Genomic DNA, 57,149 nt, shown 5'->3' on the forward strand with positions numbered 1-57,149 from the left:
CCGCCCGGCCTGCTCGCTCACCGCCTTGGTGACCTCGGGGAGCGCGTGCGCCGTCATCGTGGTGAGGATGCCGCCGAAGAAGTCGAGGTACTTCGTGCCGGCGGCGTCCCAGACGTGGCGGCCCTCGCCGTGGGTGATCTCCAGCGGGTCCGCGTAGTAGAGCGCGAGCCAGTCGGGCAGTACGGCCTTGTGGCGTCCGAGCAGTTCGTCGGTCACGGCTGCACCACTCCTTTCACTGCGGTACGGGTTCTGCGAGTGTCACGGCTGTACGTGCCCATGTCAGGGCGGTACGAGTCCTCCCCGGGCGATCACGGCTGCACGAGCCCTTCGTACGCGTCGGGCCGGCGGTCCCGGTAGAACGCCCACTGCTGACGTACCGCCTCGACCAGGTCGAAGTCCAGGTCCCGTACGACGAGTTCCTCGTCCTGGTCGCTCGCGACCTCGCCGACGAACTGGCCGCGGGGGTCGACGAAGTAGGACGTGCCGTAGAAGTCGTTGTCCCCGTACTCCTCGACGCCCACCCGGTTGATCGCGGCGACGAAGTACTCGTTGGCCACGGCTGCCGCCGGCTGCTCCAGCTGCCACAGGTGGGAGGACAGACCCCGGTGCGTGGCGGACGGGTTGTAGACGAGCTGGGCGCCGTTCAGGCCGAGCTGGCGCCAGCCCTCCGGGAAGTGGCGGTCGTAGCAGATGTAGACGCCGACCTTGCCGACGGCCGTCTCGAAGACCGGCCAGCCGAGGTTCCCGGGCTTGAAGTAGTACTTCTCCCAGAACCCCTTGACCTGGGGGATGTGGTGCTTGCGGTACTTGCCGAGGTAGGTGCCGTCGGCGTCGATGACCGCCGCGGTGTTGTAGTAGAACCCGGACTGCTCGACCTCGAAGACCGGGACGACGATCACCATGCCGGTCTCGCGGGCCAGCTCCCGCATCCGGGTCACCGTCGGGCCGTCGGGGACCGGTTCCGCCCAGGCGTAGTGCTCGGGTTCCTGGACCTGGCAGAAGTAGGGCGCGTTGAAGACTTCCTGGAAGCCGATCACCTTCGCGCCCTGCCGGGCCGCCTCGCGGGCGTGCTCGATGTGCTTGTCGACCATGGACGCGGTGTCGCCGGTCCAGGTCGCCTGGACCAGGGCGGCGCGTACGACGTTGGCCATGTCAGGTGCTCCTTCGACAGCGACCTCAGCGAGCCTCTACGCCCGTAGAAGCAGGCCGTAGAGGCTTGAAAGTAAGCCCCGTCGACGGGCTGGGCAAGACCATCGTCGTCAACCGGCCGAGTCGATCACGTTTCGCACTCCAGTGGGCGATTACACCCGCGTTTCGCACCTGGAACCGGTCGTACCACCGCCGACGGGGCCGGGCTACCGACGGGTGGGGCGGGGGTGGCGGGCGGGGCCGGGTGGGGTCAGGTGAGGCCCTGGACTCGTAGGGCGTGCGCGACATCCCGGTGCCGGTCCTCCGAGACACCGCGCGCCGCCGCCAGGACGAGGGGCGCGAGTCGTCGGGGGTCGGCCTCCGCGCTGCTGGCCGCCTCCTCCGGCGTACGCACGCGCACGTACACGTCGAGCAGCGCACGCGCCTCCCGTTCACGCCCCTCCGCGACGAACCCGAGCACCGCGTCGCCGATCTCCTCGGCGGGCCGCGTGACGCCCTGCCGCAGCATCTGCTCCCCGTCCGCCGCGCGACCGACCGCGTTGAGGGCGTCGGCGACCGCGACCAGCCGGTCGGCGGGCAACGAGCCTGCCTCCCACAGCAGGGTCGCCCAGTCGGCGCCCAGCCCCGCGCGGTGCAACTCGGCCGCGAGCAGCGGGAAACGGGCGGCGGGCCCGTGCGCGACCTCCACGAGGAGGGCGTGCGCCTCCCCACTGCGGCTCTCGCGGCGAAGCCGCACCAGCCGCTCCACGGTTCCGGCGACCTCCCGCCGCGCCTCGTCGTCCAGGGCCTCCCGCGCCTGCGGCTGCTTGGGCACCACCGCCTGGGCCGGCTCCGCGACTCCGGCGTACCGGGCGCCCCGGGGAGCACGCCCCTTGCGACCCCCGCTCGGCGCGGCCTTGGGCACGGCCACGGGCGCGGCCTCCTCGGCCTCCGCCGCCCCGGCGAACCGGGCACCCCCTCGGGGACGGCGCTTGGAACGCTGTTTGGTCGGAACGGGCGCGGCGGCGGGGGCGGCGGATTCCGGGGGGTCTTGGCGTTCGGGTTGGGGTTGGGGTTCGGGTTCGGGTTCGGTGTCGAGGGTGGGGGTGGCGGTCGAGGCGGGCGCTACGTGGGCTCGCCGGGGTTCGTCGGGGCCCGGAAAGGCGGCGTCGCTCTCCGGGTGACGGCCGTCCGAGGCGCGTCCGGCGGGGCGGGTCGCCGGACCGCCCTCGCGCTCCCCGGACCCTGGCACCCGGCGCACCTCCCCGAAGGCATCCCCCGCGACGCCCCCCGCGCCCCGCACGGGGTGGTGCGGGGCGCGGCGGTCGGCGTCCTCGATGCGGGTGCGCAGTTCCGTGCAGCGGGCGGTGGCGCGCTCGTGGTCGTCGTGGGCCCAGGCCAGGTCGAGACGGAGGGAGTCGGCCTCCTCCCGGCTGGTCGCGGCCTGGAGCCTGTGGGTCAGTTCGGCGGTGCGATCGGCGGCGTAGCGCTGTTCGCGGAGCATGACGTCGAGCCGGTCGCCGAGGGCGTCACGGCCACCGGGCCGGGAGTCGTACGCGGCGAGCGAGGCACGGTGCAGCGCGCGGGCCCGCTCGGTCTCCTGGGCCGCCGCGGCGGGTCCGTACGCGGTGTGGAGGTCGTGCATGAGCGCTTCCACGACATCCCAGGGCGGCACCTCCAGGCCGTCGAGGCAGGCGCGCATGCCGTCGGGATCACGCTGCCAGAAGACGGCGCACCAGCCGCCGCCCTGGTCGAGCTTGCTCATCAGCCTGTTCAGGTATCCCGCGAACTCCCGCACCTGACCCGGGAGTTGATCCACAGCCATCGCATGCTCCCCGGCAGACTGGAGTGCTCCGGTCCGAAAGAAAACACCAGTTGTGTTACAGCAGCGCTACGTGAAGTTTTCAGAGTGGACGCAGTGTCGCCGGAGGGCGGGCCCGTCTCAGGCCACCACAGTCGTCGGCGCGACGGCAGCCGGGCCGCACCGCGTCACGAGGTCGTCCATCGACAGGCCCAGCGTGCGGGCGAGGGCGGCGATCGTGAAGAAGGCCGGGGTGGGGGCACGGCCGGTCTCGATCTTCCGGAGGGTCTCCGCGGAGATGCCCGCGCCGGCGGCGATCTCCGCCATGCTGCGACCGCCACGGGCATCACGCAGCAACCGGCCGAGCCGCTCGCCGCGTTCGCGCTCTTCGGGGGTCAGAGGGGTGCGCACCATGACCCCATTCTAATACCGACCCTCCCCGGTGGACCGGTATTAGAATTGGATGCCGAGCGGTATAGTAATTGGCATGGTGGAACTGAAGACGGATGAGTCGATCGAGGCGATGTACGAGACCGGGCAGGTCGTGGGCCAGGCGCTCACGGCCGTGCGGGACGCCGCCGACGTGGGCGTCTCCCTGCTCGAACTGGACGAGCTGGCTCACGAGGTGCTGCGGAAGGCGGGTGCCACCTCACCCTTCCTGGGCTACCACCCCTCGTTCGCGCCCACGCCCTTCCCCGCCGTGCTCTGCGCCTCCGTGAACGACGCGATCGTGCACGGCATCCCCACGTCGTACCGGCTGCGCGACGGAGACCTCGTCTCCCTCGACTTCGGCGCGCAACTGGGCGGCTGGGCCGGGGACTCGGCGATCAGCTTCGTGGTGGGCACCCCGCGCACGGCCGACCTCCGGCTCGTCGAGACGGCCGAACGCGCCCTCGCGGCGGGCATCGGGGCGGCCGTCGTCGGCAACCGCATCGGCGACATCGCGCACGCGATCGGCACGGTGTGCCGGTCCGCCGGGTACGGCATCCCCGACGGGTTCGGCGGGCACGGCATCGGGCGCAGGATGCACGAGGACCCGGGGGTGCCGAACGAGGGGCGCCCCGGGCGAGGCATGAAGCTGCGGCACGGGATGGTCCTGGCGATCGAGCCGATGCTGATCGGCGGGGGGACGGACGGGTACCACGCGGCCCCGGACGGCTGGACCCTGTGCACGAACGACGGCTCCCGGGCGGCGCACGCGGAGCACACGGTGGCCATCACGGAGGCGGGGCCGCGGGTGCTGACCTCTCGGGCGGCGTTCGAGCGGGGCTGAGCTGTGGCCGGTTGTCCGGGTGCGGGTGGGTGGGGGGTTGCTCGCGCAGTTCCCCGCGCCCCTGAAAAGCAGGGGCTGCGCCCCGTGCTTTTCAGGCCCGCAGGGCCGTGGTCTTTCAGGCCCGCAGGGGCCTGATGCTTTTAGGGGCGCGGGGAACTGCACGAGAAGCCCCACCCACCCGCAGCCGCCAACGAACCCCGCACCCACCCCCACCCCCCGGCGACAAACCTCACCGCCCCCTCGGTGTATCCCCCCGCCACACGGGAACCCGGCGACGAATGAACAGCGGATTCCCGGGGCCGCAGGGCTACGGTCCGGACCCCTTCACTGAGTTCTTCGCCCGTTTCTTCGGCGGCCCACGCCCGCAGCGGATCGAGATCGGCCGGCTCATGAGCGGCCAGGCCCGCCAACTGGTGGCCGACGCCGCGGCGTACGCCGCGCGACACGGCAGCAGCGACCTGGACACCCAGCACCTGCTGCGCGCCGCGCTGACCGCCGAGCCGACCCGAAGTCTGGTGGCCCGCGCGGGCGCCGACCCCGACGCGCTGGCCGGCGCGATCGACGAGCGGTCGGGCCCGGAGCGGCACAAGCCGGGCCAGGGCCCGGCGCCCGCGTCGCTCGCGCTGACCCCGGCGGTCAAGCGTGCGCTGCTGGACGCGCACGAGTTGGCCCGGGTCACCGGCTCCGGCCACATCGGCCCCGAACACGTCCTCAGCGCCCTCGCCGCCAACCCGGACTCGGCCGCCGGACATATCCTCGGCGCCGCGCAGCTGTCGGCCGGCGCGCTGCCGCCGGACGCGGCGGACCCGTCGGCGCCGACCCCGCCCGTGGGGATCCCCCTGTCCGGGTACCCGCGCTCCGACCTGCCGCGCCGTACCGGCACCGCCACCCCGACCCTCGACAAGTACGGCCGCGACCTGACGGACCTCGCCCTCCAGGGCCGTATCGACCCGGTCATCGGCCGGGAGGCGGAGATCGAGCAGACCGTCGAGGTGCTCTCCCGGCGCGGCAAGAACAACCCGGTGCTGATCGGTGAGGCGGGCGTCGGCAAGACCGCGATCGTGGAAGGGCTGGCCCAGCGCATCGCCGACGGCGAGGTGCCCGATGTGCTGGCCGGGCGCCGGGTGGTCGCCCTGGACCTGTCCGGCGTGGTCGCCGGGACCCGTTATCGGGGCGACTTCGAGGAGCGGCTCACCGGCATCATCGACGAGATCCGCGCGCACTCCGCCGAACTGGTCGTCTTCATCGACGAGTTGCACACCGTCGTGGGCGCCGGCTCGGGCGAGGGCAGCGCGATGGACGCCGGCGACATCCTCAAGCCGGCCCTGGCGCGCGGCGAGCTGAACATCGTCGGGGCGACGACGCTGGAGGAGTACCGGCGGATCGAGCGGGACGCGGCGCTGGCCCGCCGGTTCCAGCCGGTGCTGGTCCCCGAACCGGACAGCGGTGACGCCCTGGAGATCCTGCGCGGGCTGCGCGACCGGTACGAGGCCCACCACCAGGTCCGCTACACCGACGAGGCACTGGTGGCCGCCGTGGAGCTGTCCGACCGGTATCTCACCGACCGCCGGTTGCCCGACAAGGCCATCGACCTGATGGACCAGGCCGGGGCCCGGGTCCGGCTGCGGGCCCGGACGAAGGGCACGGACGTACGGGCCCTGGAGCGGGAGATCGAGCAGCTGACCCGGGACAAGGACCAGGCCGTCACGGGTGAGCGGTACGAGCAGGCGACGCGGTTGCGGGACCGGATCGGAGAGCTGCGGCAGCGGATCGACGCGGGGCGCGACGAGACGCGGGCCGACGACGGGCAGAGCCTGGAGATCGGTCCCGAGGACATCGCCGAGGTCGTCTCCCGGCAGACCGGCATCCCCGTCAGCAGCCTCACCCAGGAGGAACGGGAACGGCTGCTGGGGCTCGCGGAGCGACTGCGTCGGCGGGTCGTCGGACAGGACGAGGCGGTGAGCGTGGTGGCGGACGCCGTGCTGCGTTCCCGCGCCGGGCTCGCCAGTCCGGAACGGCCGATCGGCAGTTTCCTGTTCCTGGGTCCGACCGGCGTCGGCAAGACCGAGCTGGCCCGCGCGCTGGCGGAGGCCCTCTTCGGCAGCGAGGACCGGATGGTGCGGCTCGACATGAGCGAGTACCAGGAACGGCACACGGTCAGCCGGCTGGTGGGCGCCCCGCCCGGCTATGTCGGGCACGAGGAGGCGGGTCAGCTGACCGAGACCGTACGACGCCACCCGTACTCGCTGCTGTTGCTGGACGAGGTGGAGAAGGCCCACCCGGACGTCTTCAACCTGCTGCTCCAGGTCCTCGACGACGGCCGGCTCACCGACGCGCAGGGCCGCACGGTCGACTTCACCAACGCCGTGATCGTGATGACGAGCAACCTGGGCTCGGACGCCATCGGCCGGGGCGGGGCCGGACTGGGTTTCTCGGCGGGCGGCGCCGAGGCGGACGAGGAGGACCGGCGGGAGCGGATCCTGCGGCCGCTGCGGGAGCACTTCCGGCCCGAGTTCCTCAACCGCATCGACGAGATCGTCGTCTTCCGCCGGCTCGGCGACGACCAACTGCGGCGGATCACCGATCTGTTGCTGGAGGGGACGCGGCTGCGGCTGCGCGCGCGGGGCGTCACGATCGAGTTCGACGAGCAGGCCGTCGACCATCTCGCCCGCCACGGCCACCAGCCCGAGTACGGCGCCCGGCCGCTGCGCCGCACGATCCAGCGGGAGGTCGACAACCCGCTGTCCCGGCTGCTGCTCGACGGGCGACTGCCGTCCGGCAGCCGGGTGGTGGCGGAGGTGGAGGACGGGCGGCTGGCGTTCCGTACGATGCCGCCGCCCGCCTCCGTAAGCGCTACCGGGGGCGCTACCTGACGGGGTGCACGACCATCGCCGCGCCGCCCCCGCGCCGTACGGTCTCGGCGGCGGCCAGCCACTTGCCGTTCGGCAGACGCTGGACGGCGGTGGCTGCGCCGATCTCCGGGTTCTGCCGGAAGCCGTGTCCGATGGCTTCGAGCCGCGCCTTCAACGGGCTGTTCCACAGGCCCGGTTCGAGTTCGGTGGTGGCCTGGTTGCGCTGACTGGCGCGCGGCGCGGCGATCGCGTCGACCAGCGGCAGGCCCCGGTCGAGGAAACCGGTCAGGGTCTGCAGCACGGTCGTGATGATGGTCGCGCCGCCGGGTGAGCCGAGCGCCACCACGGGCTTGCCGTGCTGGTCGAGCACGATCGTCGGGGACATCGACGAGCGCGGCCGCTTGCCCGGTCCCGGCAGGTTGGGGTCGTGCACGGCGGGGTTCGCCGGGGTGAAGGAGAAGTCCGTCAGCTCGTTGTTGAGCAGGAAGCCCCGGCCCGGCACGGTGATGCCGCTGCCGCCGGTCTGCTCGATGGTGAGGGTGTAGGAGACGACGTTGCCCCACTTGTCGGCGACCGTGAGATGGGTCGTGCTGTCGCCCTCGTACGTCGTCGGCGCCGCCGTGCCGCCGGTCGCGCAGGGCGCCGGGTTACGCGGGTCGCCCGGTGCGACGGGGCTGGTGAGGACCGCGTCGTCCTTGATCAGGCACTCACGGGAGTCGGCGAACCGCTGCGAGAGCAGTTCCTTCGTCGGTACGTCCTCGAAGGCGGGGTCGCCGACCCAGCGGCCCCGGTCGGCGAACGCGATGCGGCTCGCCTCGATGTAGCGGTGCAGGTACTGGACGTCGCTCGCCTTCGTGAGGTCGGTCCGCTCCAGGATGTTGAGCGCCTCGGCGACCGTGGTGCCGCCGGAGGAGGAGGGCGCCATCCCGTAGACGTCGAGTCCACGGTACGACGCCTTGGTCGGGGCCTGGCGCTTGGTGCGGTACCGGGCGAGGTCGGCCGCCGTCAGGTCGCCGGGCCGGGCGTTGTATCCCGAGGCCGGGTCCACCGGCGGCTTGTTGACCGTGTCGACGATGTCCCGGGCGATCCCGCCCCGGTAGAGCGCGCCCACTCCCTTGCGGCCCAACTCGGCGTAGGTGCGCGCCAGATCGGGGTTCTTCAGGGTCGAGCCGACCACCGGCAGCCGGCCGCCGGGGAGGTAGAGGTCGACCGTGGCCGGGAAGTTGCGGAACCGGGCCTCGTTGGAGGCGGTCTGGGCGCGGAAGGTCTCGTCGACCACGAACCCGTCGCGGGCGAGCTTCTCGGCGGGCTTCAGCAGCCTGCCGAGGGGCTTGCTTCCCCAGCTCTTCAGCGCGGTCTGCCAGGTGGCGGGGGTGCCGGGGGTGCCGACGCTCAGCCCGCTGGTGACGGCCTCCGCGAACGGGATCGGCTGCCCGTTCTCCAGGAAGAGGTCCTCGCCGGCGCTCAGGGGGGCGGTCTCGCGGCCGTCGACGGTGTGCACCGTACGGGACTTGGCGTCGTAGTAGACGAAGTAGCCGCCTCCGCCGATGCCGGCCGAGTAGGGCTCGGTGACGCCGAGCGCGGCGGCCGTGGCGACCGCGGCGTCCACCGCGTTGCCGCCCTTGCGGAGCACCTCGATGCCGGCGGCCGAGGCGTCCGGGTCGACGCTGGAGACGGCGCCGCCGTAGCCGACGGCGACCGGGCTCTTCGTGGGGGTGTCCGTCGCGGCGGAGGTCGGCGGGGCCGCCCCCACCGACACCACGGCGGACGTCGCCGCCAGGACAGCCAGTTTCCGCGCGACAGGACGACGCAGACGCATCCGTACCTCCAGTCAAGGACCGTCCGCGCAGACTAACGCGGTTGCCATGGTCCCGTCAGGAGGCGCTCCGGGGCTCCGAACCGGACATGGATTCGAGCACTGTTCGACGGTGCCCGCTACCATGCGCGGCCATGAATGACGACGTGCGCAATATCATCCTCGGTGTGATCGCGGCCGGGCTCAGTGCCTCGCTGGGCTGGTTCTTCCGGACGTACCTGTGGAAGCGGAAGCTCCGGCGGAAGCAGGCGTTCTTCGGGTTGCCCGACAATTCCGAGTCCTTGCTGGTGGTCAGCCGCGATCCGTCGACCGCGAATCTGGCGGTGCACCGCTTCGACGTGTTCGCCCTGCTGGAGCTCTCCGCGCTGATCAAGGACTGTGGCGCGTACGCCCAGATCATCACCCAGGACGCCGCCCAGCAGGGATTCGGCGAGCGCACCGAGTTCTGCGTGGGCGGGCCCGGCTCCAACCGCCGCATGGCCGCCCATATCGCGGCCATGCTGCCGGGCATTCATTTCAACCTCGACCCGGAACCCGGTCCCGACCGGGCCGCCCTGCACATCGGCAGCGAGCGCTATCGACTGGACCCCGGCATCACCGAGCACGTGATCCTGGCCCGGCTCACCACAGGCCAACCGGACCAGGCTCGTCCGGTCTTCCTCTTCTGCGGCCAGCGCGCCATCACCAATCAGGCCGCCACCCGCTACCTCGCCCGAAACCACGAGCGCTTGCACCGCAAGTACGGCACGGGCTCGTTCGTCCTTCTGCTGAAGGTCGTCAACTCGCAGGCCTACGGCCCCGATGTGGTCGAACTCGTATCGGACGTCACCCGCGCGGCCCAGGCCCCGGCACCGTCGGCGCCGGCCCAGATCTCGCACCGCGCCTCGTAGCCCCCGGCCGAACAGTCCACGATTGAACAGTCCCCCACCGAACAGTTCACGGCCGAACGTTACCGTCACGTAACTTACCGAGGAGTTACTTCCGGTAAGGACGTCCGGTTACCGTCGGGTCACTTTGCACTTACACGAGTGAGGAGCGACCCGTGAGACACCCGCACGGCACCACATCGCGTACGACCAGGACGCTGCGGACGAGCGCCGTGGGCGCCGTCTCGGCCACCCTGATCGCCGGTACGGCCCTCGGTCTCGCCCCCGCCGCCCAGGCGGCGTCCGGTTCCACCGCCGCCCCCACCACCCGCTTCGTCGACATCAAGGGCGAGGGCGGGACCGTCCTCAAGGCCAATGTGGTCGCCCCGGCCGACGCCTCCCGCGCGTACCCGCTCCTGGTCCTGCCCACGAGCTGGGGCCTCCCCCAGGTCGAGTACCTGGCCCAGGCGCGGAAACTGGCCGAGGCCGGTTATGTCGTGGTCAGCTACAACGTGCGCGGCTTCTGGGAGTCCGGCGGATACATAGAGGTCGCGGGGCCACCCGACACGGCCGACGCCTCCAAGGTCATCGACTGGGCGCTCGCCAACACCCCGGCCGACGCGGCGCACATCGGCATGGCGGGGCTGTCGTACGGGGCGGGCATCAGTCTGCTCACCGCCGCGCACGACAAGCGCGTCAAGGCGGTCGCCGCACTGAGCGGCTGGTCGGACCTGATCGACTCGATCTACGGCGGACGCACCCAGCACCTCCAGGCGGCCGCCCTGCTGGACGGCGCGGGACGGGTCACCGGCCGTCAGGGCCCCGAACTCCAGCAGATCTTCGAGGACTTCTACGCCTCGAACCTGGCCAAGGAGGGAGACATGATCGCCTGGGGGGAGAAACGTTCCCCCGAGACCTACCTCGACCAGCTCAACACCCACGGCACGGCCGTCATGCTCGCCAACGCCTGGGGCGACTCGATCTTCCCGCCCAACCAGTACGCCGACTTCTACGAGAAGCTCACCGGCCCGAAGCGGCTCCAGCTGCGCCCCGGGGACCACGCCACGACGGAGGTCACCGGCCTGTTCGGGCTGCCCAACGACGTGTGGACGGACACCCGGCGCTGGTTCGACCGCTATCTGAAGGGCACCACCAACGGCATCGACCGTGAGCAGCCTGTCCAGCTCAAGTCCCGTACGGGCGGCGCCTTCGAGGGCTATCCGGACTGGAAGTCGGTCACCGCCACCCGGAAGAAGATCGCCCTGGCGAGCGGCACCACGATCCGCGCGAACGTCGACTCGGGCGCCAACGGCGGGGTCGTCTTCCTCTCCAGCATCCTGGACCAGGTGGCCCAACTCCCGCCCGTGGCCTCGATACCGCTGCTGCCGCGCCGCTGGGCGGCCGTGTGGCAGTCGGAGAAGTACCCGACGGCGCAGGCCGTGCGCGGGACCACGAAGCTGCACACCACGGTGACGGCCACCAAGGAGAGCGGCACCCTCGTCGCCTACCTGTACGACGTGGGCCCGCTCGGCCTCGGCAAGCTGGTCAGCCACGCGCCGTACACCTTCCACGGCCAGACGCCCGGCAAGCCGTTCGGCGTGGACCTGGAGTTGCTCTCCACGGCCTACGACGTTCCGGCGGGCCACCGTCTCGCCCTGGTCGTCGACACGGTCGACCCGCTCTACATCGAGCACAACCCGACCGGCGCGCAGCTGACCTTCTCCTCGCCGCCGAACGACCCGTCGTACGTGTCGATCCCGCTGCGCGAGCAGTGATCTCCGGCTGCTGCCGGGCGGGCCTGGCCCCTGGCCACTGCGCGCCTGGCAGCAGCGTCCGATTTCGGCCGGGGGTGGCGTCCACGGCCTCGCTCACCCCAAGTGGATGAACCGCTCATCGTAGTCGAGGCCCGCGCCGGGTCCAGCGGCGGTGGTCAGTGCTTGAGGATCTTGGAGAGAAAGTCCTTGGCACGGTCGCTCTCCGGATTCGTGAAGAACGCGTCCGGAGCGCGGTCCTCGACGATGCGGCCGTCCGCCATGAAGACGACACGGTTGGCGGCGGAGCGGGCGAATCCCATCTCATGGGTGACGACGACCATGGTCATGCCCTCGCGCGCCAACTGCTGCATCACTTCGAGGACTTCGTTGATCATCTCCGGGTCGAGGGCCGAGGTGGGCTCGTCGAACAGGATGACCTTGGGGTCCATGGCGAGGGCGCGGGCGATGGCCACCCGCTGCTGCTGGCCTCCGGAGAGCTGGGCCGGGTACTTCGGCGCCTGGTCGGCGAGGCCGACCCGGTCCAGGAGTTCACGGGAGCGCCGGTCGGCGTCGTCCTTCTTCCGTTTGCGGACCTTGATCTGACCGAGCGACACGTTCTGCAGGACGGTCTTGTGCGCGAAGAGGTTGAAGGACTGGAAGACCATGCCGACGTCCGCGCGGAGCGCCGCGAGGGCCTTGCCCTCGCTCGGCAGCGGCTGCCCGTCGATCCGGATCGTGCCGGAGCGGATGGGCTCCAGCCGGTTGATCGCCCGGCACAGCGTCGATTTCCCCGACCCCGACGGACCGATGACGACGACCACCTCCCCCTTGCCGACGGTGAGATCGATGTCCTGGAGGACATGCAACTCGCCGAAGTACTTGTTCACGTCGTGCATCTCGATCAGCGGATCGACCGCCATGCCCAGCCCGCCCTACTCGCCCTCGACCGTGTGGTGTCGCCGGTGCCGCAAACTATCCGGACGGAGGGGACCTCAGGACGCGACACGCACTCGCGCTGATTAGCCGTATTGTCGGGAAGCGACCGCGCCGAGGCGTGCGCGCCGGGTCGTCACTGCTCGGCAACCTCGGCATAGAGCTGGGAGAGTTCCGGTGCGCCACTGGCGGCCCACGCCTGGCCGGCCTCGACCACGTCGATCTCACGGCCGGAGTCCAGCCGCACCACGGGCTGGCCGTTGGGCCAGATCTCCCAGCGGGCGCCCGGGACGGTCCGTACGAGGACCGTGCCCAGGTAGAGCCCCGCGTCGTTCCCGAGCCAGGCCGCGGTCTCCTCGTCGTCGCGCCAGCGCGGGACGAGCTGATCGATCGCCTCCAACGAGGTGGCGGAGTCGTCGAGTTCGACGCCGGCCTGGGCGGCCTGGGCGCGCAGCAGTTCGCATTCGGAGAGGAGTTCGGCGAGTCCCTCGTGACCTTCGTCGTCACCGTCGCCCCCGGTGAACACCGCGACCCCGAACGCGGGGTCACGCCTCTTGCGCCAGTTGCCCAGGAAAGAGATGTTCATGCGCTCAGCGTGTCATCCGCCTCACCTTTCGCACCACAGGCGCGCGGAAACCGCTTGTTCGCCGGGAGTTCGGCCGTGGTTCCCGCCTGCCTCGTTGACGGGTCCCTGACGCCTCTTTAGCTTCATGACACGCCTGTCGTCACGGCGCATGCGGTCACGACGCATCTGTCCGTCATGACACATCCGTCGTCTCGTCGTTGTACCGGTGCCGTGCCGCGTACGTCGGCATCGTCGCCCTCGTGGTGTCCAGCGAGCAGAAGGGATCGCGCGTGCGCCGACGCGTCTGGAGAACGGCCGTCGTCCTGGCACTTCTGGCGGTGGCCGCACCCGCCGCCACCGCTCGGGCCGACGCCCGCCCGGCGGCCGAACCGGCGCCGCTGGAACACCTCTTCGACAACAGAGCCGTCAGCGACGACGCACGGCCCACCGAGGCCGACTTCGACGGCTCCGGCGCCTCCCTCTCCGCCACCGACCTGACGGCCGCCGGATGGACGCCCGGGCGCACGCTGACCGTTCAGGGCGCGCGCCTGACCTGGCCGCGCCGCGCGGCGGGCGAGCCCGACAACGTGCGCGCCGCCGGCCAGTCCGTGCGCGTACGGGGCCGGGGCGACGCCCTCGCCTTCCTGGTCGCCGGCACGGGCGGCGCGGAAGCGACCGGCGGCGGGGAGGTCCGCTACCGGGGCGGTACCCGCTCGCCGTACCGGCTGGACGCCCCCGACTGGCGTACCGGCCCGCTCGCCACCAAGGCCGTGGCCCTCCCCCATGTGAACACCCCGGGTGGTCAACTCACCGAGAAGGCACGGCTGTACGTCGTCACCGTGCCGCTCGTCCGGGGTCGCGAGGTCGCCTCGGTGACCCTGCCGCGCAACTCCGACCTGCATGTGTTCGCCCTGGCGGTGCGCCCCGACTCGGCGGCGTGGACCGGTGGTTGGGCCGCCTCCACGTCCGGCTATCCGGCCGTCGGCCCGTGGACGGACCGGACCCTGCGGCTCGTGGTCCACACCTCGGTGGGCGGGCCCCGGGTGCGCATCCGGCTCGACAACACCTTCGCCTCGGCGCCGGTACGGGTGGGCAGCGCGACGGTGGCGCTGCGGGCGACGGGCGCGAGCGCCCGGAGTGCGCCGGTGCCCCTGTCGTTCCGGGGCGCGGCCGGCACCGACATCCCGGCCGGCGCGCAGGCGTTCAGTGATCCGCTGGGCTTCGAGGTGCCGCCCGGCACGGACCTGCTGGTGAGCTTCCACCTGCCCGGCACGGTGACGGCCGCCCCCGTGCACCGGCTGGCCCGGCAGACGTCGTACGTCAGCGAGCCGGGCGACCACGCGGCGGACGGCTCGGGTGCGGCATACACCTCCACGATCTCGACCTGGCCGCTGCTGACCGGGGTGGACGTGGGCGGCGGGCCGGGCTCGGTCGTGCTCCTCGGGGACTCGATCACCGACGGGGAGGCGACGACGGTCGACGCGAACCGGCGGTGGCCGGACGCGCTGGCCCGGCGGCTGCTGAGCCAGGACGAGGTCCCGCACTACGGCGTCCTCAACCAGGGGATCTCGGCGAACCGGGTGGTCGCCGACCGCTACCCCGGTGACGGTGTCTCCACCGACACGGGCGGCGTGAGCGCCCTGCACCGCTTCGACCGCGATGTCCTCGCCCAGACCTCCGCCCGTACCGTCGTCGTCTTCCAGGGCGTCAACGACGTCCGCTGGGGTGCCACGGCGGGCGAGGTCGTCGCCGGGCTGCGGGAGATCGCGGCCCGGGGGCACGAACGGGGCCTGCGCGTGCTCGTGGCGACCGTGGCGCCCTGTGAGGGCGAGGCACGCTGCACGGCCGCCGTCGACGCCCAGCGGGTCGCGGTGAACGAGTGGATCCGGGGCGGTGAGGCGGGCGAGGTGTTCGACGGGGTCCTCGACTTCGACGAGGTGCTGCGTGACCCGGCGCGTCCGGCCAGGCTGCTCCCCGCGTACGACACCGGGGACCACCTGCACCCGAACGAGGCGGGGCTGGCGGCACTCGCCGACTCGGTCGACCTCGGCCTGCTGTGACGGCCCGCGCGGCCTGGGGGCGGTTCGGCGGTCCCGTGCGAGGCCGCCGAGCCGGCCCCAGGGCTCAGACCTCCAGGTCCACCACGACCGGCGCGTGGTCGGAGGCGCCCTTGCCCTTGCGCTCCTCCCGGTCCACGTACGCGTCGGTGACCGCCTTGGCGAACGGCTCGTTGCCGTAGACGAGGTCGATGCGCATGCCCCGGTTCTTCGGGAAGCAGAGCTGGCGGTAGTCCCAGTACGTGAAGGGGTGCTCGTACTTCAGGGGCCGGGGGACGACGTCGGAGAGGCCCGCCTCGCGGAGGGAGGCCAGGGCGGCGCGCTCGGCGGGGGTGACGTGGGTGAGGCCCTCGAACGCGGCGACGTCGTACACGTCGTCGTCGGTCGGCGCCACGTTGTAGTCGCCCATGACGGCGAAGGGGCGGCTGCCGGCCGCGTCACCGGCGACGGCGGCCTTGAGGGCCTCGAACCACTGGAGCTTGTACGCGTAGTGCGGGTGGTCGACCTCGCGGCCGTTCGGCACGTACACCGACCAGACGCGGACCGGGCCGCAGGTCGCGGAGATCGCGCGGGGCTCCACGGAGCCGTCGTAGCCGGGATCGCCGGGCAGGCCCTTGACGACGTCCTCGATGCCGACGCGGGAGATCACCGCCACGCCGTTCCACCGCCCCGTGGCGTGCACGGCGGCCTCGTAGCCCGCCTCGCGCAGGGCGTCGAGCGGGAAGCCGTCCTCGGCGATCTTGGCCTCCTGGAGGCAGAGCACGTCGGTGCCGCTGCTCTCCAGCCAGGCGAGGAGCCTCGGGAGGCGGGCGGTGATCGAGTTCACGTTCCAGGTCGCGATGCGCATGCCCCACAACCTACCGGGCGGGTATGACAACGCCCTTCCCGCCCGGTGAGGTGCCCGCGCTCAGACGTCCGCCGAGGCACCGGGCGCCAGCCGCAGGTGCTCCGCACCGCCCAGGGCGCCGATCTGGCGGTCGTAGATGGGGCGGGCGAGGTCGGTGAGGAGGGCGTCGTGGATGTCGTACGCGCGCTGCGGCGCGACCTCGCGGACGTAGTCGATGACCTCGGAGATCTTGCTCCAGGGGGCCATGACGGGGAGCATCAGCGTCTCGACGGGGTGGTCGGGGACGGTGAGGGCGTCGCCGGGGTGGAAGACGCGGCCGCCGTCGACGAGGTAGCCGACGTTGGTGATGCGCGGGATGTCCGGGTGGATCACGGCGTGGAGTTCGCCGTGGACCTGCACGTCGAAGCCGGCGGCGGTGAACGTGTCACCGTGGCCGACCGTGTGCACCCGGCCCGGGAAGGCGGCGGAGATCTTCTCGGCGACCGAGCGCAGGGTCCAGATCTCGGCGGCCGGATCGCCCTCCAGGGCCGCCCGCAGCCGTCCCTCGTCGAAGTGGTCGGGGTGCTCGTGCGTGACCAGCACGGCGTCCGCGCCGAGCGCGGCGTCCTCCTCGCTGAACCCGCCCGGGTCGATGACGAGCGTGCGCCCGTCCTTCTCCAGCCGGACGCAGGCGTGCGACTTCTTCGTGAGCTTCATGGTCATGGATCCATCCTGCCCGGGCGGGAGGTGCCGGGCCCACCGCGCGCGGTCGGCACCCCGACCGCGCTCACTCCTCCGGGGTGGTCTCCTCGCGGATGACCTGCTGGGCCACACGGAACGCGCTGTTCGCGGCCGGCACCCCGCAGTAGACGGCCGCCTGGAGGAGGACTTCCTTGATCTCGTTCGGCGTGAGGCCGTTGCGGAGGGCGGCGCGGGTGTGGAAGGCGAGCTCGTCCAGGTGCCCGCCGGCGACGAGCGCGGTCAGGGTGACACAGCTGCGGGAACGGCGGTCGAGGCCGGGCCGGTCCCAGATCTCGCCCCAGGCGTAGCGGGTGATGAACTCCTGGAAGTCGCCGGAGAAGTCGTCCGCCGACGCCAGCGCCCGGTCCACGTGCGCGTCGCCGAGTACCTCGCGGCGGACCTTGAGGCCGGCGTCGTACGGGTCCGGTCTGCCCATGGCCTCCGGCTGGACGGCGGCCGGGGCGATCTCGGCGACCGGACCGGTCTGCGGCTGGACGGCGGCGAGGGCCGGCTTGACCGGGGCCGCCGGGATGGCGACCTGCCCGGTGGCGGAGTCGTAGGCGGGCTGCCAGGCGGTGGAGAAGTGGCGGACGAGCAGGTCGGTGACGGCGGCGGGCTGCTCGACCGGGACGAGGTGGGAGGCGCCGGGGACGACCGCGAGCCGGGCGTCCGGGATGCCCGCGACGAGCGTACGGGCCTCGGCGGGGCCGGTGACCTGGTCGTCGGAGCCGACGAGGACGAGGGTGGGGACGCCGATCCGGCCGAGTTCGGTGCGCACGTCGAACGAGGCGAGCGCCTCGCAGGCGGCGATGTAGCAGCCGGGATCGGTGGTGCGGACCATCTGCACGGCCCACTCGGTGATCGCGGGCTGCGCCGCCGCGAACCCCGCGGTGAACCAGCGGTCCGGGGACGTCCGGGCGATGGGGTCGAGGCCGTTGGTCCGCACGATCACCCCGCGCTGGCGGAACTCGTCGGCCGTACCGAAGCGGGGCGAGGCGGCGATCAGCGCGAGCGAGGCGAGCCGTTCGGGGTGGCGCAGCGCGAGTTCGACCCCGATGGCGCCGCCGAACGCGCAGCCCGCGTAGCCGAAGCGCTGCACACCGACGGCGTCGAGCGTGGCCAGCAGGCGGGAGGCCAGTTCGGTGACCGAGCCACCGGGGTACGCCGGCGCGCCGCCGTGGCCCGGCAGATCGAAGCGGAAGACCCGCCACTGCTTGGTCAGTTCGGGGATCTGACGGTCCCACATGTGCCAGGTGGTGCCCAGGGAGGGGCCCAGGATCAGAACAGGGGCGTCTTCCGGGCCGTCGAAGCGGTATTGCAGGGTGTTCGGTGGTGTCTCGCTCACCCGTCAGACCCTCTCACGTATCACGAACTCGCACACAGCTCGGGGAACCCGACGGCTCGTGCCTCTCCAGGCTCCACAAAGCCTAGAGGGCCGCCCCCGAGGATCGGCATGCCGCACCTGGAAGCGCTCCGGAATCTCACCGACCGGCGACGTGAACACCACACGGTGGACAAGGTGTGTCGCCACGCGTGAGAAGTCGTGTCCTGCGAACCGGCACACCGCGTCATGCCGAGGGAATGCGGAACTCGAATTCGGGACGGTCCCACGGCACGGCGGGTGGGGTCGCGAGCGCGGTCCCGGTCCGCACCGCACCGACGCGGTGGTAGAAGTCCTCGGCGGGAAGATGCGACACGACCTTGACACGGTCGAGCCCGGCGGCACGGGCCTCGGACTGCATGTGCGCAACGAGCAGTCGTCCAATACCCCGTCCTTGCGCTTCGTCGGCGACGAACAACAGATCGAGTTCCGGTGGAGCGAGGACGAGCGAGTAGAACCCGAGGACTCGGCCTCCATGCTCGTCGGCGCCGACGGCCACGAAGGCGCGGTGGGCCTCGATGTAATCAGGACCGACCCGGTAGCCCGCGACTGCGGCCGCGTACTTACCCTCGTAGGCGCCTGAGCCGCGCACGAGACGCGTGAGCCGTTTGGCATCCCGCGCGACGGCCCTCCGTATCGTGATCGGCCGGCTGATCGGGGAAGTGCGTGAACTCATCGGGAGAGTATGTCGCACCGATGTCCCGTGAGGCCGTTCCTCGGCGGGGCTTCCCGTCTCACCCGCTGTCACAGGTCGTCCCGGGGCATCCGCTGCGCGTGTCCCGCTCCGTCGGGCGAAGAGATCACGCGGGCGATGGATCACCTAGTTCCGCTCTCCGGGTAACGTCGGGGTATGAGTCATCCGCACCCTGAACTGAAAGCCGCTCCGCCCCTTCCCGCAGGAGGCTTGCGGGTCGTCGCCCTGGGCGGCCTGGGTGAGATCGGCCGCAACATGACCGTGTTCGAATACGCCGGCAAGCTGCTCATCGTCGACTGCGGCGTGCTGTTCCCCGAGGAGACCCAGCCCGGTGTGGACGTGATCCTGCCGGACTTCACCTCGATCCGGGACCGGCTGGACGACATCGTGGCCGTCGTACTCACCCACGGCCACGAGGATCACATCGGCGGCGTGCCGTACCTGCTGCGCGAGCGGTCCGACATTCCCGTCGTCGGCTCCAAGCTGACGCTGGCGTTCCTGGAGGCCAAGCTCAAGGAGCACGGCATCCGGCCACGCACGGTGCGGGTACGGGAGGGCGACCGGCGCGGCTTCGGGCCCTTCGACCTCGAGTTCGTGGCGGTCAACCACTCCATCCCCGACAGCCTCGCCGTCGCCATCCGCACCGGCGCCGGCATGGTGCTGCACACCGGCGACTTCAAGATGGACCAGTTCCCCCTCGACGACCGCATCACCGACCTGCGCGCCTTCGCCCGCCTCGGCGAGGAGGGCGTGGACCTTTTCCTCACCGACTCCACCAACGCCGAGGTGCCCGGATTCACCACCTCCGAGCGTGAGCTGAACCCGGCGATCGAACAGGTGATGCGCACCGCGCCGCGCCGCGTCATCGTCTCCAGCTTCGCCAGCCACGTGCACCGCATCCAGCAGGTCCTGGACGCCGCCCACCAGCACGGCCGCAAGGTCGCCTTCGTCGGTCGGTCCATGGTCCGCAACATGGGCATCGCCCGTGACCTGGGCTATCTGAAGGTCCCGTCCGGTCTGGTCGTGAGCACGAAGGAGCTGGAGAAGCTTCCGGACCACAAGATCACTCTGGTGTGCACCGGCTCCCAGGGCGAACCGATGGCCGCGCTGTCACGGATGGCCACCCGCGACCACCAGATCCGCATCGGCAAGGGCGACACCGTCCTGCTCGCCAGTTCCCTCATCCCCGGCAACGAGAACGCCATCTACCGGGTGATCAACGGACTGACCCGGTGGGGCGCCCACGTGGTCCACAAGGGCAACGCCAAGGTGCACGTCTCCGGGCACGCCAGCGCCGGCGAACTCGTCTACTGCTACAACATCGTCAAACCCCGCAACGTCATGCCTGTACACGGCGAATGGCGCCACCTGCGGGCCAACGCCGACCTTGCCATCCGTACCGGCGTCGACCCCGACCGGGTCGTCATCGCCGAGGACGGCGTCGTCGTCGACCTCGTCGACGGGCACGCGTCCATCACCGGCAAGGTCCCCGCCGGCAACGTCTACGTGGACGGCATGGAAGTCGGCGGCGCCACCGAAGCGTCTCTCAAGGACCGCCTCACCCTCGCGGAGGAAGGTGTGGTCACGGTGGTGGCGATCGTCGACGCGGACACCGGCGCCCTCGCCGAAGCCCCCGACTTCCTCGCCCGCGGCTTCGTCCACGACGACACCACCTTCGAGCCGGTCATCCCCGTCATCGAAAAGACCCTGGCCACCGCGGCCGAAGAAGGCGTCGGGGACGCGCACCAGCTCGAACAACTCGTCGCCCGCGCCGTGGCGAACTGGGCGTTCCGCACCCACCGCCGCAAGCCCCTCATCATCCCCGTCATCATCGACGCCTGAGCCACAGCCCGGCAGCACGCCCTGGTCCCGGTCGCGGTTCCGCCGGCAGCGAGGCCGGGCACAGGAGTCAGCAGCCACCCCACGAGGCGGGCGTGGCAAGACAGTCCACATGATGAGTCACGGGCTGGTCCGTGGTCGTGCCGACGTAGACCGCTGCCAGGACACCGACCGTGTGCCGCGGGAGGTCGGTGTCCTGGCCCCGCCGTTCCCGGACGCTTCCACCTCGAACTCGAGGCTGCTCCGTCGCGGGTCAGCTCACTGGCAGCAATGCGGTAATGCCGCCCGGGCCGGCTCGCCAGCGTGCGAACCACAGCCCCGTTGACCTGCTGCCGATTGGGCCTGCCCAGGCCGAGTGGATCGGCCGGCCATGGAGAAGATCAGAGCTTGTGAACGGGCATCTCCGCTCGCCTACGCGCAAGGATCGCCGATGCCTCCTGAGGTCCGCCCCCACGTATCCGCCGCCCTGGCACACCAGTGGGAACATCGACTGGGTCTGGCTTCGCGTCTCGAGGCGGCCCCCTCGATGTGGAGGGCGTCGCCGGCATCGCGGTCGTCGCAGCTGCCCACTCCGACGGCTATGCGGCCACCGGCCATCTCCTCGGGCTGCCGACCGCGCTGCCTGTCCCCCACCGAGGCAGGCGAACGCCTCTGGTCGGACCTGTGGAGGTCCTCGGGCACCGCGTACCTGCTACCCGTCAACTGACTCCGCCCCAGCGCGTAGCGGCCGGGGAGGTGATCGGTCAAGCCCTCGCCGAGTCCGACCATTTGCCTGACCCAGAGGGGACGATCCGGTTGGACGGCAAGCCTTACTCGACGCCTGGATGGGCGCCTGACCGTCTGCTGCTCCACACTGCGCGAACAGAGGCGCAGGTCATGCGGCACCGAACCGGACGACGCTCGAAGCAACTGAGGTCAGGAAGTTCGGGCTGAGGTCGCACCCGCCTCCGCCTCAACAGATCAGGGGCCGCGCAGCAATGGCTGCGCGGCCCCTGATCCTGTGCACGCCCGGCACTAGAGCAAGCGCCTCGCCCGCGGGGCGGCAAAGCCCGCACGGGCGACGCTCACCGGACGCCGTGTGCGCGATCCCTGGGTCAGGGCTGCGAGGTCAGGCCACGGTGATGTTCTCGGCCTGCGGGCCCTTCTGGCCCTGGGTGACGTCGAACGTCACGGCCTGGCCCTCCTGGAGTTCACGGAAGCCCGAGGAGTTGATCGCGGAGTAGTGCGCGAAGACGTCCGGGCCGCCGCCGTCCTGGGCGATGAAGCCGAAACCCTTCTCCGCGTTGAACCACTTCACAGTTCCCGTAGCCATGGTCATGCCTTCCAGTCGATGAACGCCTCCCGCTCCATGCGGAAGGCGGAGGTGATCGCCCTGGTCCCTGCGGCACAGCACAGCAAAACGCCCACACCAAAGGCGCGGGCAGGGGGAATTCCGAACCACGACAGCTGACACAGAACGCTACACGCCCACACGCCACGTCACCAGAGAAAACGATCACGCCGCATGCCGCGACATTGCGTGCGGTGCCCGCCGACGCCGACGGGCACGCTCATCTCATGCTGCTGCGGTCGGTTTCGCTGATTCGGTGGCACGGCGGTATTCGGCGTTGATGCGCTGGGCTTCCTCGAGCTGGTCTTCGAGGATGATGATGCGGCACGCGGCCTCGATGGGGGTGCCGTGATCGACGAGTTCCCGGGCGCGGGCGGCGATGCGCAGCTGGTAACGGGAGTAGCGGCGGTGGCCGCCTGCGGAGCGCAGTGGGGTGATGAGGCGGGCTTCGCCGATGGCACGGAGGAAGCCCTGTGTGGTGCCGAGCATCTCGGCGGCCCGGCCCATGGTGTAGGCGGGGTAGTCGTCGTCATCGAGACGGCCGAACGTGTCGTCTGCTGTCATTGCACCTCTCTGTGGAACGCGTGGAGGGGCCCTGGCGCCGTACTGGCACCAGGGCCCCGAAGGAACTGTTACACCATCGGCCAGCCCTGATACTGCACCGGCCCTCTGTTTCCACACACCCGTCCGAGATGTTGACGGGGGCGCGGGGATCGCGGTTGCTTGACCGGAGACCACCTCACTATCGATGTCCTGCGGTACCCGGGTCAAAGACTTCCACCCGGGCGATCCTGATGGCGCTCGGCTCCTCCGTTCTTCCCTCTTGATCAACTACTCACTAACGGAACTGCAAACCACTGGTGGCCTCGAACAGCGCCACTCTTCGACAGCCAGCCCCGTCGCCCGTCCTGCGTCTGCTCTGGCTTGGAACCCCACTGCCGAACCTCCCGGAGCGCGCGCCCGCAGTCGGCGCCTTCACCGAGGTACTGCCACTCACTTCACTGCTGGGTACTGCGAACCTTCACCTACTGGCACTGCTACTGCGGTACTGCTCATGGCGGCCCCTGATCACTGCGGGCCACCCGGTCCGATGGTCAGTCCCGTCACCGTCCTGCAACCGCTCTGGCTTCGGAACTCCACCATCACACCGTCCTGCGAACTACAACTGCGTGTACTACTGCCCGGCAGTTCATCTCTGCCGGGCTCGCTCGATCTCGGCTACGAGAGAAACCATAACCACACCACCCTCCAATGTCTACTGTGGCTGAGATAGATTTTTGCGTGATCGAAGATGAGGTAATCCGCCTCGACCGGGGTCCATGGGTCCCACAGCCGCGCAGCACGTCGGGCTGAGCGCGACGTCGCCGACTGCGCCGCGGCTACCGTCGGCGGGCACCGGCCCGCCGCCCCTGGGCATCTCGTGACGGAGACCAGCGGCCGGGACGGACGTTTCCATCCGTTACGCCCCGCAGGTCGTCCGGTGACGGGCCCGGCGCGAGGACTGCGCCGCCCGTAACGCTCAGGATGATTGAGCAGCTCGTGGAAGCGTGCGCGCAGGTGCCGCGTTCCGCAGGCTGACGTTCCTGCTGCCGCGTCAGTGCCCTGCCGGCGATCCGCCCCTCGTCCCGCGGCCACTCTCTCGTGCTCGCCCAGCCGGCGGCATCGCAACGGATGGGCCGCCTACTCGACCGGCGCGGCCCGCGACGTCAGCAGACCGTCGGGCCGCCGAAAACGGAGACCAGGGCAACCCTGATGAACACGATGACCGTGCCGCGCATGCGCACCCCTGACCTGAAGACCGTGAGCGCCTTCCATGTCCCTGACCGTGGTCACGGGTGGCGCTGCATCACCGGCCGGCTGGCTGCCGAAGGGGGTGGAGGCAGAGGGTGTCGGATGTGCTGGGAGATTCCGCCCACTTGGGCGAGTTCGCTGCCGTCTTCGACGCCCCCGTGAAGGAGGACGGGCCGCCCACGCATCCGCACTCCCCTGTCGCTCGGATCCTGCAGGGCACGGTGGGGATCCCGGAGACGGGCGGGATGTACCGCGTTGCGATCGAGGACGTCAGCGCCTGGAGCGTGGGCGACTTCAGCTATTTCGACCACTGGGCGACGGCGGCGGGAACCCGCTGACCAGCGGTGTGGGCCCGACCGGCGTACCGGTCGGGCCCACACCGCTGGTCAGATGTCGTGCCTGTTTACCCGGTCAGACCGTCACGGGAGGGCTGCCGAGCATCGCGGAGGCGTGCTGCAAGCCGAGGATGCCCACAGGCGCGGCCTTGGGGAGGGCGCGGCAAGTGAAGCCGAGCTGCGCCATGGCCCGGAGGACCTCGGCGGTGCTGAAGTCACGGCGGTCCTGGCGGGTGACGACCTGGCCGACCTGCTTGACGGGATAGTGGCGGCGGCCGATGGTCACGGACTCGCCGGTGACCGGTTCCGGCTTGACGCCCTTCATCGATTCCAGCACGCCACCCTTGGTGAGCTCGAAGGGGAAGCGGGCGATGACGCAGCGCATGTGGCCTCACAGGGAGAAGGGGAGAACGGTCCGACCGGGAGGTGGGCGTTTCAGCGGGAGAGGGCGAAGACGCCCAGAGCGCTGCCTTGCTCGTCGACCACCGGCAGGACACCGAGCCGGCGGGTGCGCATCGCGTGCTCGGCCTCGGCCATCGTGGTCACGGGTGAGGTGAACGAGCCGTGGTCGCCGAGGATGTCACGCAGGCGGACGCGGTCCGTGTAGTCGGAGCGGTCGCGGACGGCGACGAGTTCGGTGTGGGTGACCAGGCCGGTGCACTGGCTGTCCTGGTCGCAGACGACGAGCCGGCCCGTGCGTGCGGCGGCCATGACGGCCAACGCCACCTCGACGCTCATGTCGTCACAGACCTGCGGTCCGGCCGCGTCCATGACCTCAGCCACCGGCCTGTGCACGGGGTTGACATCGTCGGGGCGGGGCTGCGTCTGAATCAGCGTCAAAGGTGCCTCCTGCAGAGATGGGCCAGATTCCTGATCACGAAGGGCCTAGGCCACCGCGCCGACGACAGACTGGCGCACAGGCGCGCGCCGGGTCCCCGAGGCGCGGCTGCGTCGCCCTCGGGAGGTGGCGCTGCGCTTGGGGCGTTCGACCACCGGTGCGGTGATGACGACCGGGATGCCGGACGGGGCCTGGGCTCCGGTGATGCGGTTCAGGGCCTCGTCGCCCGAGCGGATCTGAGTGGTCTGCGGTCGGATCCCGGCGTCCGACATCAGGCGGACCATGCCTCGACGCTGGTTCGGTGTGACGAGGGTGACGACGCTGCCGGACTCGCCGGCCCGCGCGGTTCGGCCCCCGCGGTGGAGGTAGTCCTTGTGGTCGGTCGGCGGATCGACGTTGACGACGAGGTCGAGGTTGTCGACGTGGATGCCGCGCGCCGCGACATTGGTCGCGACCAGTACGGTGACGTGCCCCGTCTTGAACTGCGCCAGGGTGCGGGTACGTTGCGGCTGCGACTTGCCGCCGTGCAGCGCGGCGGCCCGTACCCCGCTGTTGAGCAGGTCCTGGGTCAGTCGGTCGACGGCGTGCTTGGTGTCCAGGAACATGATCACGCGGCCGTCGCGGGCGGCGATCTCGGTCGTGGTGGCGTGCTTGTCGGCGCCGTGGACGTGCAGGACGTGGTGCTCCATCGTGGTGACCGCACCGGCCGAGGGGTCGACCGAATGCACGACGGGGTCGGTCAGATAGCGGCGCACCAGCAGGTCGACGTTACGGTCCAGGGTGGCGGAGAACAGCATCCGCTGCCCCTCCGGACGCACCTGGTCGAGCAGCGCGGTGACCTGGGGCATGAAGCCCATGTCGGCCATCTGGTCGGCCTCGTCCAGCACGGTGATGCCGACGTGGTTCAGCCGGCAGGCGCCACGGTCGATGAGGTCCTTGAGTCGACCCGGGGTCGCGACGACGACTTCGGCCCCGCCGCGCAGCGCGCCGGCCTGCTTGCCGATGGACATCCCGCCCACCACCGTGGCCAGCCTCAGCTTGACGGAGCGGGCGTACGGAGTGAGCGCGCCGGTCACCTGCTGCGCCAGCTCACGCGTCGGTACGAGGATCAGCCCCAGCGGCTGACGGGGCTCGGCACGCTGTCCAGCGGTGCGGGCGAGCAGGGCGAGGCCGAAGGCGAGGGTCTTGCCGGAACCGGTGCGCCCACGGCCCAGGACGTCACGGCCCGCCAAGGAGTTCGGCAGCGTCGCTCCCTGGATCGGGAACGGTGCGGTCACACCCTGCTTGCCGAGTTCGGTCAGCAGTTGTTCAGGCATGGCGAGATCGGCGAAGCCCTCGACGGCGGGCAGCGCGGGGGTGATCGTTTTGGGAAGCGCGAACTCACCCTGCACCACGGCGGGCCTACGGCCGTACCCGCCGGAGCGGGCCGACCCGCCCGAACGGCGCGGTGCCTGCGAGCCGAAGCGGCTGCCACCCCTTCCGGCGTCGGCACTGCCATTACGGGCGCGGGCGGGGCGGTCGTTCGTGTAGGCGCGGTTCATGCGGAGCCTTCCTCGATGTGGCACATATCAAGGAATTCACGCGCCGATGAGCAGCATAGAGAATTACGAGTATGGACCGGCGGCAAATGAAAGTAGATCTGGCCGGGAGATATATCCGGGAGCGCAGATGCTCGAATTAGTCACGCGATGGGGACTTGAGATCCGAGCGTCGGCTGCTGTGCAGCTCTCCAGGATGCTCCTGCATCCTGGAGGAGCAGCTGCGCGCGGTGGAACTGTGGATCTCCACGTCGTCCCGCGGGTGAAACCGCTGCGGGAGATGCGTGCAGCTGGGGCCCGCACCCCGAAGGATGCGGGCCCCAGCTACGGATTGTGCGTGAGCGTCAGGCGGGAACGATGTTCTCGGCCGTCGGGCCCTTCTGGCCCTGCGCGATGTCGAAGGTGACCTTCTGACCTTCGAGCAGCTCACGGAAGCCCTGCGCGGCAATGTTCGAGTAGTGGGCGAACACGTCCGCGCCGCCACCGTCCTGCTCGATGAAGCCGAAGCCCTTTTCCGCGTTGAACCACTTCACGGTACCAGCAGCCATGTCATATCTCCTTTGGGGCAGTACATCGGAATCCGCACCGTACGGACACCGTGTCGCCGCGATGATTGCCCCGCCCGGAAAATGACCGGATTTACAAAAGTGCTCCCGACCCACAGAAGCCGGGCCGAGGGCACTTGAAGTTTTGGGAACCACAACTGCAACTGAGATCGACAGTAGCACGCCGGAACGGTCTGCGGGCGTTACCTAATTCCACTCCGCCCATTGCAGCAAAAACTCTTCCTGCATGATCCGTCAAACTCTCACCTCGCGGGAACAGATATTGCTTCACTCGGGTGCGATGTTTCGAAAGAGCGGTGTCGTCAGCGGCACCCCGGACCGCCGGGGCAGAAAGCACCTACGCGGCTGCCCGCAAGGTCGCCTTCAGGAGGCGTCCCCAGCAGTTCGCCCCGGCGTGTCGGCGCTCCATCACGGCTCCCCCGCCGACCGCCCGAGGGCCTGCGTCAGCGGTGGGTTGTCTCTCCGAGGGGACGCCACCGAACGCGAGCGACTGGCCTGGCACTGACGAGCTCGCGCCTGGTCGGCGGTGCTGTGCTGAACCAGCGATCACCGCAGCGGTCTCGACGGAGTCGTGCTTGCGACCCCCCGCTGGACAGCTACCGCATCCCGTCGGTGCTTCGCCGTATCACTGGCGGTTCCGACAACGGCCCCTTCGGCAAGCCGCCGTTGCCCCGGGTGCCCGGCAACGGCGTGGGCGGCCGTGTCGTCGCCGTCGGTCCCGATGTGGACCCCGCCCTGACCGGCACGGTCGTGGTGACCACCACCGGCGGAGAGGGCGGGTACGCCGAACTCGCCCTGGCACGGGCCGAGGAGACGGTGGCCGTCCCCGCGGGCGTGGACCTCAAGGACGCGGTCGCACTGCTGGCCGACGGCCGCACGGCGCTGCTGCTGTTCAAGCAGGCGGAGATCAAACCGGGTGAGCGCGTCCTGGTCGAGGCGGCCGCCGGGGGTGTGGGCAGTCTTCTCGTCCAGCTGGCGGCGGCCGCGGGCGCGCGAGTGATCGGTGCGGCCCGCGGCGCCCACAAGGCCGAACTGATCACCTCGCTGGGCGGTGTCTTCGTGGACTACTCCGAGCCCGACTGGCTCCAGCTGGTCCGGCACGTGGCCGACGGCGCGCTCGATGTCGTGTTCGACGGTGTCGGTGGGGCGATCGGCACCGACGCCGCCGGAGCGCTGGGCCCGGGCGGCCGGATCAGCGTGTACGGCATGGCCAGCGGCGCGGACGCCGACCTGGATGCGCGGCAGTTGGACGAGCGGTCGATCCGTGTGCTCGGACTGTTCTCGGCGCCGAGCCCGGCCGAGGCCCACGTCCTGATCGGAGAGGCGCTGCAGCTCGCAGCGGACAGAAAACTGCGGCCGATCGTGGGCCAGACCTACCCGCTCTCCGAGGCCGCCGCGGCCCACGCGGCGATCGAGAACCGCTTCACCGTCGGCAAGACGCTGCTCGTTCCCGGCGGACGGAACGGCGGTACCCGATGAGTTCCCGGGCTCCCGAGCCACCGGAGCGGGCCGGCGCCCGTGAGTGGATCGCCCTCGCCGTGCTGAGTGTTCCGGCCGTTCTGGTCATGATGAACATGTCGGTGCTGTACCTGGCGCTGCCGACCCTCAGCAGGGATCTGGATCCCAGCGCGAGCCAACTGCTGTGGATCACCGACATCTACGGGTTCATGGTCGCGGGCGCCCTGATCACCATGGGCACCTTGGGCGACCGGCTCGGGCACCGGCGGGTCCTGCTGACGGGTGCCGTGGCCTTCACCGCCGCCTCGGTGTTCGCCGCCTACTCCACCAGCGCCGGCATGCTCATCGCCGCCCGCGCCGTGCAGGGCGTGGCCGCCGCCGCGCTGGCGCCGTCCTCGCTCTCGGTCATTCGGAACATGTTCCGGGATCCGGGACAGCGCTCGCTCGCCATCACGATCTGGATGATGAGCTTCATGGGCGGCGGGGCGCTCGGCCCCCTCGTCGGCGGGACACTGCTCCACTTCTTCTGGTGGGGGGCGGTCTTCCTGGTCGCCGTGCCGACCATGGCACTGCTGCTCGCCACGGGCCCGTTCCTCATGCCCGAGTTCCGCTCCGGTGACTCCGGTCGGCTGGACCTGATCAGTGTGACGATGTCCCTGTTGACCCCGCTCGCGATCGTGTACGGGATCAAGAGCCTGGCCGTCGACGGTTTCGGGGTGTCCTCTCTGGGCTTCATCGCCGTCGGACTGGTGATCGGCGCGGCGTTCGTGCGCCGCCAGCGACGGCTCGCCTCGCCGCTGCTCGATCTGGGCCTCTTCCGCATCCCCTCCTTCGCGGTCTCGGCCGGAGGCATGGTGGTGGTCGGCGTGCTGCTCTTCGGCACAAGCCTGCTCACCTCCCAGTACCTCCAACTGGTGCTGGATCTGAGCCCCTTGGAAGCGGGGCTGTGGCAGCTGCCCAGCGCGGTGAGCGGGACCGTCGTGGCGCTGTGGGTGTCCGGTCTGGCCGCCCGGTTCCATCCGGCGGTGCTCATGAGCGCGGGAGCGGCCTTCGCCGTCCTCGGGCCGGTCATGCTCACCCAGGTGGACCGGAGTCCAGGTGTCCTGGTGGCCGGGTCGGTCCTGCTGTTCGCCGGTCTGACGCCGTTCATGGCCCTGGGTACCGGTTTGGTCGTGGGGGCCGCGCCGCCGGAGCGCGCCGGGGCCGCGTCGGCCATATCCGAGACGGGCCGGGAGCTCGGCGGCGCACTGGGCATCGCGATCCTGGGTAGTGTCGCCACCGCCGTCTACGGCGGGTACATGACCGACCACATGCCCAAGGGGATACCGTCCGACCTCGCCGGATCCGCCCACGAGACGCTCGCGGGTGCGCTGGAGGCCGCGCAGCGGCTGCCCGGCACGCAGGGGGCCACGCTGACCGAGACCGCACGTGACGCGTTCACCCACAGCATCCACGTGCACGGTTTCATCCTGATCCCGCTCCTCGTGGCCCTGGCGCTCCTGACGCTGACGCTCCGCCGCCGCCACCAGCCGGAGGAGGCTGTCCGCACCGATCAGGCAGCGGCCCCCGCCCCGGTCACTGGCTGAAAGGAACGACTCCTCATGCGCGTCGAGGCCGGAAGGCGACGGTGTTCTCGGCGGGGGTGCCTGCCGTCACAGGGCGGGGCGGCCCTGTCAGTCGTCCGGGGTGCCCAGGCCGGTCAGGGCGCCTACCGGGTCGAGGTCCGGGGTGCCTCTCGGCCACCAGTCGTCGTGGCCCGGTTCGGACTCGTACGCGTACCAGAGGCCGTCGCGGCCGAGGCGGAGCTGGAGGTGGCCGTGGGGGTGGGTGAGGTGGTTGCGCCAGGGGCGGAAGGCCGGGAGGTCCGCGGCCAGCAGCAGGGGGCGGGCGCGGTCGAAGCGGCCGGCCGGCGGGTCCCAGGGCTCCTCCAGGACGGCCAGCCCTTCGAGACCGCCCTGCCGCCAGGCGGCGACCGCGCGGGCCAGGTCGGCAGGGGTACGACCGGTGGCGGCGGCCAGCGAGGAGTAGAGGGCGCGGGTGGTGGCGGTGAGACCGGAGCCGGGGCGGGCGGCGGCGAGCCGTACCGCGTCCTGCCACAGCGTCAGTTCGGCCACCGGGTCGCGTCCCGTGGTGAGCAGCGCGTGTGCGCGGGCCGCCGCGTCGGTCGCCAGTTGGTCCAACGCGAACGGGTCGGGGCCGCCGGGCGCGCCCGGGTAGACCGGCGGCTGTTCCGGGTGCGGGGGCGGGGGTGGCGGGGCGGGCAACGGCGGGAGGGTGCGCGGGGCGAGGGCGTCACGGGCCCGCACACCCGGAAGCGGCGCGGGTTCCTGCTCCTGCGCGGCGCGCGCCGCACGGGCCGCGTTCCGCCGTGACAACGCGTCGAGCAACTCCCGCTCGCCCCGGCCCCGCAGCAGCAACAGCACGAACGGGTCCTCGTCCAGCAGCCGCGCCGTCTGGTAGCAGAGCGCCGCCGCATGCTTGCAGGGGTGCCCGAAGTCGGGGCAACTGCATCGGGGGTCGAGCTCCCCGGCGCCGGGGAGGAGACGCAGGCCCCGGTCAGGTGCGGGTCCGGGTCCGGCTCCGGGTTCGGCCAGGCCGGGGGGTAGTTCCTTGTCCAGCAGCGCGGCGATGTGGGCCGGTTGTTCCGCCGCCGCGTCCAGGAAGCGGTCCCATTCGGTGTCGTCCAGCGTCCGCAGGCGGAGCTGCACCCGGTACGGTCGGGGCCTGCTGCCGTGCACGTACGCCAGCACCAGCCCCGGCGTCACGGTGATCGCGTCGACGTGCCCCTTGTCGGCGTACGCCCGCCCGCGCGCCAGCCGGGCCGCGTCCAACGCGCCCTCCTCCAGCGCCGCCACCCACGCGTTGCCCCACCAGCTCGCCGCGAACGCCTCGCCGGCGGAGGCGCGCGGCGGGAACGGGCGGAAGGTGCGCCGCAGTTCGCCGTCCCGCGAGGGCGCGGCCATGGTCTGGGGGACACGCGGGGCGGCCTGGGGGACGTCCGCCCCGTCGCCGGACGCTCCTCCCGTGGTCACCCCGTCGCTCGCCCACGTGGCCGCTCCGTCCGTGGCTCTCGCAGCTCCCGTGACGCCCCCGTCCGTCGTGGCGTCGGCCGCGAGTCCGGACGTGGTCGTCCGTGCCGGTTCGCCCTCCGTCACGCCAGGTCGGTGATGCGGTGCCCAGGCCACGACCCCCGCCGCGCCCGTCGTCTCCGCGCCGCCCGCCTCCTGGACGTCGTCGGCGGGCATCTTGAAGGCGTCGGCGAGCAGTTCCCGCACAGCGCGGGCGCGATCGGCAGCTACGCGGTCTCGGCGGGGTGCTCCGGGCATCCGGCCCACCGAAGAGGCTCCCGGGTCACGCCCCGCGCGGTCCCGCGCCGCAGCCCCGTCGCCGATCCCACCCCGCGCCTCCCGCAGGCCATCGGGCGGACCGACGGTCGGCCGTGAGCCCCGGCCGCTCCCCCGGCCCACTTGCTCGGCGGAAGCCTCCTCCGCCGCCAGGCGGGCGCGCTCGGCCGCGCCCCGTGCGGCCCTCAGGGCCTCCCGGGCGATGTCACCGGGACGGGCACCGGGCGCGCGCCTCTCACTCGTCCCACGCGGGTCACTTGTCTCACGCCGATCACGTGTCCCACGCTGGTCACGTGTCCCACGCTGGTCACTCGTCTCCTGCCGGTCGTTCCCCTCCCGGCGGTCGCTCGCCCGCTGTCTCCCACTCGTCTCCCGGTCCGCGCTCTGCTCCCGCTTCGCCCCCTCCGCCTGCTCCTCGCTCTCGTCGCCCGGCGCGGTACCGCCCTCTTCGGCTCGCGCTTCCGCAGGTGTCCGTTTCGCCGAGTTCTCGCCAGGTCCCGCAACTCGGCGCCCTGAGTCAGGAGTTGGCGTCCTGGACTCCGACGCCCTCCGCAGCGCCTCCCGGGCCGCGTCCCCCGGGCGCGCACCCCCGGCCTCCCCGGTCGGCCGACGCTTCACCGCACCGGCGCCGGTGCCGGGCCCGGTTTCCGGAAGCACACGTCCTTCCACGTCCGCCCCCGGATCCCGCGCGGCGCGCAACGCGCGGCGGGCGGCGTCGGCGGGGCGGGCGCCCTCCGTACCCTCGGGTGTCCCCTCCGCCCCGCTCACGTCTGCCCCGCTCACGACGACCTCCGCAATGACACCAGGTCCGTCAGCTCCCGGTCGGTCAGCTCCGTGAGAGCCGCCTCGCCCGAGCCGAGGATGGCGTCGGAGAGTGCGCGCTTGGATTCCAGCATCTCGGCGATGCGGTCCTCGATGGTGCCCTCGGTGATGAGGCGGTGGACCTGGACGGGCTGGGTCTGGCCGATGCGGTAGGCGCGGTCGGTGGCCTGCTCCTCCACGGCCGGGTTCCACCAGCGGTCGAAGTGGACGACATGGCCCGCGCGGGTGAGGTTGAGGCCGGTGCCCGCCGCTTTCAGGGACAGGACGAGGACCGGTGTCGCCCCGCTCTGGAAACGGTCCACCATGTGTTCGCGGTCCTTGACCGGCGTACCGCCGTGGAGCAGTTCGACCGGGACCGCGCGGGCGGCGAGGTGGGCGGTGATCAGCCGGGCCATGCCGACGTACTGGGTGAAGACCAGCGCCGAGCCGTCCTCGGCGAGCAGCGTGTCCAACAGCTCGTCCAGCAGGGCCAGTTTGCCGGAGCGGGCGGCGAAGCGGTCGCCGGTGGCGGCGCCGGGCTCCTCCTTCAGATACAGCGCCGGATGGTCGCAGATCTGCTTCAGGGCCCCCAGGAGCTTCAGGACGAGGCCCCGGCGGGCGATGCCCTCCGCCGTCTCGATGGCGAGCATCGACTCGCGGACGACGGCCTCGTACAGGGCGGCCTGTTCGCGGGTGAGGGGGACGGGGTGGTCCGTCTCGGTCTTCGGCGGGAGCTCGGGCACGATGCCCGGGTCCGACTTCTTGCGGCGCAGGAGGAAGGGCCGGACCAGACGGGCGAGACGGGTGACCGCCTCCTGGTCCTCGCCGTTCTCCACGGCGCGGGCGTGCCGGGCCCGGAAGGACTTGAGCGGGCCGAGGAGTCCCGGGGTCGTCCAGTCGAGGAGGGCCCAGAGCTCGGAGAGGTTGTTCTCGACCGGGGTGCCGGTGAGCGCCACGCGCGCGGGCGTCGGGATCGTGCGCAGGGCCTTAGCCGTCGCCGAGTAGGGGTTCTTGACGTGCTGGGCCTCGTCGGCGACGACCATGCCCCAGTGCTGGTCGACCAGGTGCGGGGCGGCCGAGCGCATGGTGCCGTAGGTGGTGAGGACGAAACCGCCGCCGAGGGCGTCCAGGGAGCGGTCGGTGCCGTGGAAGCGGCGGACGGGGACGCCGGGGGCGAAGCGGGTGATCTCCCGCTGCCAGTTGCCCAGCAGCGAGGCGGGGCAGACGACCAACGTGGGTTCGGGACGGGCCCGGCGCAGATGCAGGGCGATGACGGTGATCGTCTTGCCGAGCCCCATGTCGTCGGCGAGGCAGCCGCCGAGACCGAGGGAGGTCATGAGGTCCAGCCAGGCCAGGCCCCGGAGTTGGTAGTCGCGGAGGGTGGCCGCGAGGCCCGGCGGCGGTTCGACCGGGCCGACGCCGGCCGTCAGACGGTCGCGGAGAGCCGCCAGTGCCCCGACCGGCACCGCCTCCACCACCTCGCCGTCGACCTCCGCCTGGCCGGTGAGGGCCACGGACAGGGCGTCCACCGGGTCGAGGAGGCCCAGTTCGCGTTTGCGGGCCTTGCGGACGAGGGCCGGGTCGACGAGGACCCACTGGTCGCGGAGGCGGACGATCGGGCGGTGGGCCTCGGCGAGGATGTCCATCTCGGATTCGGTGAGCGGGTCGCCGCCGAGCGCCAACTGCCAGCGGAACCGCAGCAGTTCCTCGCTCTCGAAGAAGCCGGTGCCGTCCGTGGCGGAGCCGGGCGCGGGGCGCACCTCGGCGCGGGCGCTGAGGTCGTGGGCCAGGTCCCGGGGCCAGTGCACCGCGACGCCCGCCGCGCCGAGCCTGGTCGCGGCGACGCCCAGCAGGTCCGACAGTTCGTCCTCGGAGAGGGCGAGGACATCGGGGACGTCCTGTTCGCCAAGACGGTCCAGGGGCGGCCAGACTCGGGCGGCACGGCGGACGGCGAGGGCGGCGTCCACGCGGGCCCGGGGCCCGAAGGCCGCGTCCGCGTCGCCCGCCCACAGGGCCGCCGCGTCGACGACGAGGGTGGGGTCGGCGAGGCTGTGCACCTGGACGACGGCCGCGCCCGCCCGCGGGGCCCGTTCGGCGTCGTCGAAGAGGTCGTACGCCGAGAGGTCCAGGCGCAGGGAGATACGTACGCCCGCGTCCATGCCGGCGGCGACCTCGGCGGCCCAGTCGCGCGCGTGCGGCAGGCGCTGTCCGGTGTGCGCCGCGAAGGGTTTCCCGGAGACGTACGGCGCGGCCGGGCCGCGCGGGAGCGTGTCGGCGACCGCGTCCAGGAAGGACCGCATCAGGGCCTCCGGCTCGGGCAGCCGGAGCGGTCCCTTGCCGGGCAGTGGCACGGCGTGGCCCTCGTACGGCAGGGCCGCGGCGACGGCCCTGAGGTGGGCGACGTCGTCCGGGTCCAGGGGGCCCGCCCGCCACGCGTCGTACCCCTCGGCGGTCAGTCCGGGCAGCAGCCGCCCTCGGGCGACCAGCCGCAGCGCGTGCAGCGCGGCCGCGCCCCAGCAGGCCGTGGCGGGGTGGGCGGCGGGGTCGCGGCGGGCGCGGGTGAGCAGGGGAAGAGCCTCGCCGACCGGCAGGGACAGGGCGGGGACGGTGCCCCTGCGGGCGCCCGAGCCGTGGGGTCGTACGACGATGAGGTCCTCGGCGGCACCCGGTGGCGGCTCACCGCCCGCCGGGTCCCAGAACGCGAACCTGCTGTGCCGGGGCAGCGGGGCGGGGAGGAAGACAGCGGCCAGCCGGACGGGGACGGACTGCCCCGCAGCCACGGACGCCCCCGGAGATACGGACGCGCGCGGGTGTACGGAAGCCCCCGCAGGCACGGACGCGCGCGGGGACAGAGACGTCCCGGCAGGTGCGGACGTCCCGGCAGGTGCGGACGTCCCCTCTGGCGCGGGTGTATGCCCGGTCGCGGGCATACGCGCGGCCGCGGCCGTGTCGGCCTCGGGGACAGCCATGTCCCGCATGCGTCCGGTCACCTCCCGCCCCTCGTCGGATGAGCCGTCTCCGGTCCGGCTCCGATCAGCCGCCTTCGACTCGATCAGCTGCCTCCGACTCTACGGGCGGGGTCTGACAATGGGCCGCGGCGAGCGGGCGGGGAGCCCGCCCGCTGCGGTTTCCGAGCAGGTCCGAGCAGGTCAGGGCACGGTTCGCGACACCACGTACACCATCGGATGGTCCGGGTTGGACCGGTTCACGACGATGTCGTGGGTGGGCGCGGGGTTCTTCTGGTCGTTGACGAGGCCGTACCAGGGACCGGTGCCGGCGAAGTCCCAGCCGACGATGCCCCGGTCGCGGGCGTTGATCGCGGCCTTGTCCTCGACCAGGTCACCGGTGCCGGCGCCGATCTGGTTGAGGAAGCTCTCCAGGCCCTCGTTGCTCGTATAGAACTGCACGTAGAGGCGGCTGGTCTTCCAGTTGTTCGTCTCGTAGTACGCGACGTGCTTGGAGTACGGCGGGATCGGCACCTGGTAGAGGCGCTGCTGGACCCGGGAGGGCCAGTGGGCGGTGAGGCCGGTCGCCGAGTACTTCTTCTCCTTGTCCTTGCCGCTGTCGCGGCTCTGGTTGGCGGAGATCACCAGATAGCCGGCCGGTACGCCGATGAGCACCACGATGATCGCCAGGGTGAGGGCCCGGCGGCGGATCTTGTGGCGGCGGCCCTCGGCGGGCCGTTCCGGTTCCTCCGGAGAGGAGCCCTGGTGGGGCACCGAGCCGCTCACGCGGAGTCCTGGGTGGTGCGACGGGCCTCCACGTACCGCGCGTAGCGCTCGTACCGCTCGACTCTGCGCCGGTTGGCGCGACGGAAGCGGCGGGCGACGAGTCGGGCGAGGTCGGCGGCGCCCACCATGCCGGCCTCGGGCCCGAGCTGGGCGCGGGCGATCCGGGCCTCGGGGCGGTAGCCGCGGCCGGTGAGATGACGGCGGAAGGCGTCCCGGGCCGGGCCGATCAGCAGGTCGTCGGCGGCGGAGACACCGCCGCCGATGACGAAGCAGGACGGGTCGAGGGCGGCGGCCAGGTTGGCGATACCGACGCCGAGCCACTGGCCGATGTCCTGGAGCAGCTCGATGCACATGGCGTCGCCCTCGCGGGCCAGCTCGGTGATCATCGGGCCGGTGATGTCGCCGATGTTCCCCTTGACGTGCTCGATGATCCCGTACGCCACCGGGGAGTCGGCCGCCGCGAGTTCGCGGGCCTCTCTGACCAGGGCGTTCCCGGAGCTGTACTGCTCCCAGCAGCCGCGGTTGCCGCACGGGCAGCGGTGGCCGCCGGGCACGACCTGCATATGGCCGAACTCGCCCGCGACGCCGAACTTGCCGCGCTTGACCTGCCCGTCCTCCAGGATCGCGCCGCCGATGCCGGTACCGAGCGTGATCATGACCAGGTGGTCCTCGTCGCGGCCGGCGCCGAAACGCCACTCGGCCCAGGCGGCGGCGTTGGCGTCGTTGTCGACCAGGACCGGCACGGCCAGGCGGCCGGCGAGGCGGTCACGCAGGGGTTCGTTGCGCCAGGACAGGTGGGGGGCGAACAGCACGCGGTTGCGGTCCGCGTCCACCCAGCCGGCGGCGCCGATGCCGACGGCGTGCACATCGTGCCGGTCCGAGAGGTCCAGGACCAGTTCCGTGATGGTGTCCTCGACGACCTGGGGGCTCTTCGACTTGTCCGGGGTCTCCGTGCGGAGCTTCTCCAGGATGTTGCCGTCGGCGTCCACGACGCCCGCCATCACCTTCGTGCCGCCGATGTCGATGCCGACGGTGGGGACGCGGGGTGCCGTCAGGTGGGAGCGGCGCTCGCGCGTTCCCACGGTCCGCAGGACGGTGGCCCGCGCGGAGCCGCGGTGGGTGAAGTCGCGGTAAGTGCTCATCGGGCCGATTCTGCCTTAGCGCTCCGCTTGGTGCGGCGTGGGGGCGGGGGGTGCCATGGGTTGTTTTTCGGGTGCGGGGCCGGTGGCGGTTTCTCGCGCAGTTCCCCGCGCCCCTGTGAAAGCAGGGGCTGCGCCCCGTGCTTTCACAGCTCCTACGTCCTCACCAGCAGTTGGAAGTCGAACGAATAGCGGGAGGCCCGGTAGATGTGGGTGCCGTATTCGACGGCTCGGCCCGTGTCGTCGAACGTCGTGCGCTGCATGGTGAGCAAGGGCGCGTTCTCCGGTTCTCCGAGGCGGTCGGCCTCGTCCGGGGTCGCCGATCTCGCGCCGATGGTCTGGCGGGCGCTGTGGAGGGTGATGCCGGCGGTGCGCATGAGGCGGTAGAGACCGGTGGCCTCCAGCTGGGGGGAATCGAGGTCGAGGAGGTCGGTGGGGAGGTAGTTGCAGAGGTAGGCCATGGGTTCGCCGTGGGCCAGACGGAGTCGCTCGATGCGGTGGACTTCGCTGCCCTCGGCGACGGCCAGGGCGGCGGCGACCTCGGCGGAGGCCGTGACGGTGGTGTTGACCAGGACGCGGGTGGCCGGGCGCTGGCCCGCGGCCTCCAGGTCGTCGTAGAGGCTGCTCAGTTCCAGGGGGCGTTTGACCTGGCTGTGGACGACCTGGGTGCCCACGCCTCGGCGGCGTACCAGCAGGCCCTTGTCGACCAGGGACTGGATGGCCTGGCGGACGGTCGGGCGGGACAGGCCGAGGCGTGCGGCCAGCTCGATCTCGTTGCCCAGCAGACTGCCGGGGGTCAACTCGCCGTGCTCGATCGCGGCCTCCAGCTGCTGGGACAGCTGGAAGTAGAGCGGGACCGGGCTGCTGCGGTCGACGCTGAGCTGGAGCGACACGGTCGGATCCACTTCTGGTTTCGGCACGGGCCGAGCGTAGCCCCGGTGCTGGTTGACGGGAAGTTGCGTAGTTCGGTTGTCCGGACAAACCATTGACAGAGCGGCAGGTACGACCCCACTTTGTTTCCCATGCGCATCGGACTCATCGGGGCGGGTCGCATCGGGACGTTTCACGCGACCACCCTCAGCCGCCACCGTGATGTCGGCTCTCTGATCATCACTGACGTCGATACGGCTCGGGCCCATGACCTCGCGGATCGCCTCGGCGAGACGGTGGCGCCGGGCGTGGACGAGATCTTCACCTGGGGGGTGGACGCCGTGGTGATAACGGCCGCGACGTCGGCCCACGGCGAACTGATCGGTCGGGCAGCACGCTCGGGACTGCCGGTCTTCTGCGAGAAACCCATCGCCGTGGACCTGCCGGGCACCTTAAGCGCGCTGGCCGAGGTCGACGCGGCTGGGACGGTGCTGCAGATGGGATTCCAGCGGCGTTTCGACTCGGGCTATGTCACGGCGCGCGAGGCGGTGCGGGCGGGCCGGCTCGGTCGGCTGCACACCGTACGGGCGCTGACGGCCGACCAGACGCCGCCGCCTCCGGAGTATCTGCCGGTGTCCGGCGGGATCTACCGGGACACCCTGATCCATGACTTCGACATCGTGCGGTGGGTGACGGGGCGCGAGGTCGCCACGGTCTACGCGACCGGGTCGGATGTCGGGCACCCGATGTTCCGGGAGGCGCACGACCTCGACACGGCCGCCGCCGTGCTGACGCTAGAGGACGGCACGCTCGTCACGGCCACGGCGGCGCGGGTGAACGGGGCCGGGTACGACGTGCGGCTGGAGCTGGCCGGGGAGCTGGACACGGTGGTGGTCGGGCTGGACGACCGTACGCCGGTCGCGTCCACGGAGCCGAGCGGGCCGCCGCCGGCGGACAAGCCGTGGACCGGGTTCCTGGAGCGGTTCGCCGCCGCGTACGAGGCCGAGATCGCCGCGTTCGTGGAAGTGGTGCGCGGTGAGCGGGCGAACCCGTGCGACGGGCGTGAGGCACTGCAGGCCCTGCGGGTGGCCGAGGCGTGCGAGCTGTCCCGGCGGGAGCACCGTCCGGTCAACCTGGGCGAGATCCCTGGCGGCCGGGAGTAGGCACACGGCCGGGGGTGCGTCGTCGGGTGCGGGTCCGGCGGGGGCGAGCAAACGCCTCACCACCGCAGCGGCAGACTCCGCACCCCCCGTATCAGCATCCCCGGCAGCCACTCCCCCGGCGGACCGTCCGACGCGAGGTCCGGACACCGCCGCAGCAGGGCCCGAAGCGCGACCCCGGCCTCCAGCCGCGCCAGAGCCGCACCCAGACAGAAGTGGATGCCATGCCCGAACGCGAGGTGCCCCCGAGTGTCACGGTGGATGTCGAAGCGGTCGGGACCGGCGTACCGGGCGCCGTCACGGTCGGCGGCGGCCAGCCCGATCAGCACCGAATCCCCCGCCGGGACGACAGTCCCGCCTATCTCCAACGGCTCGGCGGCGAAACGGAACGTCGCGTTCTCCACCGGCCCCTCGTAGCGCAGGGTCTCCTCCACGACCGCGTCCACGAGGCTCAGGTCGGCCCGTACCTCGGCGAGTTGCCCGGGGTGGGCGAGGAGCGCGTGGACGGCGCCGGTGATGAGGTTCACCGTGGTCTCGTGGCCGGCGATCAGGAGGATGAAGGCCATGCCGCGCAGCTCGCCGGGTGACAGGCGGTCCCCGTCCTCGTCGGTCGTCCGGATCAGCGCGCTCAGCAGATCGTCGGCGGGCGGCGAGCATCGCTTGTCCTCGACCAACTCCTCCAGGTACGCGGCGAGTTGGACGAAGGCCGCGTACTCGCTCTCCCCGCTGGTGGGTGCCACCGCCTCCGTGGACAGCTTGCGGAAGGCCGCCCGGTCCATCTCGGGCACGCCGAGCAGTTCGCAGATGACGGTGAGGGGCAGCGGGTACGCGAACGACTCGACCAGGTCGGCGCGGCCCCGCGGCACCATCTCGTCCAGCAGGGCGTCGGTGATCTCCTGGATCCTCGGCCGCAGCCGCTCGACCCGGCGTCCGGTGAACTCCCGGGCGATCAGTCCGCGCAGCCGGGTGTGCTGGGGCGGGTCGGCGACCAGCAGATACTTGCCGATCAGCTCCTCGTCGAGGAAGGTCACCCCGATCTTCGAGCCGTCCTTCGACAGTCGGGGGTCGGCGAGCGCCGCCCGGGCCTCCTCGTACCCGACGACCAGCCAGACCTCGTGGTGCGCGTCGGGCTCGGGGAGCCTGACCCGGTGGACGGGGCCGCGCGCCCGCAGTTCGGCGTAGACGGGATGGGGGTTCTCGGTGAACCCCGGTCCGTACTCCGCGAGATCGATCACGTGCTGATGTCCCATGGCTCCCCCTCGACCCGTCCAACGCCCGTGGTCGCTCAGGAGTGCCCGTCGTCCTCCAGCAGCCCCGCGTCGTAGGTCAACAGGGCGATCTGCACACGGTTGTTGAGGTCGAGTTTGGCGAGGACGCGGGAGACGTGGGTCTTGACGGTGGCGACGCTCAGGAAGAGTTCGGCGGCGATCTCCGCGTTGGAGGCGCCACGGCCGACGGCGACGGCGACCTCCCGTTCCCGGTCGTTGAGGGCGGCGACCCGGGAACGGGCGGTGGTGCGGCGGGTGTCGGGGGCGCCGCCCGCGGCGTGGGCCATGAGCTGGCGGGTGACGGCGGGCGAGAGCACGGGCTCGCCGGCCGCGACCCGCCGTACCGCGTCGACGATCTCGGCGGGCGCGGTGTCCTTGAGGACGAACCCGGCGGCGCCGGCCCGTAGGGCGCGCAGGACCTGGTCGTCGGCGTGGAAGGTGGTGAGGACGACGACCTCGGGCGCGTCCGGGCGGGCGCGCAGCCGCTCGGTGGCCGAGAGACCGTCGACGGTCGGCATCCGGATGTCCATGAGGACGACATCGGGGCGCGTACGGTCGACGAGGGCCTCCACTTCGTGGCCGTCGGCGCCCTCGCCGACGATCTCGATGTCGTCGGCGCCGCCCAGCATGAGCGAGAGGCCGGTACGCACGAGGGGGTCGTCGTCGACGAGGAGCAGTCGGATCGCGGTCATCGGCCCACCGTTCGGATGTCGGTCATGGAGCACTACCGTAGGGCGCTTCGCCCCGACCGCCGCGTCGGCGCGTTCGGACCCGTTACTGTCGGCCGGTACGGCATTCAACTGACGGAGGTTTTGGGTGCGTTACCGACTCCTGGGCCGGTCGGGGCTGCGGGTCTCCGAGCTGTTCCTGGGCGCCATGACGTTCGGGGAGCAGGGCGGGGTGGGGGCGCCTCCGCAGGAGTGCGCGCGGATCCTCGACGTGTACGCGGAGGCCGGCGGCAATGTGATCGACACGGCGGTCAACTACCGGGGCGGGGAGAGCGAGCGGATCGTCGGCGAGCTGCTCAAGGGCCGGCGCGACCGGTTCGTGCTGTCCACCAAGTACACCGTCTCCCGTGACGGCACCGACCCCAACGCCGCGGGCAACCACCGCAAGAACCTCGCGCTCTCCCTGGAGACGAGCCTGCGGCGCCTCGGGACGGACTACATCGACCTCTACTGGGTGCACATCTGGGACCGCAACACCCCGGTCGAGGAGACGATGCGCGCCCTCGACGACGCCGTACGGTCCGGGAAGGTGCTGTACGTCGGCATCTCGGACGCCCCGGCATGGGTGGTGGCGCGCGCCAACACCCTTGCCGAATGGCGGGGTTGGTCCCCGCTGTCGGCGCTTCAGGTGCCGTACAGCCTGCTCAACCGGGACATCGAGCGGGAGCTGCTGCCGATGGCGGAGGCGTTCGGCATGTCGGTCGCGGCGTGGAGCCCGCTGCAGAACGGTGTGCTGTCCGGCAAGTACACCCGCCCGGGCGGGGTGACGCCGGGCACCGCGACCCGGCTGTCGGCCGAGGCGGTCGGCGCGCGCGAGCGCGCGGTGGCGGAGGCGGTGCAGGGCGCGGCGGACAAACTCGGCGCCACCCCGGCCCAGGTGGCCATCGCCTGGACGATGGCCCACTCCCCCGCCGTGCACCCCGTGCTGGGTGCCCGCCGCGTCGAACAGCTGATGGACAATCTGGGCGCCGCCCGGCTGGTCCTCCCGGAGGAGATCCTGGCCCGGCTGGAGGAGACCACCGACTTCCGCCTGGGCTTCCCCGGGGACTTCATCGACGAGGCGTCGGCGTGGGTGTACGGGTCGGTGGGGCAGCGCGTGGTGCCGCGCACGGCCTGACCGGGGCCAGGGCCGAGACGTCCGTCCGTCAGGCGCGCAGTCGTACGCCGTGGCGGACGCGCAGCCGGTGGATCTCCCACCACGCGACGGCCGTGACCGAGGCCGGGCCGCCGACGAGAGCGGCGAGCTGGACCAGGGGCGGACCCGGCGGCAGTCCGCCGACGGCCAGGTTGATGGCGGAGAACTCCCACACCAGGGCGCCGGTGAGCAGCGCGGGGAGCGCGGGGTGCACATCGGCGGTGTTGAAGGCGCTGCGGACGGCGGGTCCGGTGGCGAAGACGATGAAGAGCAGCACCCAGAGCAGCGGGACGAGGAGTGCGAGGGGCGCCCACAGGTTCATGTCCTGCTCCAGGCGGGTGCGCGCGTAGTAGATCGCCCCGCCGAGGAGCGGGACCGCCGTGAAGGCGCCGACGTACCACAGGGCGGATTTCCCGGCGGTGCGCAGCGGGGCGCGCATGGCCCGGCGCGCGCCGGGCGATGACCAGCGGAACAGGGCCGCGACGACCACGGGCGCGCTCAGGAGCAGCAGCCAGGGGCTGACGGTCAGCCGCATCATGAACTGCTGCTGCGCCTGGTCGACGTCCTCGGGCTTGCCGTACACGGCGAGGATCAGCAGTGACATGAGGGTGGCCGTCCAGGCGCGTCTGCGCTGCACCCGCGTCACGTCGTCGTCCGGGGCACGGTGACGGGAGCGGGAGGGAAAGATGCGCCGGGCGGGCCGGCGGGCCGAGCGGGCGAGTGGGTAGCCCACCAGCAGACCGACCACCACCGGCCACGCGCACATCGCCGCCAGCGCCCAGAGGCAGCCGTGCAGGCGGAGCCCCTTGAGGAACTCCCCGAGCGGCGGCCACTCGTCCTCCCGCAGCCGCCGCACGAGGGTGGGCGGCGGGCCGTAAGGGGGATACGGCGGACCATGCGGAGGATAGGGCGGGAGGTGCGGGTGAGGCGGCGGGTACGGGCCTCCGGCCGGTGGTGGCCAGGGTGGCTGGTATGGATCGCGTCCCCCGAAACTCACTCCGCTGTCCCCTCCACAGACGCACCGGGCGTTCCTCAACTGGCCATCATGGGGGACGAGATGGCGTGGCGCACCCCGATAAGGGTGTTCCGTGCGAAGGCGGTGCCCGGGGTGGTCGACAGGGTCCTGCGGTCGAAGGCGGTGCCCGGGGTCAGTCCCAGGGCAGCCAGGCCCGCACCGTGAAGCCGCCGCTCTCCTCGGGGCCGTGGTCCAGGCGACCCCCGGCCAGTGTGGCGCGTTCGGTGAGGCCGATGAGGCCCTGGCCGGAGCCGGGCACCGGCGGGACCTCTCCCGGGGGCGCGGGGTTGCGTACGAGGACGGTGAGTCCGTCGCCCGGGGCGCCCGTGACGGTGACGGTGACCTCGGCGCCGGGGGCGTGCTTGCGGGCGTTGGTCAGGCACTCCTGGACGATGCGGTAGGCGGTGCGGCCGACGGAGGTGGGGACGGCGGCGCGGTCGGTGACGTGCTGGTCGAGGACGACCTTGGTCCCGGCCTCACGGCACTCCGAGACGAGGGTGTCGAGGGCGGCCAGCGTCGGCTGGGGGCGCCCCGCGTCCTCGGGTTCGCCCGCGCGGAGCACCCCGATGATCTCCCGCAGGTCCTGCAGCGCCTCGTGGGCGCTCTCCCGGATGACGCCCGCCGCGCGGACGATCTCGGCCCGTGGCGCGTCGGGCCGGAACTCCAGCGCGCCCGCGTGCACGCTCAGCAGGGTCAAACGGTGTGCCAGGACGTCGTGCATCTCGCGCGCGATGGCCTCCCGGGCGAGCCGTTGCGCCTGTTCGGCCCGGAGTGCCGCCTCGGTCTCGGCACGTCGGGCGCGGTCCCGGAAGCTCAGCATGAGCTGCCGTTTGGAGCGCACGAACATGCCCCAGCCGACGATCGCGGCGGTGAGGAGCACGGCGGCGAAGACCGCCCACGGGTAGTCGACGTCGGGGTCGGGGCGCAGCCAGAAGAACAGCGGGGTCAGCAGGAGGGACACGCCGCCGATCCAGGCCACGTACCGGAAGGGCCGGTGCACGGTGAGGGTGAACAACGCGACCAGACCGGCGCCGCCCGCGGTGTTCGACACGAAACAGACCGGGACCATCGCCACGGCGAGGCCGACCGGCCGGCGTCTGCGCAGCCAGACGGCGCCGCAGGCGAGCGCGCCCAGCACCTGGTCGAACACGGCGAAGGCCTGCGGCAGGTCGGTCTCTTTCCTGACGGTGTCCGCGCCCAGGAGACCGATGAACACGGCCAGCAGGAAGCAGGTGAAGTCGACGGCCCAGTCCCGTGCGGTGCGCTTGGGCGGCCGGGCCGGGCGGCCGTCGCCGGGGGCGTCGTCGGAGTCGAGGAGGGCCGACGGCAACAGCCAGCTCCGCCCCGGGAAGGTCGGGGGCTCGGGTACCGGCTCGTCAGCACTCACGGTCGACAAATCTATGCACAGCCGGCCTCGGCCACCTCCCCTGCGGAGGTGATCGCGACCAAAGTCGTGGCGTCGTCGACCTTCGGCTGCCCGCCGCGCCACGGACCGGTACTCGTGGCGCGGGATCCTCGCCCCGCGGCCGATGAAGGTGGGGGGACCGCGGGGCGAGGATCCTGGACATGAAGCAGTTGTTGGAGTTTCTCGGGTTCATCGCCCTGCTGCAGGGCACCGGCGGCCTGGTGTACGAACTCACCGGCAAGCTGAGGTGGGGGGTGACTCAGCGGTGGAGCACCCTGGACGGGTACGAGATCTATGTGAGCATCGCGCTGATCGTCCTGGCGATCGCCCTGTTCGCAGCGGCGGAGAGCCGTAGGTCCGGGTGAGTGTCCGGGTGAGTGTCCTGGTGGCGTCCAGGTGACCGGCACCCGCCCGGCTGTCCGTCCGGTGGGGGGAGGACGGACGGCCGAGCGGGTGTGCCCGGCCTGACCTGGTCAGCAGTCGTAGTCGACCAGGTCGAAGGACGCGTAGTGGTCGGCGGTGTAGTAGTCCTCCTCGTTCTGCTGGCCGGTGACGATGCGGCGAGCGCCGCGGGTGGAGGAGCCCGGGGTCTTCACCGTGTACTCGTGGTAGTAGCCGGTGGACCGCGACGGCAGGATGCGCTCCCGGTTCTGGAAGACGCTGCCGTCCTGCGCGTACGGGTAGGGGCCGCCGCGCGCGATCAGGTTGAGCGTGGTGTACGCCTGCGACGGCAGGTCGCTGTAGCAGATGCTGCCGACCGCCGCGGCCGCCGGGGTGGCGGTGACGGTGCCGCCGACGAGGAGGGCGGACAGGAGGGCGGCCGCCGCTCCGATGCGTGATGCTCGTGGGGGGAATCTCATGGCCTCATGATGACGCGCGTAGACAGTGACATGTCAATGACAAGTTCCATGATTTTCCCGGCACGTCCGGTAAGTTTTCCGGGAGTTAACCGGAACCGACGGGGCTGCCCGAGGTCTTCACAGCGTCGACCGCGGGCAGGTCCGCCGCAGGTCAGGCGTTCTCCGGGAGCGCGTACGAGCCGTATGCGGGACGCCCCACCCGGTCGTAGCTCTGGATCGAGACGCCGGTGCTCGTGATGCTGCCTCCGGCGTGGCGGAACGCGGTCGGCAGGGCCCCCTCGGCGAACAGGCGGCGGCCGGTGCCGAGGACGACGGGGAACGTCAGCAGGTGCACGGTGTCGACCAGGTCGAGGGCGAGCAGCGACTGGGCGAGGTGCCCGCTGCCGTGGACCTGGACCTCGCCGTCGGTGGCCTCCTTGAGGGCGGTGACCTCCTTGGCGAGGTCACCGGAGAGCACGGTCGTGCCGGACCACTCCGGGTGGGTCACGGTGTGCGAAACCAGGTACTTCGGCAGGGAGTTGAGCTTCGCCGCGACCGGGTCGCCCGGGTCGGTGACCTTCGGCCAGTGGGCGGCGAAGATCTCGTACGTCCTGCGGCCCAGCAGGAAGGCGCCGACGCGGCCGAAGACACCGTCGATGAACCGTCCGAAGTCCTCGTCCCCGTACGGGACGCTCCAGCCGCCGTGCTCGAAACCGTCGCGGCGGTCCTCGTCGGGGCCGCCGGGGGCCTGGTGGACGCCGTCGAGGGTGACGAAGGAGGTGAGGGTGAGCTTGCCCATGGCGGTACCTGCTTTCGATGCGGGTCTCCTGTCATCAGGGCAGACCGCGCCGGGGGCCGCAACTCATCGGCGGACGGCACATCGGGGCAACGCATGAGGGACAACACGTCGAGACGGCGCATCGGGGCGACGCGGCGGTCCGGTCGGCGCCGTAGGGGCCCGGCGTGATGTTCTCCGCGCCCCCTCAAGGGCCCTGCCTAGCCGCCCAGTTCCTGGTGGCGGGTCGACAGGTGGGTGCTGCCCTGTTCCGTCAGGGAGCCGAAGAGGCGGAGGCGGGAGATGCCGCCGTCGGGGTAGATGTCGACGCGGGCGTGGGTGGCCCGGGCCGGGGCCGGGAGGACGAAGCGGTGGTTGGTGTCGGGCTGGAGGCGGGTGCGGGGGAGGATCTCCGTCCACTCACCGTCCTCTCCGTCCTTCACCGAGACCGTGGCCCAGCCGGCCGCGTTGCCCTTGAGGTAGGCCGTGTCGATCTCCAGGGCGCGGATCTCGGACTGGGCGGCGAGACGGTAGCGGATCCAGTCGTTGCCCCGGTCGCGGCGGCGCCGTGTCTCCCAGCACTCGTGCATCACCCGGGCGCGGCCGGGCTGGATGGTGTTGGTGGCGGGCGAGTAGAAGAGGTTGGAGGCGTCCTCGGCCCGGCCGCCGTTCTCCAGGGCGACCACGTCGAAGGTGCCGAGGGCGGCCAGCCAGGCCGGGTCCGGCACGACCTCGCCGTGCACCCGGAGGCGGGCGATCCCGCCGTCGGGGTGCTGGTTCAGCCGGAGGTGGGTGAAGCGCTGCTCGACGGAGACCGTGAAGCCGTTGGCGGCGTGACCGCCGACGGGGGTGCGCGGGACCAGGGTCGTCCACTTCACGTCGTCGGCGAGCAGTTCCTCCGGGGACGGGGAACCGGCCACGCAGGCGCCCTCGACGGACACCGCCTGCGGGTAGTTGCCGCGGAAGTGGGCCGTGTCGACGACGATCCCCCGGATCACCCCCGGCGCGCCGAGGCGGATCAACGCCCAGTCGTGGTCGTCGGCCGTCGGCCAGGGGTGCTCGACCGAGGCTCCCCGCCGGCGGCGCGTCTCCCAGCCGTCCATGACCTTGCCCTTGTGCCCGAAGTGCTCGGGGTCGAACTCGGCGCGCTCGGGCACCAGCAGGTTCTCCCGGTGGGCGAAGAACTCGTCGTTGGCGGCGATCACACCGGCGCCGAGCCTGCGGTCGGCGAGGTCGGCGTACTGGGTGAAGGGGAAGTCGGCGGTGCGGTAGTCCGCGTACGGGTCGCCGCCGACGTAGGGGTTCGCGTCGCCGGTGAAACCCGCGGGCGGGGTGTGGTGCTGCGCCGTCACGATGATCAGGTCTGCCTTTCGGTGGTCGTCCGCCGCGCGGGCGCGGGGTGGATCAGGGGGTGCGGGTGAGGAGTTGTCCCTTCGGTTCGGTGAACTCGCCGTCCGCGACGATGCGTTGGCCGCGCAGCCAGGTCGACCTGACCACGCCGTACAGGGTCTTCCCGGCGTACGCGGTGACGCGGTTGCGGTGCTGGAGGGCGGCCGGGTCGACGGTGAAGGTCTCGTCGGGGGCGAGGACGGCGAAGTCGGCGTCGCGGCCCGGCTCGATGGCCCCCTTCTGGTCCAGCCCGACGAGGGCGGCCGTGCGGGTGGACATCCAGCGGACCACGTCCTCCAGGCCGTGACCGCGCCTGCGAGCCTCCGTCCAGACCGCCGCGAGGCTCAGCTGCAGGCCGGAGATGCCGCCCCAGGCGGTGGCGAAGTCGTCGGTCTTGAGGTCGGCGGTCGACGGGGAGTGGTCGGTGACCACACAGTCGATCGTGCCGTCCGCGAGGGCCCCCCACAGGAGGTCCTGGTTGGCGGACTCCCGGATGGGCGGGCAGCACTTGAACTCGCTGGCCCCGTCCGGGACTTCCTCGGCGGTGAGAGTGAGGTAGTGCGGGCAGGTCTCCACGGTGATCCGTACGCCCTCCCGCTTGGCCTCGGCGATCAGCGGGAGCGCGTCGCTGGAGGAGAGGTGGAGCACGTGGACGCGTGCGTCGAGCCGCCGGGCCTGGGCGACGAGGGCCGCGATGGCAGTGTCCTCGGCGTCCCGGGGGCGGGAGGCGAGGAAGTCGGCGTACCGGGGGCCGCCCTGCTGCGGCGCCGCGTCGAGGTGGTGCGGGTCCTCGGCGTGCACGATCAGCAGTCCGCCGAAGCCCGCGATCTCGGCCAGGGAGCGGGCGAGCCCGTCCTGGTCGAGGTGCGGGAACTCGTCCACGCCGGACGGCGACAGGAACGCCTTGAAGCCGAAGACCCCGCTGTCGTGCAGCGGCCGCAGGTCCTTGACGTTGTCGGGCAGGGCGCCGCCCCAGAAGCCGACGTCGATGTGGGCCTTGTCGGCGGCGACCTCGCGCTTGATACGGAGGTGGTCGACGGTGGTGGTCGGCGGGAGGGAGTTGAGGGGCATGTCGACGAGGGTGGTGATGCCGCCGGCGGCCGCCGCGCGCGTGGCCGTCCAGAAGCCCTCCCAGTGGGTGCGCCCGGGGTCGTTCACGTGGACGTGGGTGTCGACGAGACCGGGCAGCAGGACGTCGTCGCCGAGGTCCTCCAGACGCGCGCCGGACGGCAGGTCGACGTCGTACGGGAGGACGGCCGTGATCCTGCCGTCGGCGACGGCGACCGCGGCGGGGCGCGATCCGTCGGGGGTGATGACGCGCGTCGAGCGCAACACCAGTTCAGCCTCGGACACCGGGACCCCTCTCGCCGTACCGCTCTTCACTTCCGAGCGCGGGTTTACTTCCACGTAACGGAATTCAACTTTCTGTTGAAGGAGTTTTCACCCCGCCCCCGCCCCCGTCAAGGGCACCCCTCCACTCTGCCTCCAGCGCACCCACACTGGATGTTTTCACAAGACGGAATTATAATTCCACTGAGCAGAAATTAATGACGTACGAGCGAGTAGTCAACGAACTGCCCGGTAGGCTGCGACCTCGCCCGCCATCCCGAAAGGACCGCGCCTGTGCCGACGTCCAGCGCCAGCGCCCACCCGACCGACTCCGTCAAGTCGTCCTCCGGTGGTGTCCAGTCCCTCGAGCGCGCCTTCGATCTGTTGGAGCGGATGGCGGACGCGGGCGGCGAGGTGGGCCTCAGCGAGTTGTCCGCGAGCAGCGGGCTGCCCCTGCCGACCATCCACCGGCTGATGCGGACGCTGGTCGTCTGCGGCTACGTACGCCAGCAGTCCAACCGGCGGTACGCCCTCGGCCCGCGCCTGATCCGCCTCGGTGAGTCCGCCTCCCGGCTGCTCGGCACCTGGGCGCGCCCCTACCTCGCGCGACTTGTCGAGGAGACCGGGGAGACGGCGAACATGGCACTGCTGGACGGCGACGAGATCGTCTACGTCGCCCAGGTGCCGTCCAAGCACTCGATGCGGATGTTCACCGAGGTGGGCCGGCGGGTGCTCCCCCACTCCACGGGCGTCGGCAAGGCGCTCCTCGCGGGCTTCCCGGCCGACGAGGTGCGCGCGCTGCTGGCCCGTACGGGCATGCCGGCCGCCACGGACAAGACGATCACCACACCCGAGGGCTTCCTGAGCGCCCTGGAGGACGTCCGGCGCCTCGGCTACGCCGTCGACGACAACGAGCAGGAGATCGGCGTCCGCTGCCTCGCCGTCTCCGTCCCGAACTCCCCCACCACCGCGGCCATTTCGATCTCCGGCCCGGCCGGGCGCGTCACCGAGGCGGCGACCGAGCGGATCGTGCCGGTGCTGCAGCAGGTGGCCGCGGAACTGTCGGAGGCCCTGGCGAACTCGGGGGCGGGGGGCTGAGGGGCGCGTCGTCGGGGGCGGGCTACCGCGGGGCGCGTCGTCGGGGGCGGGCTACCGCGGGGCGCGTCGTCGGGTGCGGGTGGGTGGGGCTTCTCGCGCAGTTCCCCGCGCCCCTGAAAGGCCTACGGACTTTCGGGCCGAAAAAGCAGGGGCGCAGCCCCGCTTTTTCAGGGGCGCGGGGAACTGCGCGACCAGCCCCCACCGGACGGTCAGCGGCGAGGCGGTTCCCCGAACAGCTCCACCGCCGTACGGACGTCCGCCAACCCCTTCGCCAGCGCACTCACCGACCCGATCGAACCCGCGATCAGCAACAGTGACCGCCTCAGTCGCGGCACCTCCGGCATTCCGGTGACCGCCATCGCCGCGAGCGCCGCCAGCTCGTCCTCCGCGATGCCCCGGTCGGGGAACTCCGCGGGATGCGCGGCCAGTTCACGACGCAGCCGGGACACGGCCGAGCTCAGCTCCGCCACTCTCGGATCCCTGTCACTGCCGGTCACTGGCCTCTGCCCCAAGCTCCGCAACACAGCCCTCTCCCCCCTCGCCCACGCCCTCGTGCACGAGTCGTGGCCGCACACCCGAGCACGACCGTCCACCCCATGGCGTCGGTCGGGCACCAGGGGTGGCGCGGGCCAGTAAACGCCAATCGGTGTGGCGAGCGCCACCACGGGGACCGAAATTCAGTCCCCGGGCATCGCAAAGACGGCACCCGGTCCGTGGGGCTTCACGGGACACCTCCGCCCGGTCGGGTATGCAGGGGGACATGACGCACCACCAGTCCCGGAACGGGGCCCAGGACACGGCCCACCCGACCCCCGAGAGCGAGGTCGTCGGACTGCTGCTGGCGGCCGGCGGCGGGCGGCGCCTCGGCGGCCGCCCCAAGGCCCTGCTCACCCACCGCGGCCGCCCCCTGGTGGAACACGCGGTCGGCGTGCTGCGGGCGGGCGGCTGCGCCCGGATCCATGTGGTCCTCGGCGCCGAGTCCGCGACCGTCCGCGCCCGTGCCGAACTGGCCGGCTGCGTCCTGGTCGACAACCCCGACTGGGCCGAGGGCATGGGCTCGTCACTGCGGGCCGGACTGGAGTCGCTGACGGGGACGGGCGCGGGCGCCGCCCTGGTCTCGCTGGTGGACCAGCCGGGCATCGGGCCGCGGGCGGTGGCCCGCGTCCTCGCCGCGCACGGTTCGAGCGGATCGCTCGTGGCGGCCGCGTACGACGGCGTGCGGGGGCATCCCGTGCTCTTCGGCGCCGACCACTGGCCCGGCATCGCCGCGACCGCCACCGGCGACCGGGGCGCGCGCGCCTACCTGAAGGCGCACGGTGACACGCTCACGCTCGTCGAGTGCGGGGACGTGGCCCGGCCGTACGACATCGACACCGAGGCCGACCTCGTCCACCTTGAGTGAACGGGGTGACACTCAGCGCCACGCTGCCTCGACCCGAAGAATCTCGACATCAACAAAACATTGAACTTCCACCATGAGGAAACTACTATCCACTGTTCAGAAGCGTTCCCCTCAGCCGGGGGCGCCCACAGCCCGACCCGGGTCGACTGACACCCGGTGCCACGCCCGCTGAAGGAAGTGACAGCTCATGTCCGCACCAGCGCCGTCCCCGCTGGCCATCGTCGACGCCGAGCCCCTGCCCCGCCAGGACGAGGTCCTCACCCCCGCCGCACTCGCCTTCGTGGCCGAGCTGCACCGCCGGTTCACTCCCCGGCGGGACGAGCTGCTGGCCCGCCGCGCGGAGCGGCGCGCCGAGATCGCCCGCACCTCCACGCTCGACTTCCTCCCGGAGACCGCCGCGATCCGCGCCGACGACTCCTGGAAGGTGGCCCCCGCCCCGGCCGCCCTGGACGACCGCCGGGTCGAGATCACCGGCCCCACCGACCGCAAGATGACGATCAACGCGCTGAACTCGGGCGCGCGGATCTGGCTCGCGGACTTCGAGGACGCCTCCGCGCCCACCTGGGAGAACGTGGTTCTCGGCCAGGTGAACATGGCCGACGCCTACCGGCGGAACATCGACTTCACCGACGAGCGCACCGGCAAGTCCTACGCGCTGCGCCCGAACGAGGAGCTGGCGACGGTCGTCATGCGCCCGCGCGGCTGGCACCTCGACGAGCGCCACCTGGTGGACGCCGACGGCCACGCGGTGCCCGGCGCGCTCGTCGACTTCGGCCTGTACTTCTTCCACAACGCCCAGCGGCTGCTGGACCTCGGCAAGGGCCCGTACTTCTACCTCCCGAAGACGGAGTCGCACCTGGAGGCCCGCCTCTGGAACGAGGTGTTCGTCTTCGCCCAGGACCACGTCGGCATCCCGCAGGGCACCGTCCGCGCGACCGTCCTGATCGAGACGATCACGGCTGCTTACGAGATGGAGGAGATCCTCTACGAACTCCGCGACCACGCCTCGGGGTTGAACGCGGGCCGCTGGGACTACCTCTTCTCCATCGTGAAGAACTTCCGTGACGGGGGCGCCAAGTTCGTCCTCCCGGACCGCAACGCGGTCACGATGACGGCCCCGTTCATGCGGGCGTACACCGAACTCCTCGTCCGCACCTGCCACAAGCGCGGCGCGCACGCGATCGGCGGCATGGCCGCGTTCATCCCGTCGCGGCGCGACGAGGAGGTCAACAAGGTCGCGTTCGAGAAGGTCAAGGCCGACAAGGACCGCGAGGCGAACGACGGCTTCGACGGCTCCTGGGTGGCCCACCCCGACCTCGTCCCGATCGCCATGGCCTCCTTCGACGCCGTCCTCGGCGACAAGCCGAACCAGAAGGACCGCCTCCGCGAGGACGTCGACGTCAAGGCCGCCGACCTGATCGCCGTCGACTCCCTCGACGCCAGGCCGACGTACGCCGGACTCGTCAACGCCGTCCAGGTCGGCATCCGTTACATTGAGGCCTGGCTGCGCGGCCTCGGCGCCGTCGCCATCTTCAACCTGATGGAGGACGCGGCCACCGCCGAGATCTCCCGCTCCCAGATCTGGCAGTGGATCAACGCGGGCGTCGAGTTCGGGCACGACGGCACCACCGTGAAGGCGACGCCGGAGCTGGCCCGCGAGGTCGCCGCCGAGGAACTCGCCAACCTGCGGGCCGAGTTGGGCGAGGAGGCGTTCGCCGCCGGTCACTGGCAGCAGGCCCACGACCTCCTGCTGGAGGTCTCCCTCGACGAGGACTACGTCGACTTCCTGACGCTGCCGGCGTACGAGCAGCTGCGGGGCTGATCAGGACCCGCCGATCCTGTCCGAGTGGCCCAGGGATTTTCCCGGGGCCACTCGGTCGCGTACGGCCTGCTTGACCGCGGTGGGCTCCGGGAAGCCCTGGTCGCGGCGGTCCCACACGACCTCGTCGCCCACCCGCACGACGAAGACACCGCCCGTGCCGGGCCTGAGGGACAGCTCGGTCAGTTCGGTCTCGAAGGTCGTCAGCAGCTCCTGCGCCAGCCACGCGGCTCGGGGCAGCCAGCGGCACTGGGTGCAGTACTCGATCTCGACTCGCTGTGTCCGCGTCATCCCAGGTGCACCGACCAATCCTGTTCCGCCGCCGGTTTGCCGTGCAGGTCGGGGACCCGCTTCAGCCAGTCCGGGCGGCCTCGCTGTGTCCTCGCCGCGCGCAGGGCCTCCTCGGCGGCGAGTTCCTCCCGGGTGGGGAAGTCGGTGGGGAGCCAGGCGGCGGAGGCGCGCACGCGCGCGTGGAGGTAGCGCACATAGGCGTCGCGGACCTCCTCGGGTGAGGCGAAGCCGTCCTCGACGGGCAGCCAGCCGTCCGGGACCTCCGCGAGGATCCGCCGCAGCAGCTCCTCGGTCACCTTCGGCGCGAGTTCGGCGTCGGCCGCGCGCACGTCGGGGGCGTAGTGGCCGAGGGCGTGGTGGCGGAAGTCGTACGCCTTCGTGGGGTCCGAGGCGTCCCATCGGTGGTGGAAGACGAGGGCCGCGCCGTGGTCGATCAGCCACAGGCGCGGGGGCGCGATGCCGAAGGTGGGCCAGATCATGAGGTTCGAACTGTGCACGGTGCGGTCGACGTTGACGGTGAGAGCGTCGAGCCAGATGATCCGCCCGGCTTCGAGCGGGTCGACGCGGAACTCCTTCGCGACGTCCGGGGTGAAGTCCGCGGCGCCCGGCAGATAGTCCATGCCGAGGTTGAGACCGGCGCTCGCGGCGTGCAGTTCCCGCACCTCCTGGTGCGGCTCGCTCCCGGCGATCGCCGGGTCGAAGTGCGCGAGGACCAGCTCCGGGAACCGCAGCCCGAGCGCCCGCGCCAGCTCCCCGACGATCACCTCTGCGACCAACGCCTTGCGGCCCTGCGCGGAGCCCGTGAACTTCACGACGTACATGCCCAGGTCGTCGGCCTCGACGACGCCGGGAACGGAGCCGCCGGCCCGGAGGGGTTCGACGTAGCGGGTCGCTCGGACTTCTCTCAGCATGTTTCTCAGGCCACCTTCTCAGCCCCGAAGAGGATCCGGTGGGTCTGGACCGGCACGCAGAGCATAGTAACCGGGGGGTGATCACCGGCGAGGAGTCCGCGAGCCGTCGTCAGCCCGGGGGTTTGCGTACCGGCACCGGCACTCCGTGCCTGATGGCATGTCCGGCATGGACGCCGTACGCGACGTCTCGCAGGAGGTTCCACACATGGTGAAGCAACATCCTCATCGCGGCTCTCCAAGCAGTCTCGATCGCCGAGCGGGAGATGAAAGTCCTCTCCGGTTGAGTATACCGACCTGTATGGTTACTGTCTCCCCAACAGCGAAGGTGTTCCTTGGGCGGTTCCCCACCTGCGCACACCTGTTGTAGCTATACCGCCAGGTGTAGCTTTGAACTGTGACTGTCAACAGCAACACCGTGGGCCGAAACAACAGGCGCACCGGCGCGCAGCACCTCACCCCGGCCGGTGTGAAGATCCTCCAGACCGCCTCGCGGCTCTTCTACGACCAAGGGATCCGCGCCGTCGGCGTCGAGGCGATCGCGGAGGAAGCGGGCGTCACCAAGAAGACCCTCTACGACCGCTTCGGTTCGAAGGAGGAGCTTGTCGTCGCCTATCTGCGCGCCCGTGACGGCCTGTGGCGTTCCACGCTGGTGACGTACGTCAACAGTCATGACGGCCCGCCGGAAGAGAAGCTGCTGGCCACGTTCGGCGCCCTGCGCGAATGGATGCGCGAGCGCAACCTGCGGGGCTGCGCCTTCATCAACGCGTCCGTGGAACTGCCGGCGGGTCACGCGGGCCGGGAGGTCGCGCACGACCAGAAGGCCTGGCTGCTCTCCTACCTGGAGGGGCTGGCCTCGGCAGCGGGTGCCGAGGACCCCGCGGGGCTGGCCGCCCAGATCCTGATCCTGCACGAGGGTGCCTGCGTCGCCGATTCCATGGGGTCGCTGGACCGGGCCGTCGACCGTGCCGAGCAGGTGGCCAAGGTCCTCATCGCGGGGTCGCTGCCCGGCTGACCGCTCCGGCCCCTGCCGCTCGACCGCCGGCTGACGTTCCTCGTCGGCGGTCGGGGCCGGCGTCCCGGACCCGACCGCCGGCGAGGTGCTATGCGACGAGCGTGGTGGCGACCCGGGGGCTCGGCCGCCTCGCCAGATCGGCCGCGTACGCCCGCAGCAGATCATGCATGCGGTAGTGGCGCTCGTCATGCCGCTGGACCAGGTGCGCGGCGGCCAGATTGCACAGCGACAGGGACGCCTCCTCCGGGGGGACACCCGCGATCGACGCCGTGCTGTCCACGTCGATCAGCTGGCCGGGGAGCAGGCCGAGCCCCCGGAAGACACGAGCGCTCTGCTCGTCGAGCGCCCTGTAGGACGTCTCGAACGCGTCGCGGAGGACCACGTCCCCCTCGGCGAGGTTCAACCTGGCCTGTCGGGATACGAGTTCGGCGGCGAGGGTTTCCGCGCTGTGGTGCTGATGGCTCACGATCCGCTCGGCGGCCAGGACCAGCGCCAGCGGAAGACATCCGCACAGTTCCGCCAGTGCGTCCACCGCGCCCGGGTTGACGGCGGCCCGCACCTGGCCGATGACCGCGCCGATCAGCATGGCGGCCTCCGGTCGGCGCAGCTCGGGCAGAGGCAGCGAGACCGCGTCCACCAGGGGCGTCAATCCCGGTAGTCGCGACCGGCTGGTCACCACCACGACGCAGCCCGGAGATCCGGGTAACAGGGGGGAGATCTGCTGGGCGTCCGCGGCGTTGTCCAGGATCAGAAGCATCTCCCGGCCGTGCAGATACGACCGGAGGGTGGTGGCCCTCTGGTCCAGCTCCACCGGAATGCGCTCCGGAGGCACTCCCACGGCGCGCAGCAGATCCCCCAGCACGTCGAAGGGGGCGGCCGCGGTGTCCGGCTCGGGCCCTTCGAGGCTGACGAACAGTTGCCCGTCGGGGAAGTGGCCGTCGTTGACGACTCGATGTGCCCATTGCACCGCTAGCGCGGTCTTTCCCACGCCGGGCGGGCCGTTGATCACCGCCACGGGTACCGCGAGCGGCTGGTCGTGTCCGTGCAGGAGTTCGTCCAGCCGTCGCAGGTCGTCCTGGCGTCCCACGAAGTGCCTTTTGGCGGTGGGCAGTTGGGCGGGCCGGACCCAGCCCTGCTGCTCACGGGTCACCGCCTCCAGGGCGGCGGCGATGGTGGTGAAGGTGCTCCCGAGGTCCAGTGCCCGGTCGCAGGCCTTCGCGAAGCTCACCGACGGCGACCGCTTGCCGGTCTCGATCTTGCTGATGTGGCCGGGATTGAAGTGCATCCGTGCGGCGAGTTGCGTGAG

50 protein-coding genes and 1 pseudogene (2 of these 51 only partly in view) are annotated in these 57,149 nt (G+C 71.5%); 16 read left to right on the plus strand and 35 right to left on the minus strand.

Annotated features, from left to right (window positions below; genetic code table 11):
• From PUR53_RS27385 to PUR53_RS27400, 4 genes are all read right to left on the minus strand, one after another.
• Positions 1-216, minus strand: partial view of an aspartate aminotransferase family protein gene (locus PUR53_RS27385; protein ID WP_239758425.1) — the beginning only. 1,071 nt of this gene lie to the left of the window's left edge; only the first 216 of its 1,287 coding nucleotides appear in the window; its start codon is at positions 214-216; its stop codon lies beyond the left edge, outside the window.
• A gap of 92 nt (positions 217-308) precedes the next feature.
• Positions 309-1,151, minus strand: a complete 843-nt coding sequence (locus tag PUR53_RS27390) for a nitrilase-related carbon-nitrogen hydrolase (protein WP_319238185.1) — start codon at positions 1,149-1,151, stop codon at positions 309-311.
• Positions 1,152-1,399: 248 nt separating this feature from the next.
• On the minus strand, positions 1,400-2,953 hold the full coding sequence (locus PUR53_RS27395) for a hypothetical protein (RefSeq protein ID WP_329909977.1): 1,554 nt from the start codon (positions 2,951-2,953) through the stop codon (positions 1,400-1,402).
• Between the two features lie 117 nt (positions 2,954-3,070).
• The gene (locus PUR53_RS27400) at positions 3,071-3,343 is read right to left on the minus strand and encodes a helix-turn-helix domain-containing protein (RefSeq protein WP_329909979.1); all 273 of its coding nucleotides are present in this window, start codon (positions 3,341-3,343) and stop codon (positions 3,071-3,073) included.
• A 73-nt stretch (positions 3,344-3,416) separates the two neighbouring features.
• On the opposite strand from PUR53_RS27400, the gene map reads away from it, so the two are divergent.
• Together map and PUR53_RS27410 are read left to right on the plus strand one after the other, a co-directional pair.
• Positions 3,417-4,202 (plus strand): type I methionyl aminopeptidase, encoded by a 786-nt coding sequence (map, locus tag PUR53_RS27405; RefSeq protein WP_329895804.1) that lies wholly within the window; start codon positions 3,417-3,419, stop codon positions 4,200-4,202.
• A gap of 278 nt (positions 4,203-4,480) precedes the next feature.
• On the plus strand, positions 4,481-7,075 hold the full coding sequence (locus PUR53_RS27410; protein ID WP_329909981.1) for an ATP-dependent Clp protease ATP-binding subunit: 2,595 nt from the start codon (positions 4,481-4,483) through the stop codon (positions 7,073-7,075).
• Here the strand turns inward: PUR53_RS27410 and ggt are convergent.
• Positions 7,068-8,873: a gamma-glutamyltransferase gene (ggt, locus tag PUR53_RS27415; protein ID WP_329895806.1), complete on the minus strand. Its 1,806-nt coding sequence runs from the start codon at positions 8,871-8,873 to the stop codon at positions 7,068-7,070. The genes PUR53_RS27410 and ggt overlap by 8 nt on opposite strands.
• A 55-nt stretch (positions 8,874-8,928) precedes the next feature.
• On the minus strand, positions 8,929-9,381 hold the full coding sequence (locus tag PUR53_RS48295; RefSeq protein WP_443078057.1) for a papain-like cysteine protease family protein: 453 nt from the start codon (positions 9,379-9,381) through the stop codon (positions 8,929-8,931).
• Here PUR53_RS48295 and PUR53_RS48300 point away from each other — a divergent pair.
• Positions 9,368-9,760, plus strand: coding sequence for a hypothetical protein (locus tag PUR53_RS48300; RefSeq protein WP_443080367.1), 393 nt, complete (start codon positions 9,368-9,370; stop codon positions 9,758-9,760). The two genes, PUR53_RS48295 and PUR53_RS48300, sit on opposite strands and share 14 nt — an antisense overlap.
• Before the next feature lie 152 nt (positions 9,761-9,912).
• Positions 9,913-11,511 (plus strand): alpha/beta fold hydrolase, encoded by a 1,599-nt coding sequence (locus PUR53_RS27425; RefSeq protein ID WP_329909983.1) that lies wholly within the window; start codon positions 9,913-9,915, stop codon positions 11,509-11,511.
• 155 nt (positions 11,512-11,666) lie between these two features.
• Here the strand turns inward: PUR53_RS27425 and PUR53_RS27430 are convergent, their stop codons facing one another.
• Together PUR53_RS27430 and PUR53_RS27435 are read right to left on the minus strand one after the other, a co-directional pair.
• Complete coding sequence (locus PUR53_RS27430; protein WP_329895809.1) at positions 11,667-12,410, minus strand: amino acid ABC transporter ATP-binding protein; 744 nt, start codon at positions 12,408-12,410, stop codon at positions 11,667-11,669.
• A gap of 149 nt (positions 12,411-12,559) precedes the next feature.
• A complete protein-coding gene (locus tag PUR53_RS27435) occupies positions 12,560-13,009 on the minus strand; it encodes a DUF6278 family protein (RefSeq protein ID WP_329895810.1) in 450 nt (149 codons plus the stop codon).
• A 269-nt stretch (positions 13,010-13,278) separates the two neighbouring features.
• On the opposite strand from PUR53_RS27435, the gene PUR53_RS27440 reads away from it, so the two are divergent.
• A complete protein-coding gene (locus PUR53_RS27440; protein WP_443078061.1) occupies positions 13,279-15,048 on the plus strand; it encodes an SGNH/GDSL hydrolase family protein in 1,770 nt (589 codons plus the stop codon).
• Between the two features lie 64 nt (positions 15,049-15,112).
• Here the strand turns inward: PUR53_RS27440 and PUR53_RS27445 are convergent, their stop codons facing one another.
• The 4 genes from PUR53_RS27445 to PUR53_RS27460 all read right to left on the minus strand — a co-directional run bounded on the left by PUR53_RS27445 (position 15,113) and on the right by PUR53_RS27460 (position 18,669).
• Complete coding sequence (locus tag PUR53_RS27445) at positions 15,113-15,892, minus strand: exodeoxyribonuclease III (RefSeq protein WP_319101424.1); 780 nt, start codon at positions 15,890-15,892, stop codon at positions 15,113-15,115.
• A gap of 60 nt (positions 15,893-15,952) precedes the next feature.
• Entirely contained in the window at positions 15,953-16,588 is a 636-nt protein-coding gene (locus tag PUR53_RS27450) for an MBL fold metallo-hydrolase (RefSeq protein ID WP_329910024.1), read from the minus strand.
• Positions 16,589-16,658: 70 nt separating this feature from the next.
• On the minus strand, positions 16,659-17,957 hold the full coding sequence (pcaDC, locus tag PUR53_RS27455; protein ID WP_329895811.1) for a bifunctional 3-oxoadipate enol-lactonase/4-carboxymuconolactone decarboxylase PcaDC: 1,299 nt from the start codon (positions 17,955-17,957) through the stop codon (positions 16,659-16,661).
• A 223-nt stretch (positions 17,958-18,180) separates the two neighbouring features.
• Positions 18,181-18,669 (minus strand): GNAT family N-acetyltransferase, encoded by a 489-nt coding sequence (locus PUR53_RS27460; protein ID WP_329895812.1) that lies wholly within the window; start codon positions 18,667-18,669, stop codon positions 18,181-18,183.
• A gap of 174 nt (positions 18,670-18,843) precedes the next feature.
• On the opposite strand from PUR53_RS27460, the gene PUR53_RS27465 reads away from it, so the two are divergent.
• Positions 18,844-20,529, plus strand: a complete 1,686-nt coding sequence (locus PUR53_RS27465; protein ID WP_329909985.1) for a ribonuclease J — start codon at positions 18,844-18,846, stop codon at positions 20,527-20,529.
• Positions 20,530-21,634: 1,105 nt separating this feature from the next.
• On the opposite strand, the gene PUR53_RS27470 is transcribed toward PUR53_RS27465, so the two are convergent.
• Together PUR53_RS27470 and PUR53_RS27475 are read right to left on the minus strand one after the other, a co-directional pair.
• On the minus strand, positions 21,635-21,838 hold the full coding sequence (locus PUR53_RS27470) for a cold-shock protein (protein ID WP_329895814.1): 204 nt from the start codon (positions 21,836-21,838) through the stop codon (positions 21,635-21,637).
• Positions 21,839-22,081: 243 nt separating this feature from the next.
• On the minus strand, positions 22,082-22,420 hold the full coding sequence (locus PUR53_RS27475; RefSeq protein WP_329895815.1) for a MerR family transcriptional regulator: 339 nt from the start codon (positions 22,418-22,420) through the stop codon (positions 22,082-22,084).
• 1,249 nt (positions 22,421-23,669) lie between these two features.
• Here PUR53_RS27475 and PUR53_RS27480 point away from each other — a divergent pair.
• Positions 23,670-23,985: pseudogene (locus PUR53_RS27480) on the plus strand (hypothetical protein).
• A gap of 73 nt (positions 23,986-24,058) precedes the next feature.
• Here the strand turns inward: PUR53_RS27480 and PUR53_RS27485 are convergent.
• The 4 genes from PUR53_RS27485 to PUR53_RS27500 all read right to left on the minus strand — a co-directional run bounded on the left by PUR53_RS27485 (position 24,059) and on the right by PUR53_RS27500 (position 26,906).
• Positions 24,059-24,367 carry an SCO5918 family protein gene (locus tag PUR53_RS27485; protein WP_329909987.1) on the minus strand — a complete coding sequence of 103 codons (309 nt, stop codon included), beginning with the start codon at positions 24,365-24,367 and terminating at the stop codon, positions 24,059-24,061.
• A 50-nt stretch (positions 24,368-24,417) separates the two neighbouring features.
• Positions 24,418-24,822: a CBS domain-containing protein gene (locus PUR53_RS27490; RefSeq protein ID WP_329895817.1), complete on the minus strand. Its 405-nt coding sequence runs from the start codon at positions 24,820-24,822 to the stop codon at positions 24,418-24,420.
• A 45-nt stretch (positions 24,823-24,867) separates the two neighbouring features.
• On the minus strand, positions 24,868-26,361 hold the full coding sequence (locus tag PUR53_RS27495; RefSeq protein WP_329895818.1) for a DEAD/DEAH box helicase: 1,494 nt from the start codon (positions 26,359-26,361) through the stop codon (positions 24,868-24,870).
• 341 nt (positions 26,362-26,702) lie between these two features.
• A complete protein-coding gene (locus PUR53_RS27500; protein WP_023586116.1) occupies positions 26,703-26,906 on the minus strand; it encodes a cold-shock protein in 204 nt (67 codons plus the stop codon).
• A gap of 630 nt (positions 26,907-27,536) precedes the next feature.
• Here PUR53_RS27500 and PUR53_RS27505 point away from each other — a divergent pair.
• Together PUR53_RS27505 and PUR53_RS27510 are read left to right on the plus strand one after the other, a co-directional pair.
• On the plus strand, positions 27,537-28,403 hold the full coding sequence (locus PUR53_RS27505) for a zinc-binding dehydrogenase (protein ID WP_329895819.1): 867 nt from the start codon (positions 27,537-27,539) through the stop codon (positions 28,401-28,403).
• Entirely contained in the window at positions 28,400-29,968 is a 1,569-nt protein-coding gene (locus PUR53_RS27510; RefSeq protein WP_329909989.1) for an MFS transporter, read from the plus strand. Before PUR53_RS27505 ends, PUR53_RS27510 begins: the two co-directional genes overlap by 4 nt.
• 87 nt (positions 29,969-30,055) lie before the next feature.
• On the opposite strand, the gene PUR53_RS27515 is transcribed toward PUR53_RS27510, so the two are convergent.
• The 5 genes from PUR53_RS27515 to PUR53_RS27535 all read right to left on the minus strand — a co-directional run bounded on the left by PUR53_RS27515 (position 30,056) and on the right by PUR53_RS27535 (position 38,290).
• Positions 30,056-31,708 (minus strand): SWIM zinc finger family protein, encoded by a 1,653-nt coding sequence (locus PUR53_RS27515; RefSeq protein ID WP_329909991.1) that lies wholly within the window; start codon positions 31,706-31,708, stop codon positions 30,056-30,058.
• 797 nt (positions 31,709-32,505) lie between these two features.
• Positions 32,506-35,457 (minus strand): SNF2-related protein, encoded by a 2,952-nt coding sequence (locus PUR53_RS27520; RefSeq protein ID WP_443080368.1) that lies wholly within the window; start codon positions 35,455-35,457, stop codon positions 32,506-32,508.
• A 219-nt stretch (positions 35,458-35,676) separates the two neighbouring features.
• Positions 35,677-36,258: a sugar kinase gene (locus PUR53_RS27525; RefSeq protein WP_329895823.1), complete on the minus strand. Its 582-nt coding sequence runs from the start codon at positions 36,256-36,258 to the stop codon at positions 35,677-35,679.
• A complete protein-coding gene (locus PUR53_RS27530) occupies positions 36,255-37,400 on the minus strand; it encodes an ROK family glucokinase (protein ID WP_152172533.1) in 1,146 nt (381 codons plus the stop codon). The genes PUR53_RS27525 and PUR53_RS27530 overlap by 4 nt, the downstream gene beginning before the upstream one ends.
• A 152-nt stretch (positions 37,401-37,552) precedes the next feature.
• On the minus strand, positions 37,553-38,290 hold the full coding sequence (locus PUR53_RS27535; protein ID WP_329910026.1) for a GntR family transcriptional regulator: 738 nt from the start codon (positions 38,288-38,290) through the stop codon (positions 37,553-37,555).
• Positions 38,291-38,419: 129 nt separating this feature from the next.
• Here PUR53_RS27535 and PUR53_RS27540 point away from each other — a divergent pair, with 129 nt between their 5' ends.
• Complete coding sequence (locus tag PUR53_RS27540; protein ID WP_329895824.1) at positions 38,420-39,430, plus strand: Gfo/Idh/MocA family oxidoreductase; 1,011 nt, start codon at positions 38,420-38,422, stop codon at positions 39,428-39,430.
• A gap of 56 nt (positions 39,431-39,486) precedes the next feature.
• Here PUR53_RS27540 and PUR53_RS27545 read toward each other — a convergent pair whose 3' ends face one another.
• A complete protein-coding gene (locus PUR53_RS27545; protein WP_329909997.1) occupies positions 39,487-40,677 on the minus strand; it encodes a cytochrome P450 family protein in 1,191 nt (396 codons plus the stop codon).
• A gap of 35 nt (positions 40,678-40,712) precedes the next feature.
• Positions 40,713-41,387 carry a response regulator transcription factor gene (locus PUR53_RS27550; protein WP_329895826.1) on the minus strand — a complete coding sequence of 225 codons (675 nt, stop codon included), beginning with the start codon at positions 41,385-41,387 and terminating at the stop codon, positions 40,713-40,715.
• A gap of 124 nt (positions 41,388-41,511) precedes the next feature.
• Here PUR53_RS27550 and PUR53_RS27555 point away from each other — a divergent pair, with 124 nt between their 5' ends.
• Complete coding sequence (locus PUR53_RS27555; protein WP_329909999.1) at positions 41,512-42,540, plus strand: aldo/keto reductase; 1,029 nt, start codon at positions 41,512-41,514, stop codon at positions 42,538-42,540.
• A gap of 28 nt (positions 42,541-42,568) precedes the next feature.
• Here PUR53_RS27555 and PUR53_RS27560 read toward each other — a convergent pair whose 3' ends face one another.
• Complete coding sequence (locus PUR53_RS27560; protein WP_329910001.1) at positions 42,569-43,414, minus strand: hypothetical protein; 846 nt, start codon at positions 43,412-43,414, stop codon at positions 42,569-42,571.
• A gap of 292 nt (positions 43,415-43,706) precedes the next feature.
• Positions 43,707-44,960: a sensor histidine kinase gene (locus PUR53_RS27565; protein WP_329895829.1), complete on the minus strand. Its 1,254-nt coding sequence runs from the start codon at positions 44,958-44,960 to the stop codon at positions 43,707-43,709.
• 179 nt (positions 44,961-45,139) lie between these two features.
• Between PUR53_RS27565 and PUR53_RS27570 the strand changes: the two genes are divergently transcribed.
• Complete coding sequence (locus PUR53_RS27570; RefSeq protein ID WP_329895830.1) at positions 45,140-45,343, plus strand: hypothetical protein; 204 nt, start codon at positions 45,140-45,142, stop codon at positions 45,341-45,343.
• Between the two features lie 108 nt (positions 45,344-45,451).
• Here PUR53_RS27570 and PUR53_RS27575 read toward each other — a convergent pair whose 3' ends face one another.
• The 4 genes from PUR53_RS27575 to allB form a co-directional block, all read right to left on the minus strand.
• Complete coding sequence (locus tag PUR53_RS27575) at positions 45,452-45,838, minus strand: ribonuclease domain-containing protein (RefSeq protein ID WP_045556480.1); 387 nt, start codon at positions 45,836-45,838, stop codon at positions 45,452-45,454.
• Positions 45,839-45,989: 151 nt separating this feature from the next.
• A complete protein-coding gene (locus PUR53_RS27580) occupies positions 45,990-46,616 on the minus strand; it encodes a dihydrofolate reductase family protein (RefSeq protein WP_329895831.1) in 627 nt (208 codons plus the stop codon).
• Positions 46,617-46,813: 197 nt separating this feature from the next.
• A complete protein-coding gene (alc, locus tag PUR53_RS27585) occupies positions 46,814-47,944 on the minus strand; it encodes an allantoicase (protein ID WP_329910002.1) in 1,131 nt (376 codons plus the stop codon).
• A gap of 52 nt (positions 47,945-47,996) precedes the next feature.
• Positions 47,997-49,334, minus strand: coding sequence for an allantoinase AllB (gene allB / locus PUR53_RS27590; protein ID WP_329895833.1), 1,338 nt, complete (start codon positions 49,332-49,334; stop codon positions 47,997-47,999).
• Positions 49,335-49,604: 270 nt separating this feature from the next.
• Between allB and PUR53_RS27595 the strand changes: the two genes are divergently transcribed.
• Entirely contained in the window at positions 49,605-50,408 is an 804-nt protein-coding gene (locus PUR53_RS27595; protein ID WP_329895834.1) for an IclR family transcriptional regulator, read from the plus strand.
• 209 nt (positions 50,409-50,617) lie between these two features.
• Here the strand turns inward: PUR53_RS27595 and PUR53_RS27600 are convergent, their stop codons facing one another.
• Positions 50,618-50,932 (minus strand): DUF5955 family protein, encoded by a 315-nt coding sequence (locus PUR53_RS27600; protein WP_239758373.1) that lies wholly within the window; start codon positions 50,930-50,932, stop codon positions 50,618-50,620.
• 236 nt (positions 50,933-51,168) lie between these two features.
• Here PUR53_RS27600 and PUR53_RS27605 point away from each other — a divergent pair, with 236 nt between their 5' ends.
• Both PUR53_RS27605 and aceB read left to right on the plus strand, forming a co-directional pair.
• Positions 51,169-51,810 carry a nucleotidyltransferase family protein gene (locus PUR53_RS27605; protein WP_329895835.1) on the plus strand — a complete coding sequence of 214 codons (642 nt, stop codon included), beginning with the start codon at positions 51,169-51,171 and terminating at the stop codon, positions 51,808-51,810.
• A 187-nt stretch (positions 51,811-51,997) separates the two neighbouring features.
• Positions 51,998-53,632, plus strand: coding sequence for a malate synthase A (gene aceB, locus PUR53_RS27610; RefSeq protein ID WP_329910003.1), 1,635 nt, complete (start codon positions 51,998-52,000; stop codon positions 53,630-53,632).
• Here the strand turns inward: aceB and PUR53_RS27615 are convergent, their stop codons facing one another.
• Both PUR53_RS27615 and PUR53_RS27620 read right to left on the minus strand, forming a co-directional pair.
• Positions 53,633-53,920 carry a SelT/SelW/SelH family protein gene (locus PUR53_RS27615; protein WP_329895837.1) on the minus strand — a complete coding sequence of 96 codons (288 nt, stop codon included), beginning with the start codon at positions 53,918-53,920 and terminating at the stop codon, positions 53,633-53,635.
• Positions 53,917-54,831: a HipA family kinase gene (locus PUR53_RS27620; RefSeq protein WP_329910004.1), complete on the minus strand. Its 915-nt coding sequence runs from the start codon at positions 54,829-54,831 to the stop codon at positions 53,917-53,919. The genes PUR53_RS27615 and PUR53_RS27620 overlap by 4 nt, the downstream gene beginning before the upstream one ends.
• A gap of 394 nt (positions 54,832-55,225) precedes the next feature.
• On the opposite strand from PUR53_RS27620, the gene PUR53_RS27625 reads away from it, so the two are divergent.
• A complete protein-coding gene (locus PUR53_RS27625) occupies positions 55,226-55,843 on the plus strand; it encodes a TetR/AcrR family transcriptional regulator (RefSeq protein WP_329910006.1) in 618 nt (205 codons plus the stop codon).
• A gap of 88 nt (positions 55,844-55,931) precedes the next feature.
• On the opposite strand, the gene PUR53_RS27630 is transcribed toward PUR53_RS27625, so the two are convergent.
• Positions 55,932-57,149: the 3' portion of a helix-turn-helix domain-containing protein gene (locus PUR53_RS27630; RefSeq protein WP_329895840.1), read on the minus strand. It continues 51 nt past the right edge of the window; 1,218 of the gene's 1,269 nt are visible here — the last part of the coding sequence; its start codon lies off the right edge, out of view — the gene reads right to left on this strand; the stop codon is at positions 55,932-55,934.

Origin of the sequence: Streptomyces sp. SP18BB07 (assembly GCF_036322545.1) — a bacterium.
Lineage (GTDB): Bacteria > Actinomycetota > Actinomycetes > Streptomycetales > Streptomycetaceae > Streptomyces > Streptomyces deccanensis.

Coding starts and splice junctions, on each gene's coding strand:
- PUR53_RS27390 (WP_319238185.1), bottom strand. CDS start 1,151: ATGGCCAACGTCGTACGCGCCGCCCTGGTCCAGGCGACCTGGACCGGC.
- PUR53_RS27395 (WP_329909977.1), bottom strand. CDS start 2,953: ATGGCTGTGGATCAACTCCCGGGTCAGGTGCGGGAGTTCGCGGGATAC.
- PUR53_RS27400 (WP_329909979.1), bottom strand. CDS start 3,343: ATGGTGCGCACCCCTCTGACCCCCGAAGAGCGCGAACGCGGCGAGCGG.
- map (WP_329895804.1), top strand. CDS start 3,417: ATGGTGGAACTGAAGACGGATGAGTCGATCGAGGCGATGTACGAGACC.
- PUR53_RS27410 (WP_329909981.1), top strand. CDS start 4,481: ATGAACAGCGGATTCCCGGGGCCGCAGGGCTACGGTCCGGACCCCTTC.
- ggt (WP_329895806.1), bottom strand. CDS start 8,873: ATGCGTCTGCGTCGTCCTGTCGCGCGGAAACTGGCTGTCCTGGCGGCG.
- PUR53_RS48300 (WP_443080367.1), top strand. CDS start 9,368: ATGCTGCCGGGCATTCATTTCAACCTCGACCCGGAACCCGGTCCCGAC.
- PUR53_RS48295 (WP_443078057.1), bottom strand. CDS start 9,381: ATGCCCGGCAGCATGGCCGCGATATGGGCGGCCATGCGGCGGTTGGAG.
- PUR53_RS27430 (WP_329895809.1), bottom strand. CDS start 12,410: ATGGCGGTCGATCCGCTGATCGAGATGCACGACGTGAACAAGTACTTC.
- PUR53_RS27435 (WP_329895810.1), bottom strand. CDS start 13,009: ATGAACATCTCTTTCCTGGGCAACTGGCGCAAGAGGCGTGACCCCGCG.
- PUR53_RS27445 (WP_319101424.1), bottom strand. CDS start 15,892: ATGCGCATCGCGACCTGGAACGTGAACTCGATCACCGCCCGCCTCCCG.
- PUR53_RS27450 (WP_329910024.1), bottom strand. CDS start 16,588: ATGAAGCTCACGAAGAAGTCGCACGCCTGCGTCCGGCTGGAGAAGGAC.
- PUR53_RS27460 (WP_329895812.1), bottom strand. CDS start 18,669: ATGAGTTCACGCACTTCCCCGATCAGCCGGCCGATCACGATACGGAGG.
- PUR53_RS27465 (WP_329909985.1), top strand. CDS start 18,844: ATGAGTCATCCGCACCCTGAACTGAAAGCCGCTCCGCCCCTTCCCGCA.
- PUR53_RS27470 (WP_329895814.1), bottom strand. CDS start 21,838: ATGGCTACGGGAACTGTGAAGTGGTTCAACGCGGAGAAGGGTTTCGGC.
- PUR53_RS27475 (WP_329895815.1), bottom strand. CDS start 22,420: ATGACAGCAGACGACACGTTCGGCCGTCTCGATGACGACGACTACCCC.
- PUR53_RS27485 (WP_329909987.1), bottom strand. CDS start 24,367: ATGCGCTGCGTCATCGCCCGCTTCCCCTTCGAGCTCACCAAGGGTGGC.
- PUR53_RS27495 (WP_329895818.1), bottom strand. CDS start 26,361: ATGAACCGCGCCTACACGAACGACCGCCCCGCCCGCGCCCGTAATGGC.
- PUR53_RS27500 (WP_023586116.1), bottom strand. CDS start 26,906: ATGGCTGCTGGTACCGTGAAGTGGTTCAACGCGGAAAAGGGCTTCGGC.
- PUR53_RS27510 (WP_329909989.1), top strand. CDS start 28,400: ATGAGTTCCCGGGCTCCCGAGCCACCGGAGCGGGCCGGCGCCCGTGAG.
- PUR53_RS27515 (WP_329909991.1), bottom strand. CDS start 31,708: ATGCCCGGAGCACCCCGCCGAGACCGCGTAGCTGCCGATCGCGCCCGC.
- PUR53_RS27520 (WP_443080368.1), bottom strand. CDS start 35,457: ATGCCCGCGACCGGGCATACACCCGCGCCAGAGGGGACGTCCGCACCT.
- PUR53_RS27530 (WP_152172533.1), bottom strand. CDS start 37,400: ATGAGCACTTACCGCGACTTCACCCACCGCGGCTCCGCGCGGGCCACC.
- PUR53_RS27540 (WP_329895824.1), top strand. CDS start 38,420: ATGCGCATCGGACTCATCGGGGCGGGTCGCATCGGGACGTTTCACGCG.
- PUR53_RS27545 (WP_329909997.1), bottom strand. CDS start 40,677: ATGGGACATCAGCACGTGATCGATCTCGCGGAGTACGGACCGGGGTTC.
- PUR53_RS27550 (WP_329895826.1), bottom strand. CDS start 41,387: ATGACCGCGATCCGACTGCTCCTCGTCGACGACGACCCCCTCGTGCGT.
- PUR53_RS27570 (WP_329895830.1), top strand. CDS start 45,140: ATGAAGCAGTTGTTGGAGTTTCTCGGGTTCATCGCCCTGCTGCAGGGC.
- PUR53_RS27575 (WP_045556480.1), bottom strand. CDS start 45,838: ATGAGATTCCCCCCACGAGCATCACGCATCGGAGCGGCGGCCGCCCTC.
- PUR53_RS27580 (WP_329895831.1), bottom strand. CDS start 46,616: ATGGGCAAGCTCACCCTCACCTCCTTCGTCACCCTCGACGGCGTCCAC.
- PUR53_RS27605 (WP_329895835.1), top strand. CDS start 51,169: ATGACGCACCACCAGTCCCGGAACGGGGCCCAGGACACGGCCCACCCG.
- aceB (WP_329910003.1), top strand. CDS start 51,998: ATGTCCGCACCAGCGCCGTCCCCGCTGGCCATCGTCGACGCCGAGCCC.
- PUR53_RS27615 (WP_329895837.1), bottom strand. CDS start 53,920: ATGACGCGGACACAGCGAGTCGAGATCGAGTACTGCACCCAGTGCCGC.
- PUR53_RS27620 (WP_329910004.1), bottom strand. CDS start 54,831: ATGCTGAGAGAAGTCCGAGCGACCCGCTACGTCGAACCCCTCCGGGCC.